Source organism: Polaromonas sp. P1_E1_2, from assembly GCF_056406035.1.
On the sequence record NZ_JBFUAZ010000001.1, the window covers coordinates 1 to 46,521 of the forward strand.

A 46,521-nucleotide genomic window follows, 5' to 3' on the forward strand; every position below is an offset into this window, starting at 1 on the left:
GGGTGTTGCTGACGCTCACAGCCCTTCTGTTTGTATCCAACCTGTTGGCGGCGACGGCTGCCTCGCTCGCGGTGCTATTGGTCGCGCGCGTGGTGCTCGGTATTGCGCTCGGTGGATTCTGGTCCATGGCGGCGGCACTGGCCATGCGCCTGGTGCCGGAGCGGCTTTTCCCGCGCGCGATGTCGCTCGTGTTGACGGGCGTGTCCATTGCCACCGTCTGCGCTGCGCCCGTTGGCGCATGGATGGGAAATGTGTGGGGATGGCGTAGCGCTTTTGTCGCGGCAGGTGCTGTCGGCTTGCTGGCTTTCGCTGTGCAGCTGGTCGCGTTGCCGGCACTGCCGCCGCGTGACAAAGCCAGCTTGAAAGGCCTGCGCGATCTGCTCACGCGGGGACCGGTACGAATTGCGCTGCTGGCCGTGTTGCTCGTGATATCCGGCCACTTCGCGGGCTTCACCTACATCCGGCCCGTGCTTGAAGACGTGACCAAGCTGTCGGTGTCGGCGATTTCCGCTGTGCTGCTGGGCTATGGCATCGGCGGTTTCTTCGGGAACTTTGCAGGGGGGTGGCTGGCGGGGCGCAGTGAGCGATACGCGATCGTCGCAGGCAGCGGGATGATCGCCTTGCTTGCGGCTGCGCTGCTCATTGGCGGCAGCTCCACCGTGGTCACCGCTGTGGCGGTGACGCTGTGGGGGTTCGCATTCGGCGCGTTTCCGGTCGGCTTTCAGACCTGGATCGTGCGCGCCGCACCCGACCAGGCAGAGGCCGCGGGCGGCTTGCTGGTGGCAGCGTTCCAGATCGCCATCGCCACGGGCGCCATCGCGGGCGGCCTCATCGTTGACTGGACTGGAGCGCTCGGCGCCCCTGCATTTGCCATGGTGGCTGTAGCCCTGGGCGGCCTGCTGGCATGGCAGCACGGCCCGGGCCCCGCAGCGACCGATGCACGGAGGCAGTCATGACAAAGTCAAGACCAGACCCCAGCATCAATCGGCGCATTACCTTGGCGGCGCACCCGCGCGGCCTGCCCGTTGCGTCTGACTTCAATCTTGTGACCGAGCCTGTGCCGCACGTGGGCGAAAGCCAGGTGCTCTTGCAAACGCAGTTCCTTTCGCTGGACCCGTACATGCGCAACCTGATGGACAAAGTCGGCCCGGGGTACGCGCCTCCTGTTCCGCTAGGCGGCACCATGCCGGGCGGCACAGTCAGCCGTGTCGTCGAATCCAGGCATCCCAAATATCGCGTTGGTGATCTCGTGCTCGCCAACGCTGGCTGGCAGGACTACGCTCTGAGCGATGGGACCGACCTGCAGTTGATGGATGACATGGCCCGACCATCCCTCGCGCTTGGCGCGCTCGGAATGCCGGGTTTTACAGCGCATGTCGGTCTGCTGGACATCGGCCAGCCAAAGGTTGGTGAAACTGTTGTGGTTGCAGCGGCGACCGGTGCGGTTGGCGCCATGGTCGGCCAGATCGCGAAACTCAAGGGCGCCCGCGTGGTAGGCATCGCCGGAGGTGCCGAAAAGTGCCGCCAGGCGGTCGACGATCTGGGCTTTGATGCCTGCGTCGACAGGCGCGGGCCATTGTTTGGGGAACAGCTTGCTGCCGCATGCCCGGCGGGCATTGACGTGTACTTTGAAAACGTCGGCGGTGACGTATTGTCGGCAGTCCTTCCGCTCCTCAATCTTGGCGCCCGTATGCCTGTGTGCGGTTTTGTCGCACATTACAACGACTCTGCAGGCTCAATCGGCCCCAAMCAACTGCCGCAGTTCCTGGCCGCCATTTTGCAAAAGCGGGTGCGGGTGCAGGGGTTCATCATTCTTGACCACTATGGCGCGCGCTTTGACGTGTTCCGCAGTGAAATGGGCGAATGGGTCAACAGTGGGCAGGTCAAGGCATCGGAGCACGTTGTAGATGGCCTGCTGAATGCGCCCGCCGCCCTGTCAGACCTGCTGCAGGGCCGGCACTCCGGCAAGGTCGTCGTACGCCTGGTGGCGTAGCTGGCATAGGTACGGCGTCCGGTGCTTGGCTTGGGCTCTTGCAAGGGGGACTTTATTCATGGCAATCAGCGCCGGGTTGCGATGAATAAAGTCCGCCGATCGAAGCTGCGCATCCCCTTGGAAACCTTGCGATATCTGGGCATGTTTACGACTCCAGTGCTTCGAGTTGCGCTAGCACGCGCCGTGTGGCGGCAAGGGCGCGGCGTGCGCGATCGGTGGCGCTGACGGTGAGTGCCAGCGTGTGCGTTGGCACTTCGAGGCTGAGCGGGATGTTGCGCGGCGCAGCACGCAGAAGACCGAGGAGGTCCACTTCGCCATCGCCAGGAAACAGGCGCTCGGAGCGGGCCTCGGCGAGGATCGCGTCCATCGTCGGCGGGATGGCTGCGGGCACATCGCAAAACTGCATGAAGCGCATGCGCGACGGCGGGATTTCGGCAATGTCCTTGATGCGGCTGCGCGAGCGGCTCAGATGGAAAGGGTCGATCAGCACACCCGCGTTGTTGCGGCCGGTGCGCTCAACGATGCGCGCGGCCTGGGTCAAATCCTTCGCATCGGTCCAGGGCATGAATTCCAGGGCGGCTGCCAGCCCGTAGCTGTCGGCGAGGTCGCAGAATGCGGCGAAGGTATCGGTGAGCCGGGCTTCGTCTGGATCGTTTCCGGCCACAAGCAAATCGCTCGCACCGAGCCGGGCGGCGGTGGCAATCGCGGCTTCGTAGTCGCCGACCAGGGTATCGGGCTTGATGCGAAAGATTTCGACATCAAGCACCTTGATGCCGGTGTCCGCCAGGCGATGCTCGACTTCGCGCAGCATCTGCGTGTCTCCCACGATGTCGTACTGCGGCTCGGTCGGCGTTGCCGGCAGCAAGCGGATGCCGACATGGCTGAAGCCGGCATCAAAGGCGCAGGTCACCATTTCAGGCGGCGTCAATTCCAGCACGGTCAGGGCGGCGAGTGAAATGGGTCGGGTCATATTCCTGGCTCCGGGCTCACGTCGATGAGGGCAACTGAGACTCCTTCTTCATCATCCAGAGTTCCTGAGTGTCCAGCGCGACACGTTCTACCACTCCGTCGCTCTCGAGTCTTTCCAGCGCCTCCAGTGTTGTAGCTTCCGGAGGGACGGGCTCTTCCCATTCGATCCAGAAAGAGTGAATTCCCCTGGCCGTATCGACTGAGTGCGGGGCACTCTCGAGCTTTCTGCGGATACAGAGGACGGCGAAATCGACCAGTTGTTTGTTCATCAAGCAAGCTTGTTTTGTGGAGATGCCGCTGCGTGTCATTAAGCGTGCGCGTGCCAGGCACTACTGCATGCCGTGATGTCTTCGAAGCGCCTGTTCTGCAGTTTCTTCGCAACGGATGACTTCATTATTGTCCCGGTCAGCTCAAAACCAGCCATTTTCTTTGGAAACTAACTATTCGCAATAGTGGCATTCCATTCTTCGGAAAGTTTCCGCGGTTTTCAAAGTGGCGGGACATATCTGCACCAAGGCATGGATATTTTTGTCCTGCCGGTTTCACCGGCACAGACAGATGTCGAGGGCATTCGACCGGCACGCTTTGCCGGTATGCGATGCCTTCGCTCAACTGAAAAAAGAGCAGTGCAAATAAGTCCTCCTCACCTTCAGAGGTGAAAAAAATACTCATACGAATCAATGCGTTAGGAGATTTTTAAGGTTGGCATGCCGCTTGCGAAAACAGTGCGGGAGAAATTCCGCCCGCGGCCCTCGTGGCTTGGCGAGCGTTTCTGCAAGTGCGTGCGGTATTGACTATGAGAGGCTAAAAATGGCTGAAAGTGTTCAAAAATGGCTGGAGCGTAATCGTCCACCCCGGGTGAAGATCACCTACGAGGTGGAGACTGGCGGCGCCATCGAAAAGCAGGAGCTCCCCTTCATTGTTGGAGTGTTTGCTGACCTGGCCGGCGATCGCGATCCCGACGTGGAATTTCCGCCGTACAAGCAACGGCAGATGGTGCCTATTGACCGGGACCTCTTCAACGACGTCATGAAGACGCAGTTGCCGCGTGTGGCTCTGGGCCACGTTCCGCGTATCCCGTCACCACCCGGTGCAATGCAGATCGGAGCCGTCGAATCGGCCAATCTGTCCGGCGACATTACTTTCAGTTCGCTGGATGCGTTCGACCCGATCGCCGTCGTGCGCGCCATTCCTGACCTCAACAAGCTCTATCGGGTACGCAGCAACATCCGCATGCTGCAGTCGCGGGCGGAGTCGAGCGACCGGCTCAATGACCAGCTGAATCTGTTGATCGCCAAAACGCCGGACGGCCAGGCCAGGCGCGCACAACTTCAGGTGCTGGCCGGGCCTGACTACCGCAACAGCGTCGTCAAAGCAGACATGGACAAGGCGCCTGGCGAACTCAAAAAGGCCACATCTTCTTTGTACGACCTGGCCATGGTGATGGGCAAGGCCGATCAGGCGCCCAAGCTCAAGGCTGCCACCGACTGGGGATATGAGACCGTCAACGGCGTGGGCGCGGACGGCAAGCCGGTGGTTGACGCCGATGCAACCCTGGCGCCGCTGCGCAGGCTGCTGGGGGTGTTTTCGACCCCGGACACGCCGGAGAACCTGCAGACAGTGTCAGCCCAGCTGCAGCAACTTACGCAGTGGGATGCCGGCCTGTCTTCCAAAATCCAGCTGGAACGCAATGCGATTGCCAGCAATCTCGGCGCCGACCCCACTGCGACCGCGACGCAGACCAAGCTCGCTGCGGACGCCACAGCGCTATTGGCAGCGCTCGCACCCAAAGACGGTCAGATCGATGCCGACGCAAAAAGGGCTGCTCTGGCTGTGCTCGGCATGCAGCAGACCGACGACAGCGATTCGATCGCGATGCCGACCGACGCCGCACAAGTGCGCACAGTGGCCGAGCAGAAGCATGACGCGGTCAATCGCAGGGTGGCCAACAATATGCTGCTGGTTCTCAGCGGCGCTACCGACACGCCTGACCCGAAGACAAAGCCGGTGCCTCCGACAAAAAAACAAGCCAGGCAGAACATTGATGCGGTCTTCGCTCTCATGGATGCGGCTGGCCTGAAAACCGACGAGGACAGGCAGAAATTCCTTGGCCCGATCGGTTTCTTTGCGACGGATGTGCTGGCGCGGCTCGATACTCCAGGTTCCACCTATGCGCCGGTGGCCGCGATAACTGCGATTGACTCGCACATCTCCGACATCGACGGCTGGTTGAGCAGGCAATTGAGCGTGATCATGCATGCGCCGAAGTTCCAGGAGGTCGAAGCGACCTGGCGCGGCCTGCACTATTTCGTGTCAAACACCGAAACCGGCAAGATGCTCAAGCTCAGTGTCTTCAACGCCACCAGGGACGAGCTGCTGGACGACATGGAGAAGGCGGTCGACAAAGACCAAAGCAAACTCTTCAAGATGATCTATGAAGACCAGTACGGCACTTTCGGTGGCCTGCCCTACAGTCTTCTGATTGGCGGCTACGAGGTGGGGCGCAGCGCCAAGGATATCGAATTCCTGCGCAAGATCGCGGAAGTCGCGGCCTCCGCCCATGCGCCATACATCACCGCAGCCTCRGCRTCKCTRTTCGGACTCGACAGCTTTCGCGACCTCGCCAAGCCCCGTGACCTGGAAAAAATCTTTGAAAGCATTGAGCTGGCCGGCTGGCAGGAATTTCGCGAAAGCGAGGATTCCCGCTATGTGACGCTGGTGATGCCGCATGTGCTGCTGCGCCTGCCTTACGGCAAGAACAGCTGGCCGGTTGACGGCATGGACTTCGAGGAGACTGTCGGGCCTTCCAGCAGTTCACCCGATAGCGGCAGTTTCCTTTGGGGCAATGCGGCCTACATGCTGGCGCAGCGCGTGACCAACGCGTTCTCCAAGTACAACTGGACGGCAGCGATACGCGGAGTTGAAGGTGGTGGACTGGTTGAGGACCTGCCGACCTACAGCTACCGCACCGATTCCGGGGCCGAGGAGCTGTTTTGTCCAACTGAAGTGTCCATCACCGACCGGCGCGAAAAGGAGCTCAACGATCTGGGCTTCATCTCGTTATGCCATTGCAAGGGCAAGGGGCAGGCTGCATTTTTTGGCGGGCAGACCAGCAACCAGCCGAAGAAGTATTTTTCCGACAGCGCCAATGCCAACGCACAGATTTCCGCGCTGCTGCCCTACATGCTCGCGGCCTCGCGCTTCGCGCATTACATCAAGGTCATCATGCGCGCCAAGATAGGCAGCTTCCTGACGCGGGGCAATGTAGAGGCCTACCTCAACACCTGGATATCGAACTATGTGTTGCTCGATGAGAACGCCTCTCAGGACGCAAAGGCGAGTTTTCCCCTGAGCCAGGCGAACGTGATCGTGAAGGATGTGCCAGGCGCCGTGGGTTCCTACAACGCGGTCGTCTTCCTCAGGCCGCACTTCCAGCTTGAGGAGTTGACAACCTCGATCCGCCTTGTGGCGAATCTTCCGAAGTGACGCGTTCTCTTCCCACCCAATATAGACCAACGAAAGACAAGCCATGGATCTGATACTGCTACAACCCGGCGACACTTCCGTGTTCCCCACAACAAGCAATGACTGGGCCACGGGCGGCAGCCTGATTTCGACCGGCGCCGACTGGACCGCCAACGAGGAACTTAAGCTCGGCCAATGCATCGAACTGGTGTCAGTGCACCAGGGTATGAAGCAGCAGGTGACGACGGACGTCAGCAATTCGGCGCGCACCTCTGGCAGGCCGGTGATCACGGAGTTCACCTGCGTCAAATATGTCGACAAGACTTCGGTCAAGCTCTACGACTTCTGTTTGCGCGCGAAGTCGCTGGGCGACAAGGCCAAGCCCTCGTACATCTACATCCTGCGAAACTCGGGCGACAAGGTCGGCAACATCATTACCTTCATGCTGCGCGACGCGCTTATCAGCGAAATTCAATTCCAGTCACATCCTGACGACATGCCGACCGAGCAGTTCAAGCTTAACTTCACCGAGATCGTCTGGACCTACGCCGTGCAGACACCGGACATGCAGGTCAAGGGGAACGTCACTGCCGGCTGGAGCCTGGCGCAGAACAGGCCTTTGACGGCGTTCACTTGAGCCTCGTTGCGGCCCTGCGGGCGCCGTGGATTTTCGTTGTTTTTGAGATGGCGTACCGTTATTGCGGCGCGCCAGCCCAAGGGGATAAACATGCAGTTCTTGCTTGAGCGCCTGGAGTTTGCAGGTGCGGCGCCGGCGCAAAGCGGCCAGAGCTTCAATCTGCGCGATGCCGTGCGGCTGCAGATTCAGCGTCTGGTTAGCTCGCACGTCTGGGCCGGTTCGACCGGTCTGGAACTCATGCGCGTCGGCCTGCCTTCCCTGACCGGCGCCGGTTATGCCCAGAAAGATGACGTACAGCGTTATTCGCTGGGCATCCGCGACATGATCGTGCGTCACGAACCTCGGCTGACGGGCGTACGTGTGACCGTTGAGGAAACGCGCAGTTCCGTCATGCCTTTTCAGGTAGTCGTCACCGGCAAGCTCGCCGACCAGCCGCTGACAGAGACCTTCAGCTTCGGGTTGCCGCGCCGCTAGGCGCTTCCAGGCCATGCAAGTCTACGGAACTCAACTCAAGGACTACTACCAGCGCGAACTGGCAGGGCTGCGCAACGACGCCGCTGCATTTGCGCAGGCCTATCCGACAGAGGCGCAGGCACTCAAACTCGATCGCACCGGTTCGCACGATCCTCACGTGGAAATGCTGCTGCAGTCCTTTGCTTTCCTGACCGGTCGGGTGCAATATGAGTCCGAAGTCAGCAAGGCGCTGATCCCGAACGTACTCCTCGGTTACCTTTACCCGCACCTGGCGGCGCCTGTGCCGTCCATGTTGATTGCCCAGGTCCGCGTCAAGCCGGACGAYGCGGCCGGCGCGGTTCTGGAGCGCGGGCGGCAGGCCAGTGTGACGGCTGAGGACGGCCGGGGCCGGAAAAGCGTCTGCCGCTTTACGACAACCTGCGACTTGCCTTTGTTGCCGCTGGGCATTGTCGAGATTGAAATGTTGCAGGCGGGAGATTTCCCGGTCGGGTTGAGCGACGAACGTTGCTTGTCGGTGCTGCGTGTTCGGGTGCGCAGCCTGGGTATCGACCCGGTGAAGGCGCTCAAGAAAACCCGGTTGCGCTTTTACATCGACACCAGCCAAAAAGACGCCTGGTATTTGCAGGAGATGCTGGGCCTGCATCTGCACGCCGTTGACATCGCACAGATTGGTGGTGAGCCACTGCCAGGCGCAAACCAGAGCGCCGTCCACTGGCTCGGGTTTGAGGACGAAGAGGCCGCTCTCCCGGTCCGAAACAACATGCATCCCGGACACCGGCTTCTTCAGGAATATTTTTCCTTTCCGGAAAAATTCATGTTTTTCGAAACCGACGAGTTTGACCTAGCTCCGTTTGAGAATGGTTTTGACTTGTTGTTCCAGTTTGACGTGGCTTCCCATAAGGATCGCCAGCTCTCGTCACGTTCGCTCAAGCTCAACTGCGTGCCCATGGTGAACCTCTATCGTCAGCGCATGGAGCCTCTGGCGCTTGACCACACGCAGTACGAATACCAGCTAACCGCAGACGTGCAGAACCGCCAAAACTGCGAGATCTACAGCATTGAGGAGCTGGTTTCCATTAGCGCCGACGGCAGCCAACGCAAGCTGGTGCCGTACTTCGAACTTGGGAACGCGAAGACGCGCGGCACCGATGACTATTTTTATGTCATGCGGCGCGAGGAAAACCAGCTTGGCGGCATTGCCGGTACCGAGGTGTTCATATCTTTTCTTGATGTCCGGCAGCAGATGGCACTGCCGCCGGCAGAAGTTGTTGGCGGGCGGGCGCTTTGCACCAATCGCAAGCTGGCAGAACAACTGCTGGTCAAGCAACCTTTGCAGCTCGAAGGGGCGGGGCCGATCACGGTACTCGAAGTGATAAGCCGGCCCTCGCGTCACATCACCCCCGCGCTGATTGGGCGGCGTCCCTGGTCGCTGGTTTCCCAGCTCGGCATGAGCCACTTGTCGATGGCAGAGGGGCCGCAGGCGCTCGCTGCATTCAAAAGCATGCTGCGCGACCACATCGACCCTCTGCAGACACAGGCTTTCCGCARCATTGAAGGAATTCAGGCGCTGCAATGTCGGCCCGGCATGCGCTACACGATACGCGATGGAGTGCGGGGCTATGTGCAATGCCTCTATATCACCCTTACGCTGAATCGAAAACAGTTCGAGTCGACCAGCATGCTGCTATTTGCGTCGGTGCTGCGCTATTTTCTTGCGCTCTACTCGACAGTCAACAACATGGTCTGCGTAAGCCTGGAAACCACTGACGAGAAAGGAGTACTCAAAAGATGGCCGCCAATGGTTGGGGCCCAGATCGTTCTTTGAGCCGCCGGCTCGAGCAGCGTTTTGGGGAGTTCAATTTCCTGCAGATGATCCGTCTGTGGCTGCGCCAGCCGGATGATCGTGCCGGCGGGTCGGGCCAGACCGTGCGTTTCGAGGCTGATCTTGATGCGGGCTTTCCCGCGCGCGCGGCGAGCGCCGTGCGCGTGCAGGCCATTGCATCCGGGTCGTCTGCGGTTCCGGCGTTGATCGAAGCTGAAGGCGATCTGCATGACCGGCCCCAAATGCTGGCAATCATCACCCCGGACTTCTGTGTTGGCAGTGCACTCGGTCCCTTGCCCGAACCTTTTCTCGAGTGGATGCGCGAGCTGGATCGTGCAGGAAAATCCGCGACGCGCGCATTTCTCGACATTTTCAATAACCGGCTAAATCTGCTGCGTTATGAAACTCGCGCCGGCTTTGAGCCTGGGCTGAACAACGAGCGGCCTGAGCGCAGCCAGCTTGCCGAATACCTTGGCGCGCTGATGGGGGTGGACAACGCCGAGCAGGCCGGGCAAATCCCGATGCCCCAGCGCCAGTGGCTCGGCATCGGGGATTTGCTGGCAAACGGCCGGCGGTCGGCAGCCGGGCTGGTTCAGGTGATCTCGGCGCAGCTTGGATTTCCAGTCAGGTTGCAGCCACTGGTGGGCGCATGGCGTGCAATCGATCCGGACGATCAGCACCGCCTGGGCCGCAGTGGTCACCGGCTTGGCGTTGACATGCTGCTTGGTCGCAGCACTTGGGATCAGCAGTCGCGCATCCGGCTGACCGCAGGCCCTGTCGCTTACTCCCAACTGGAGGCACTGCTGCCGCCGCTGAAAAAAAACACAGAACCAAAGCGTTCGCTGCGTCAATGGCAACGCCTGCAACGCCAGGTCGATATAGGCAGTGAAGCACCTGCCGTGCACAGCTCGTATGAGGAACTGCAAGGCTTGCTACGGTTGATGCTTGACCGTCGCCACGATGCCGAGATCGAACTTTCGGTGCTTGCCGCAGAGGTGCCGCTGGCGCGGCTGGTATCGACTCAGGCCTCCGGTTTCTCCGGTATGCGTCTGGGCTTTAACGCATGGCTGAAGTCGCGGCCGACGGATGGCACCGCTGGCGTTTCGGGTGTTTGTGTTGCGCGCTTTCTGGTCCCCGCCTATGAGTCGGGAGCCATGACATGAACGACCGCGTAACTGGCATGACGACCGCGCTGGCTCTGCTGTCGCCGGCGCCGGTCGTCTACCTGCATGTCGCGCTGTTCCTGGAAACGGGCGTCATCCTGGGTGACGGTAGCTTTCGGCTGGTCAGTTTTAAAGGGCAGGAAAGCATTTCTGATCATTTTGAGTACGAACTGGAGTTGCACGGAAACTCGGACCCCGAGAGCGGCCTTGAGCTGGCCTTTGATGACCTGCTCGGGCGACCGGTCACTGTGGGGGTTCACTACCCTGTGTTGGATGGCCAGCAGCAGCCGACGCGCGAGGAAGCCAACGAGTGGTTTGACCAGGCCGTACACGGCCAGGACGAAGGCGTGCGGTTGTCCCTGTTCAATGGCATCGTCGCATCCTTCTCAATGGAACAGCCAGGCGTCTATCGCGCGACCATGCGGCCGGCACTTTGGAAGCTTACGCTCACGAACAACTACTGCATCCATCGCCAGCTGAATGTGCGTGATGCTATTGCGGGCGTCCTGCGCAAGCACAACATTGACTTTTCGGTCGCGGCGCTGGTTGGCTCAGGCAATCTGGCAGTCGCGAGGCAGCAGGACTGGCTGCAGGCCGGCGAAACCGACTATGAGTTCGTGCGGCGGCTCATGTCGAAAGCGCACATCTACTATTTCTACGTGACCACCGGCACCAGTCACACAGCGGTTTTCGCCAACCGGCCTGTTTATCCGGAGGCCCTGCCCGGAGGCAAGCCGCTACGCTACTGCGGCACCCAGGAAGATACTCTCGGCCTGGCTCAGCCCGACATGATCGGTGACTACCGGTTTCAGCAGAGCCTGGCCAGCAGCGCGGTGACCTCGGTGTTCACGCGCGAGGAGGCGGCTTGGGAATCGGACGCAGTGGCCGGGTTCCAGAGCTTCCATGCACAGACCAAGCCGGCACCTGGCGCCTTGCCATTCAACCAATACCAGATCTACCAATACGGCTGCAGCGACGTTGAGGTCGATCACTATGCCCATGCAACGCAGGACACCCTGGATACGGGTAGCCGGCAATTCAGTGGTTCGAGCTATTGTCCCTACCTGCATTGCGGCCACCGCTTCTCGGTGACGCAGGAAGTGCGTTCAGGGCAATGGCCGTTGCAGGTCAGACCTCAGCTGGAGGGAAGGAGCTTTGTCGCGACGCAGGTTCAGCATGAGGCAACACTCGACGGCAGCTACAGCAACAAGTTCCAGGCGACAGACGCCCAGGGGCTGGTCACGCCGTTCTCCATCCAGGAGACCCAGCAAGGCAGCGTACTCGCCAGTGTCGTCTCGGGTGGAAACCAGGGTGTTGCGCCGGTGGGTTGGCGCTATATGCAGAAGGATAACTTTGACCCGGAGACCAGCCGCATTGTCGACAGCGAGGGAATTTCTCCGGTGCTTGAGGCGCAGGGTGTCTATGTGCGGTTCTCGACAGGCCAGGACATCTTTTCACCGGACGGTGCCGACCCGGCGGAGCCGGTCTGGGTCAAACTGGCTGCGCACATGCAGACCGTGCCGGAGATCGGTGCGACGGTCATCATTACGCGCGCGCAGGATCAATCCGAGCTGCCTGAAATCCAGAGCATCATCCAGGCTAATGGCACCAAGGTCATCATGCCGTCAGGCTGGACGGCCAATACCAACGTTGGCAGCAGCTATTCGACGGCCTACGGCGACGGCAAGAGCATCCGTTTCGGCTTGCACTCCGATGCTGACCTGGACAACGCGGTTGCCATCGTTAGCCAGCAATACGACAGTGGAAAGTTCCGCGAATCATCGTATTCGCAGGGCGCGAGTTATGGCTATTCGACCTCCGAAGACGGCGCGAGCGGCCTGCTGAGCCAGTCAGATTCCTTCGGTTCGACCTACAGCACGCATAAGGGAGCGGAAAGCTGGAGCAGCACCGAGTTTGGTACGACCACCAACCACTCGATTGTGACCGGCGACGCCACCAACACCAGTACGAATCAGGGCACGATCAGTAACACGACGTCGCAAAACGTCGTGTTCAATACAACCACGACCGCGAGCCAAACCAGCGAGTCGTTCACGGTTAGCGGCGTCAACCTCGACGTAACCGGTCAGCACATCTCGACCTCGGYGGTCGGTATGGCTGTCAGCGCAAGCGCGACCGGAGTGCGGCTGTCGGGCTCGATGGAGGGAATGAGCAGYAGCAGCAGCATGGTCGGCCTCAGCGACAGTGACTCGGTTGTTGGCATGAGCATGCAGACCAGCGCAACCGGTTCAAGCAACAACGTTGCGGTGACGCTTGCTTCGGATCATGTCTCGATGACGCTGGTCGATACGGGCACCAATCTGGTTGGCGTCAGCAACAGCACCTCTCTGACCGGTGCCAGTACGGCGATGAACCTGGTTGGCGCTCACAACGAGGTCAGCCTGACCGGCCTGTCCAGCCGGGTCAGCCTCACGGGCCAGAGCAACAGTGTTTCAGTTCTGGGGTCGAGTACTGACATCTCGCTGTCGGGCGACACCACGGCGATCTCGATGAAAGGCGCATCAACCTCGATTGAAATGACCGGGGCCGGCATCCTGGTGCAACTCACCGCGTTGCAGGCGACGATGCAGATCACGGGCCTGAGCCTGACGATCACCGAGCTGAAGATCTATCTCTAGGCCGCCATGAAGATCATCAAGCCCTTGAGCCTAGGCCTGCTCTACAAGACATACCGGCAATCCGGCATAAACCGCCTGGTGGTGACGGCGCTGGGTTTTTTTCCGCTGGGTGAAGTCAGGCCGCAGCGCTTTCTCATGGAGGGCCCGCAATGGGCACGGGTACTGGCCGCATTGCCGCTGGGCCAGGCGCTGGACGAGGCGATGCCCAAGACCGGGGCCGAAGCCCTGGTGCTGGGTCGCGCTTGCGCGCCGGGAAACCGTCCGGTGAGGCGCATGGAAGCGCGGCTGCAAGTCGGTCCCATCGACAAGCGTCTGGCGGTTTTTGGCGACAGGCAATGGCGCTATGGCGTCTTGCCGCTCTTTGGCATCTCGCAGCCTGCGGAATTTGTACACATGCCGCTTGATTTCGCACATGCCTTCGGTGGTCCGGGCTACGAAGACAATCCGGTTGGCTGTGGCCATGACGGCAACCGGTTCGCCGCAATGGCCGGTGCGAACGAAGGGGTCATGCCGAACATCGAGTACGCCGCTCAGCCCGTTGAATGCCATGGGCGTCGCTATCCCCCTGCCGGACTTGGGCCCATGCCTGTCGATTGGGTGCCTCGCAAGCGCTATGCCGGTACTTACGATGAACGCTGGCTGCGCGAAGATTATCCCGGCTTGCCGCGAGATCTTGACTGGCGGCTTTATAACCAGGCTGCCGCCGACCAGCGCATCGCGAATCCTTTCGCGGGCGGCGAAGCCTACCTGTTACAGGGGATGCATCCGAAGATTGAGACCATCCGGGGCGCACTGCCTGAGCAGCGCGTCAAGGCTTTCGCGCTCAAAAAGGACGCTTCTCCCGCTTCGCTGGCTGAAATCGGGCTGCGTATGGACACGGTCTGGTTCCTCCCCGAGCAGCAACTCGGTATTGCGGCGTGGCGGGGCGAGATGCAGATCACTGACAGCGATGCACTGGACATTGGGGTATTGATGCTGGCTTACGAAGGCGCGACCGAGGCGCAGCGTACCTTGAACTATTACGCAGAAGTGCTCACGCTGCGCCTGGACCCCAAGACTGCACCGTTGCATGCGCTCAACGAGTCGCAGCTCGCGCCGCGGCTCGATCCGGTCGATCCCGCGCTGGCTGCCACCGAAGCCGAGGCGGCACTGAAAAAACGCCAGGACGTGCTTGACGAAGTGACGCGCGAATTTTGGCAGCAAAGCGGCATGACGCCGCCCGCAGGCTACGAGCCGCCAAAAGCCGGGCCGCCCCTGCTCCAGACACCGTCGGCGAAGGCCCTGGCCGATGGCGACATGGACTTGACCGGCCTGATGCACAGTGTGGAAAAGCTGGTGGCCAGTACCCGCGAAAACGCGGCCGCTCAGCAGGCAGCACTTACTCACCAGCTCGCAGAGCTACAGGTGCTGACGGGGCAGACGGATGTTCCCGTTGGGGAGCATGGAAATGCTCCGGAGTCCGGGCCGCTCTGGACGGAGGTGTTGCAGCGCGCCGATGGTACGGCGACGCGAGAGGCACTGGCGCCGCTTGCACTGGCCGCGACGCCATCCGAACATGCCGACCTCATGGCTGCCGCGCAACTCAACAACAAAGCCCGCCATGCGTCTCCCGTCCCGCTGTCGCCCGCGCAGGTGCTGTCGCCCGCTGTCGCGTCGCTGCTGGGGGCGCAGGTGCTGGCCTGGGCGAAGGCGGGAGAAAAGCTTGCCGGCCGCGACCTTGCCGGCGCGGACCTGCGCGGAGCCGTACTTGCGGGCCTTGACCTTGACGGATGCATGCTGGAGTACGCCGACCTCAGCGGTGCCGATCTGCGCGGCTGCAACCTGCGCCGCGCTGTACTGACGCAGGCGCGACTCAATGGCGCACTACTTGATGAGGCCAACCTTGATGAGGCCAATCTCTGCAGCAGCCATGCATGCAAAGCGAGTTTTCGCGGGGCGAGTCTTTGTTCGGCTCGTGCTTCCAGGGCGACATGGACGCAAGCTTGCGGCTCCGATTGYGACCTGTCAGCCGCTCAACTCGACGATGCAGATCTTTGCGGCGCAAACTTCGATCGCGCGACGCTGGACACAACAATTTTCAACCAGGCCAAACTGGCTGGAAGCAGCTGGTGCGGTGCCTCGTTCAACAAATGCGTTGCCTGGAAGCTGCAAGCCCGGGGGGCCGATTTTTCGGGTTCGCGATGGCAGAGAAGTGCACTGATCGGTTCCGACCTGTCGACCAGTCAATGGAGAGAGGCCCGGCTGGTGCAAGTCCAGGGGAATGACAGCGACTGGCGTGGCGCCGACCTGTCCGGATTGCGCGCTGAACGCGGAAGCTGGACGCAAAGCCAGTTGCAGGGTGCGCGGCTCGACGGCGCTTTCATTATGGCGTGCGACATGAGTCGGGCTGACCTTAGTGCCGCCAGCCTTGACGGTGCCTGCCTGCCGCGCACTCTCATGATGAAGGCTCAGCTGCCCGGTGCGAGTGCCGTGGGCACCGATTTCTACCAGGCGTTGTTGCGAAAGGCTGACTTTGGAAAAGCCGACCTGCGCGACGCCAGCCTGTATGAAGCCGAACTCACCGAGGTCTGCCTGGTTGATGCGGACACACGCGGTGTACGTCTGGATGCGCGCAGGAGGCTCGCATGAACAGGACTTACAGCCAGGCCTCCGCTCAGGATTGGGCCGAGATTCAGCGCCTGGTGCGGCTTGGCCGTCCGGTGCGTGGCCAGATGCTGGCCGGACTGGATGCAAGCGGTCACGATTTCACCGGTGCGGTTTTCAGCGGCTGCCAGCTGGCGGGTTCGCATTGGGCCGGTGCCCAGCTGGAGGGAGCGTCCTTTATTGATTGCGAACTCGGCGCGGCCGACTTTTGCGATGCCGGGTTGCGCCGCACCGCTTTTTGCCAGAGCCGCCTTGCCGGCAGCGATTGGCGTGGTACGGCCGGCACTATGCTGGCCTTCAGTCAGTGTGACCTCCGTCAAAGCCGTTGGGACGGTGCGCGCCTTGAGAAATCCATGTTGACGAAGTGCGATATCGGCGGCTCTTTCTGGATTGAGGCGCGCTTGCTGCGCAGCGCATTTGCAGATTGCCAGTGGGGCGRCAGCGACTGGCAGGGTGCCGAATTGCAGCAGGTAAGCCTGAACGAAGCACAACTGCAGGAAGCCAGGCTCGCCGGCATGCGTGCCAGCACCAGCCTGTTTATCAAAGCCAGCTTCGCCGGGCAGAAACTGGCCGGCGCCAGCTTGTTGCGCTGTACTTTGCAGGGTGTCGATTTTTCAGGTGCTGACCTGAGCCGCGCCAGCATCCGTGAATCGAATTGTGCCGAAGCCCGCTTCAGTGCAACACTGATGAACGGCATTGACGCGACACGCTGCCAGTTCGTAAAAGCGAAGTTTGACCGGGTAAATCTTGACGGCGCCCAACTCGAGGGTGCGGTATTGCAAAAAGCCCAACTCAACGGAGTTTCGCTGCGCGGAGCCGGACTGGTGAAAACGATCTGGGATCACAGCAGGCTTGACAGTGTCGTTTTCGCGGGATCGGACTTGCAGTTTGCCCAGTTCGCGCATGCGAATGGCCGGGCAATGGATTTCCGGTACTGCAAGCTCGACCGTACGAGTTTTCACTGTGCGGTCTGGACCGGTGCCGATTTCACCGGTGCCAACGTAGCCGCCGCCCTGGGCACCCAGGAGGCGCGCGCTGCCGCCGAAAAACGTTCACTTGAAATGGAAGCCGCATGAAACAGGCAACACAACAGCTTGACCTTCCCGCGCGCGCCGCAACCGTGCACGGCTGGGGAGAGGCGAGCATAGGCCGATCGCTCGGACAAGCGCAGTGGCGGCTGGCAGACGGCCGGCTTGCGTTGCAAGCGGTTTCCTGTCTGCTCACACCGCTGCCCGGTGATACGGTGGCCGTGCTGCAAAGTGCTTCGGGCTTGTTCGTGACCCATATTTTGCTGCGCCCACAGTCGGCCGCGGACACGCCGGGCGCAGGCCGTGCCGAGCTTTCCGTGCCGGGTGCAGAGCTTATGGCGATCACCCAACCAGCTTTTGAGTTGGCCTGCACCCGTCAAATCGCACTGCGTTGTCTTGGTGACGTCGAGCTGACGTCGGCCAGCGGCTCCGTCAGCGTCAATGCAAGGGATTTTCTGGCATCCGTCAGTGAGACCATGGTGCAGTCGGCACGCCATCTCGTAACGCGTGTCGAGCACGGGATCATGCAGGCCTCGGCGCTGCTGCGGCTCCATGGGCGGCAGGCATTGGTCACGGCCGAAGAAGACATCAAGCTCGATGCTGAACGCATCAGCCTGGGATGAACCATGTTCGCCAATACGAACCTCTGCGTCATCAATTTCGCGTTTCCCGACGTCTGTCTGGTGCCTACGCCGGTGGGGCCGGTGCCCATTCCGTTTCCCAATATCGTCATCACGATTTCGCACATTCCTTCGCAAGCCTGCGTGATCATCGGCGGCGGACTCGCTGAAAACCTGGTGACGCAGGGCACGTTGAGCAACGGCGACGAGCCTGGCGTCAACCTGGGCGTGGTTTCGGGCATGGAAATTGGGCCGGACCGATACCTCATGGGTAGCTTCAAGGTCGCGATGGGCGGTGTGTTTGCGACACGGCTGACCAGTGTGGTCGGGCAGAACGGCATGATAGGCAACGCGATCGGTATGTCGATCACACCTTCGCAGGTATGCGTGATGGTGCTGGGATGATCATGCGCATCGTCAACGCTTTTCTCGGCACAGCGGCATTGCTGGCTGTTTCCGGCTGCGGTTTTATCAGCTACGCGCTGGACTACAGCCCCACTACGCCGCTAAAGACGCTGAACATCGTCGCTGAATTCGATGCCAATCAGAATATGGGAACCGAGGTCGACCTGGTGTTTGTCTTCGACAAGAACGCGGCGGCCGTCTTGCCGAAGACCTCACCCGACTGGTTTGCCAATCGCGACGCGCTGCAAGCCGGTCTGGCCAGCGGCATCGCAGTGCTTGGTGTGCAGGTTGTCCCTGGCAGCACGGTCACCAACCAGCCCCTGCCCAGTGGTTATGGCAAGGCCGTCTATGTCTACAGCTACGCAAGCTATGTGAGCGCCGGCGGTCAGGCTGTCGCCAACATCACTGCCTACAAATGCGCTTTGATCACACTGCGTAGCACGCAGATCAGCTATACGAGCTGCCTTTCATGATTGGAGAACCCATGCCCGAAACCATTTCAGCGCCTAAAGCCGCCCAGCCTGCGGCGAAACTGTTCTCAGCTGCGGCTGGCCCGGCCTTGCCCGACAGTGTCCAGTGGATCGAAGGGATGCTGCTGTCACCCCAGCATTTCCAGCAAAGCGATGTTTACTGGCAGGAGCAGTTGAGGTACCGGCTGTCGTGCGTCGCGCCGGATTTCTGGGGATTGAGCCTGCTGCAGCTGGATATGGTGAAGCTCAAGGCCGGTATCGTCGCAATCAAACGGCTTGAATGCATCATGCCCGACGGCACGCCGGTTGTGTTTCCTGGCTCGTACACCGGAAAAGCGCTCGAACTTGATGTCACCGCGCAGTTGCAGCGCACGCCGGATGGGGTGCGGTTGTCGCTGATCATGCCCGTGAGGGGCAACGCCTCCAATCACTGGAATACGACACCGGCACGCAATGAGGTTGTGCACGGCCTGGTATCGCTTGACGAGAACACCCTGACCGGATCGGTGCCGGTCGACCGCCTGCGGCCGGCGATATCGCTGTCAGCCGAAGTCGCAGCCCCGGCCGGCTACGAGGTGTGCCCCTTGTTCGAGTTGTTCCGGCGCGAAGAAAACAGGCATGTCGAATTCAAGCCCTACCACCCACCCATGCTGTGCTGGCAGGCCGGCGATTTTCTCAAGGCAACCGGCTTGCGGCACCGGCTTCAGCTGCTCAATGAAGCGCTGTGGCTCAAGCTGCGCGAATTGGGCGCCAACCGGGAAAGCGACGGCCCCGAGGACGATGAATTGCAGGGTGCCCATTTCCGCAAGCACCTGGAGATGGCCCGGCGGCTGGCTGCCGTGCTGCCTCAGTTCAGCCTCATCGTGCAGCGCCCCGAGTCGAGCCCGCGCGCGGTCTACGACAGCCTGGCGCTCCTGCTTGGCGCGATGGCATCGTTCGGCGCCAATCCCATCCCGCCGGTGCTGGACGCTTATCAGCACGATGACTGTTCGCCGCAGTTCCGGCGTGCGCTGGACTATGTGGTGCGCAAGCTCAGCTATATCAATACCAGTTTCGAGCTGCAGCCGTTTGAACGCCATGCCGACGGCACATTTACACATGTGTTGCCTCCTGACGCGGGTGAACAACTGCTTGTCGAGCTCAGGCCGCAAGGCGGCCAGGGCCTGGGGGCCGATGGCCGCGCGTCACTGGAACGCTGGTTGCTTGACGCCTGCATTGCGAGCGAGGCGTTGCTGCCTGCCGCAGCCCGGCTGCGCGTGACTGCAAGGCCACGCCTTTTGACCGCCGAGGAACTTGCGAAGCGCAACCTTCGCTCGGGGGCCGCCTTGTTTGCAGTCGACAACCAGGTGCTGCAGCTCAAGGAGGGCGAGACCAGACTGTTCGGCCCGGGACAAAACCTCGTCATTAGCGGTGACAAGAAGTCACCGGGAACCCCGCCCGCAATGATTCTGCTTTATCGTCCGCGCGCCGCAGGCACGCGGACCTGAAAGACGCAGCCATGCAGCCGGTCGCTTTGCCCGAAATGCCGCTCCTGAGCTGCTTTGCGCAGTTCTATGAGGAGGTTGCGCGCGTGCGGCAGGAAAGCGAACGCGGGTCGCTGCAAGCCTACCTGGGGGTCTCCGGTGCGGCACCGGCCGAGCCGGCCGAACTCGCGGGCCGTGTGAGCCTGCGCCTGGCCGACCTTCTGGCCGGCCAGGCACGCGATATGCGGGCTACCGCGAGTGAGGCGCAGCAACGCGCCTATACGGCAGCCAGCTATGTGATGGTGGTGCTGGCTGACGAGATATTCATCCTTGAACTCTCGTGGCCGGCGCAGGACGCCTGGCTCGAGGTTTTGCTTGAGCACCGGCAGTTCGGTTCGCGCCAGGCCGGGCGACGCTTCTTCGACATGGCGGAGCAGGTGCTGGCTGTGGTGTCCCGATCCAATCTGCATCGCGATCTCGCCGCCTGCTTTCTGCTCGCGCTGCAGCTTGGGTTCAAGGGAATGCACCGGGGAGCGCAGGGCCAGCTGTTCCTGGACACGCTGCGCCAGCGACTGTACCGTTTTGTCAACGGCCGACCGGCAGAGTCTGACGGCAGGCTGTTTGTGCAAGCCTATGAACACACGGTCAAGTCGACTGCCGATGCACGGGTCGCGCCCCTTCGCCCGTGGTTGCGTCTGGCGATGGGCTATGCATTTGGCTTTGTGCTGGTGTCGTCGGCGCTCTGGCTATGGCTGATCCAGCCGCTGGTCAAGGTTGCGGGTGTCTGAGATGAGCAGCATGAACAGCAGTACCTGGTTTGGCGTGCTTGCTGCGGTCGCGGCAGTATTCGGCATTCTGGTGTTGTGGCTGATCGTGCGCTCGCGCCGGGCCAAATTGATCGTGGCCACCGGCGCCATCAAGCCGGTTTTGGCGGGGAGTTTCTGGCGAACGTGCTGGCAGTCGTTCCTGGCCTGGTTGCGCGGGCTGCGTACCGTGCTGTCCAGAACCGCACGGGAGCGCTACCAGCAAACCTGGGTCATCCTGATTGGACAGGCCGGCGCTGGTAAAAGCAGCTTGATCGCTTCGTTGCACCAGGTCCAGCAACGGCCAGACGCACAGGCGGCGATGATCGCCGGCGTGCCCCACACAGCCTGGCATAGCCTGGCACAGGGTGAACTCATAGACCCGCAAGGCAAGCTCAGCGCTGCCGGTCAAACCGGGCCCGACGCGGCAGATTGGCAAACCGTGCTGCGCGGACTCGTCCACCTGCGCCCCGAACGTGCACTTGACGGGGCACTATTGGTGGTTTCCTCCCGCAACTTGCTGGGCATGGGCCGTGAGAGTGTGCTTCAACTCGCGCTCGATGCCCGGCGACAGCTCGATGACCTGCGTGCCGCCACCAGCCTGGCCTTGCCGGTCTACGTGATCGTCAGCCAGTGCGACGCGGTCGATGGATTTGCTCCGTACTGGCGTCTGCAGGGGCGTTCGCAGAGGGCAGGCATGTTTGGCTGGTCGGCGCGCGACGGCCTGTTGCAGTCCGGCCCGGTCCAGTGGATTGACGAGGCATTTGTTGACATCGGTGAACGACTCAAGGAAATCCAGGTAGAGGCCGCTGCGGCCCAGGAGCAGATTGCCGACGCTGATGCATTTTTTCTGTTTCCGAGGCATTTCGAGCGTTTGCATGCGCCCTTGCGCGATTACCTGGCCGAGGTCTTTCACGACACGGCGACGACGCAGCCTGCACTGTGCCGAGGTGTCTATTTCACGGGCTGCATCGAAGACACCGGCGCGCCAGCAGGCATGCCGCGTGCCGATATCTCGTTTTCCGAAGACGTCCTGACGCAGAAGGCGTTGGGGGAATGCGGGCTGGCGCGCGCCACGCTGGCATCATTCTGGTCGCGTGAGCCGGGGCTGCTGCGGCTTCAGCAAGCCTGCATCGTGCTGGCCGGGTTGCTGCTGTTGGCGCTGGTGTTATCGGGCTGGCGGCTGCAGCGCCAGGTTGATGGTCTGGGTCGCAGCATCGCCGCTCTCTACCAGTCGCAGGCGCTGGCAGATGCACAGGAGAGCTGCGCCGGCCGCCCATTGATTGACGATGCGCTGTCCCGGGCCTCGGCCCTCGATATCGACCTGGTGTTCGCGACGATGCCGTTGTCCTGGGTAGATCGGCGTGCCAGCAACAACGCGGTGCAGGCTGTCTCCAGTACCGTGATGGCGCGCACGGTGTTTCCGGCACTGGCTTGCGGCCTGCAGGCGCGGGTCGCGCGGCTCGACGCTGGTCTGGTCGCGGCGTCCGAGCCGACGCTTGCCGGTATCACAGTCAACAACTCGGCGTATGCCAAAACCCGTGCCAACCTGAAGGTGCTTGCGCTGGAGGTGAACAACCTGGAAGACAAGCTCCAGCGTTTCGCACGCTTGACTGCCATACCCGCCGAATCCACCGTCCGCAAGCTGGATGATCTCAACCTGATTTATCTCTACGTCTACGGAGCGGGCTTGCCCCTTGCTGCGGCGCGGCCCGGCGGCGTGGTTGCCGCTTCGCTCGAGCAAGTGCCTTACAGCGGCGTGGTGAATGTGCCCGAGCGTTCGCGCGGCAACTGGGCGCGCCAGTTGGCGAATTCCAGCCGGCAACTGCATGTCGATTTGCTTGCTGAGGCCTCGATGGGCCCCAGCCTCCTGGCCAAGGTTGATCCGGCAAAAGGGCCGCTTGTTGACAACACCAGGCGGTTCACCTCATGGCTGGTCTGGGTCGCCAAATCATGGGTGCCATCGGACCCGAACAACAACCCTTGCGCCGATGACGCGAAGGAACTGCGGCAACTGCTGTCGCCCCTCGTGACGCAGTACAGCTATCCGAAAGACCTGTTGGCAGGTGACGGCGGTTTTGATGAGGCAAGGTGCTACAACCCGGCCATGCAGGTGCTGCGCGGCATGCAGCTTTCGCCCTACGGGCCTCTGCTCATCGCACAGGGCCAGAGTCTCGTCATGAATCCGGCACTGTCGGCAGAGGTACGCGGCCTCGAAAGCCTGCTACAGCAGACTTTCATGCAGGTCCGGAACCCGCAGGCCTTCGCCTGCGTGAGTTCAGCGCCGGGCTGGCGCCTGGCAGACCTCGGCCGGTCCATGAATTACGCTGCTGATTACCAGCGATTCGCAGCAGGCCAGGGACTGCCGCCTCTCGGTGCGCCGGCAACCAGCAGGCCGCTGTTCGACCGGCTTGCGAGGGCGCAGCTTGAGCAGGTCATGAATGACGCGATGCGCTCGGCGCAGTCGGCGGCAACTGAGTCGTTCGTGCTTCAGGGACTTGACGCGGTCTCGGCGGCAGACCAGCAGCTTTTGCAGCAGAGTGGTGATTTTTCGCGCGCACTGGATCCGCTGATCGGCAACCTGCGGCTCTATACCCAGTTCGGCTTTACAGCGAGCGCAGGACGCGTTTCACAGTGCGCGCGGGACTTTTCATCGGATGCTCTGGGCCGCGTCTCAGGCCTTGTGAGTGGCAGCCGGCTTTATGACCCCGAGGCCGGTCCTGCCGACGGCCTGCTCGTGAACCTGGGCACCACACCGGTGATACGCGACTACCTCGCGCGGCAGGTTGCGCGCGCGCAGGTACTCGCTGGCTACGCTGATCCTTTCGTGAATCTGTTGCGCAACACTGACGGCGTCAACGATGCGCAGCGCGACAACGCGCAAACCTTGCCGTACTGGAGTAATACGATCAATGAGGTCACCAGTTACGTGCAGTTCAAGGATCCGGGCAAGCAAGTCGGCGCGCTCGACACGCTTTTCCTCAAGACCATTGCCGATCTCACCTATGCGAACTGTGGCAAGGTGCTGGCGGCCTACCAGCCAGCCGACTACGGCAACGACATGTTCTCGGAGAGGCGGCGCGACCTGATTGCGCAACTGAATCTGCGCTGTGTCGATCGTCGTACCGAACAGGCAACCACTGCCTACGATGCCCTGGCCAAACGGTTCAACAGCCGGCTCAAGGGGCGGTTTCCGTTCGGCGAGACCAGCAGTCCGGACGCCTCGCTGGCTGAGGTACAGACCTTCTTCAGTGACTACGCGGCACAACGTGAATCGCTGCAACAGTCGCTGTCAAGCCTGAGCAGCCCTGGCTGGGTCGTTTCGGCACGCGGGTTCCTCAGTGAACTTGATGCAGCCGATCAGTTTCTGCGGCCAGGCTTGGGTATAGGCGCAGCACCGCAGCCTCTAAAGCTCGACATCACTTTCCGTGCGCTACCCCAGGAGTCGCCTGGCAGTGAACAGGTCGTGAGCTGGGTTGTGAGCTCAGGTTCACGGGTGGCGAGCTATCCGGGTGGAAAGCCGTCAACCGTGGATTGGAGCTACGGCCAGGTGCTCGCGCTTGATCTGAATTGGGCCGAGCTGTCTGTTTGGCGACCGGCTGCTTACCCGGCGCAAAGCGGCTACCGGGCCGAAGGCAGCACAGCTTCGTTTACTGAAAGCGRCAACTGGGCGCTGCTGCGCATGCTGCAGCGCTACCAGCCTGCGCCGGCACGACCGGCCGATCCCCTCAAGCCCGGCAAGGCATTGCTCGAATTCAGCGTGCCGATACAGCGCACGACCCAGGCGACACCCACAGCAGCCCCGGTTGTCACGACGGGCCAGGCCACGTTCTACCTCGGCTTGACCCTGTCTGGCACCGATCCGAAATCCCAGGCCAGTACCAGCCTGGTCTGGCCGGGACCTTTCCCCAAGTCTGCACCGCAGCGGCAAGATGTTTCCACGCAAAAGCGAGCAAAACCATGAACACTGAATTGATGACCCGATCACAGCGTTACTTCGGCGAACGGCTTGGATGTTCGCTCGAGACCCTGCTCGACCCGATCGACGCGGGCAATCCCGCCGGTTATTCGGTCAAAGGCAATGGTGTCTACAACACCATCCAGAACGCCAGACGCGAGGACGATGCGAGTTTGCCGTTGGGTCCGTGGGAGCACAAGCTCAAGCGAGCGGACTGGCCAGTGGTGAGCCGTGTCGCCACCGAGGCCCTTTGTTCCAAATCCAAGGACCTGCAGGTCGCTGCCTGGCTGCTTGAGGCCGAAGTGAACCAGCATGGGTTTTCTGCGATAGCTCCCAGCCTTTTGCTGCTTGATGGCTTGTTGCGTGATTACTGGGACGATCTCTACCCCCAGGACGCTGATTCCGGCGGCGAACACCGAGCCAACATCCTGCGTTCGCTCAACAACCGTTTGCCGTTTGTGCTCAAGCAGCTCGCCATGACTTCAACGGGCATGCATCGCAATTACAACCTCGCCGATTGGGAAGTTGCCATGCACCGCGAACGACTGGCCCCGGCCGCCGCGGCCGCAGCTAGCAGCGCTGATGAGGAGGAGCATGCCAGCACGGAAACGATCACTGCAGCGATGGCCGCGACGCCCCTGGCCTGGTATCAGGCGCTGCACCAGCAGTTGAATGATGCGCTGGGAGCGATGCAACTGCTCAGGGACAGCATCGACCGCCATTTCGCGGTGGACGGACCGAGTCTGTCGGCGCTGGCCGGCTTGCTGGCTCAACTGCACGCATTGGCCGAATCTGAGCTGCAGCGGCGCGGGATAAAGCTGGCGACGGTGAGCGGGGATTCCGAGCCGGGGCCTGGCACCGTTGCGGGGTCCGACGAAACGGTCATTGTGGGTGACCAGATGTGGGCCATCGATGACCGGCGCCAGGTTTACGCAATGTTGGAGCAACTGGTGGAGGCGTTGCTGAAGATGGATCCGCACAGCCCGGCGCCTTACCTGATACGCCGTGCGATCGAATGGGGACGGCTCAACACCGCAGAGCTCTACAAGGAAGTGTTTATCCGTCTTGGCGGCCAACTCAATATCTTCGAATTGGTAGGGCTTGAAACACCCGCAGCGCGGGAGGAAACATGATCGCATCATCTGAACCCCAAGGGCTTCTCGTACCGGTTTCCCTGGGGACTGATCCGTCGACCCCGTCAGTGGCGATGGATATCGCCGCTTCGGTCTGGAAAAACCTTTGCGAACTGCCGTCCCTTCTATTTAAGGAGCGTTCGGGCATTGCTGCCGCCCTGACCGGCCCGCGCTTGGGGCGCGCCTGGGCGCGTGCCGTAGTTATGTACTGGAGCAGGCTTGAACGCCTGGGCAGCCTGGATTTGTCGCAACCACTCTACATCCTGAACGTGGGTCCGGATGACGGCGCCCTGGCTGCGATGGTGTTGACCACTTTGCGCGATGAGATGCATGCCTGCGGCATGCTCGGCTGGCCCGTCCGGTATGTGCTGTGCCCGCTGGCCGGTGAAGAACCGGCACTGGCGCTGCTCAAACAGCCGGCACTTCAGCCTTTTGTCGCGCGCGGCTGGCTTGACCAGGCGAGCTGGCAGGCTCGGCGCGGCCACCCGCTTTTGCTCGGTGCGAACCGCTTTGCCCTGTTCGGGTCACGCAACCCGGTGGTCGCGATGACGGCAGGCGGGTTCTCCGCATTGCCGGCAGAACTGTACGGTGTGCACTACGGCGAACTATTGCAGGCGCGGGTTCAGGCGCAGCCAGGCAGCGAAGGCCGTTTTGCGCTGGTTTCCGAATGGCAGGCTTTGGCGGAGGATGAGCTTGCCTCAGCCGCTTCCGCGCTGCTGGGCCATTACCGCGCCAGCCTGATCAGTGCCACTGTTCTGCTTTCAAACGCCGCACTGTCCCTGCTGGATGCGCTTGCCGATTTTTCTGCCGGACGCTATTTGCTGCTGGCGGCAGACCAGGGAGTCGCCGATGAGCGGCAGATCAGGCTTAACTGCATGGCGCTTCCTGAACAACTCGCTCCTGGTGAACTGGGACTGCCGGTCAATTTCCATGCGCTTGGCATGCATCAGGAAAGCGCCGGCGCACATGTTGCGCATCTGGAGTGGGGCGCATCGGGATGCATTCAGCATATGGCCTGCCGCGACGATGCCATCGGCATGGATGCCGCAAGCTGGAGCAGTCTGGTCGAGACGGTAGATGAAGACCATCCAGCGGAGCGCTGGTGGCACGGGGCTCCCCACAGTCCTGTGGAGAGCGTTGACGAAATCAATTTTCGCCTTCGCTGCTCGGGTCATGATCCCTGGGCTCTCCAATCCATCCTCGACAGCCTTGATCTTCGCCTGCTGGACGCTGCGGACGAAGGTGCACTGCAAACACTGCACCGCAGCCTGACACGCACGTGGCAGCACATGACACAGCGTCAGCGTTGTGATGCCGGGACAGGCCTGGCACGCCTGCTGGTGCATGTGGGTCAGTGGGCGCTGGCGCGTGATGTGCTCGCCGAAACTCCCGACAGCGATTCGCCGACGGCTTCTCGCATCGATCAGCTGCTGCTGCGTGCGCGGCTGGAGGCGGAAACCGGGCGCAGCGCCACTGCATTGCGCGTCGTACGGGAATGTCTGCGCCTGGATGCCGGTCATCCTGAGGCACAAGGCATGCATGAGCTGCTGGAGCGCCGGCTGGCCAATTGGCAGGCCAGCAACTGGTATGAAGCCGACGCGCTGCGCGACGATGAGCTCTCGCTCGAGCCACTTGATGTCCTGCATATCCCGGCATGGCTGCATCAATACCGGGACCCGAACATCGCCGTGGTGGCCGGATTGCCGCCAATTACGTGTGAAGCAGAGGCGCAAACCTATCTTGCCCATGTAGGCGGCAGCGAGGGGACCGAATATGCAGTGGTTCACCGGAATTTAGGTTTTGTCGGTGCCGTCGGTTTGCGCCGCGAGGCCGATATGGCGCATATCCATTTCTGGATAGGTGTCGAGCATCAAGGCACTGGCTTTGGTGCGCGTGCGGTGCGGCTGCTGACGGCAAGCCTCGCCGGTGGCCCGGTGCGGCACCTGTTCACCTCGGTACACGAGGGCAACACGCGCTCGCACCGGCTGCTTGAAAAAGCCGGTTTTGACACGCTCGGGCACGAGTCGCGCGGCGACGATGTGGGTTACCGGTTCATGCACCTCGCGCTGCCTGGCGCGCTTGCCTGCACTCACGACGAACTCGAGCGCCGGCTCGCGGCCGTGTGCGAATGCATCGGGGAGCCGCTGGTGCGTTGACTCTGTTTTCAACCGAAGGAGAAGAAACCATGGAATGCAAAGGAAGGGTTGGAGAGATCGGCAAAAGCAAGCTCGAACCGGCGCGAAGCTGTCACCCGAAAGTCAAGCAGCCCAAGCTCGAGATCGGTAGCCATGCGCGGCAATTGACCTGCAAGAAGGCGTCATCGGGCGCATTGGTGGAGGTCGACCATATGAGCCCCGGCTCGTTGCATCAGGCAATCGGTTACTCGATGAAGGGCGGCGCCGCCTGGACCTTCCTGAAGCATTTTCAACCCTAACTGGAGATCGACCATGGCAGCCAGCCGCAAACGCAAAGCCGACCAGATCAGCAAGGACCTGCTTGGTCCTGCTCCTAGCAACTTCCCGCCGATCAAACGCGTGAAGCAGGAGCTCGGCACGTACACGCAGCAGTCGACTTATAAAAAAACACCGTCGAAAGCGTCGGTCGAGGTCGACCATATGAGTCCCGACTCGCTGCACCAGGCCCTTGGCAGCTCGCGCAAGAGCGGTGGCGGTGCATCGTTGAGCAAGCGGCTGCCGGCCGCTGCGATGAACAAGACCCAGCACAGGCGCAAGCTCACAACCGGTAGCGGCAACGCGGTCGAGGCGCATCGGGCCTATCTGCTCAATGCGCATCACGGGCAGGTACCGTTCGCCGGCCCCATGAACACAACCCAGGACCACTACGCGGCGGCGCTTGAGGTCGAGTTCCGTTCGACCGCGACGCCGTCCACCTTGTTCGGTCAACCGACGATTCACGATCCGCGGCCGTTCGATAAGCCGTCGCAGCAGGGAGTGGTGTCGAAACTCGATGCCGAATGGGGTATGGACCGGCAGCTCGACATGCTCAAGCGCATCCAGAACACCGGGCACATCACGGGCGAGCACGAACAGCACCTGATGGATGTGGTGACCGAGCAGCGTAGTGAACTGGCTGATCTCTATAAAACGCACGGCTTTTGACACGTGGCGCGGATAACCCCGCGTTTTTTCTTAACCCACCAGGAGTTTGACCATGGCATCGAGACGGTACACAGCGGACCAGACCGCCAAGGACAGGCTGGGCCCGGCGCCCAGCAATTATGGGCCGATACGCGGCCCCAAAAAAGTCATCGGCACGCACGCGCAGCAGTCGGTCTACAAAAAGACCCCATCGAAGGCACYGGTTGAGGTCGACCACATGAGTCCCGACTCCCTGCACCAGGCAGCCGGCAGTTCGAGGAAAAGCGGCGCCGGTGCTTCTCTGAGCAAACGCCTGCCGGCTTCGGCGATGAATAAAACGCAACACCGGCGCAAGCTCACGACCGGAAGCGGTGCAGTGGTCGAGCACCACCGCGCCTACCTGCTGAACGCTCATCATGGCCAGGTACCTTTCGCCGGCCCGATGGGCACGACGCAGGACCACTACGCGGCAACGCTTGAGGTCGAGTTCCGGTCAACAGCCACACCCGCGACGCTCTTCGGCAAACCGACGATTCACGATGCCCGTCCCTTCGATAACCCTTCGCAGCAGGGCGTGGTGCCTAAAAAGGACGCAGAGTGGGGTATGGACCGCCAGCTTGAGATGCTCACGCGCATCCGGAGCACCGGACATATCGATGCCACGCATGAAAACCATCTGAAGGACGTTGTCACCGAACAGCGCGCCGGCCTCGCCGACATGTACAAGCAGGCAGGAAAATGAGAGCGCGCATCGCGCCGGGCAGGTAAAGCATGGTATGGGCCAGGATGGCGCGTCGCGCCAATTTTGCGAGGGACGCCGCCTTCAAGCCGTCGACACGTCGCTATCTCGGCTCGCTGCCTGCTGCCGCCGTTGGCGCTGGCGCGGCGCGACTCCCCGGCTTGACCTCAGCAGCCTGCGCGAAATGGCCAATGACAAGACCCTGACCGAACCGCCGCTGAGCCCTGTCCGGTGGGTGGCTGGCCCGGGCTTCACATTCTGAACCTGAAAGGAAACATCATGCTACTCAGAAAGAAAAATGCCTCTGCGCAAAACCCGGGTCCGCAGCAGGGCGTGGGCGTGCCGCCAGCCGTGAAACCACCGACAAAGACCCAGCTGGCGGTCAAGCAGCGAGCGGCGCAGGGCCGAGCGCCGCTCGACCATTGGGACATGTTTGCCAACGTTATGGCCACGCGCAATGCGTTGCCGAAATCGCATCCGAGCCACCTGTCGCTACGTGCGGTTACAAAAGCCACCGCGACTGAAGTCCATCGGGCCACTGACGGCACACTGCCGATGCCCGACAAGGTCAAGGTGAGGGACGATGCCGGTCATGCTTCGACCGGTGGCGGCTACAGCGCCAAAAAGGACAGGACGAAGCCGATCACGCTGACGATGAAAAAAGGTTACGGAAAACGTGCGCTGGAAGAGATCACTCGTGACGAGAACACGGACAGCTTTCGCAAGCTCGTTCGCACTGTTGGTCATGAGATGACACACGTCGCGCAACGTAAAAGCCCGGCAGTCATGAAGGCCACGACCAGCCCGCAACGGGAAATGGAGGCCTACGGGTCGGAGATATTGAGTCATCCGCGGCTGCCTGCACTGCAGGGCCCACAGTTGCAGTCCACTGCCAAAAAATTCAGGAAGCAGGCGGCTGAAGTGACTGATCCAGGTGGCCATCTGTCTGCGGTTGAAGAAGACCGGCGCCGCCTTGTTGCGGCACAACTCGACACCGGCCGCGGCGTCGGCATGTAGATGGCGGGGAGAAACGGGGATTCAGGCCGTCTCAAACACAGCGCAACCGGCACGCTGGCCGTGCGGGCGGCTGCGCGGCCGTTGCGCTGCAGGGCACGAGCCCGGCATGCGGCAATTTTCGCAGTCCGGAGCCAGGTTACAGATACCGGTCGTGTCACCCGGGAAAAAATATGCACGTTTTCAGAGGGAGTAAACCATGGCATCCAAACGACAAACGCCAGCGCTGTCCAAGCCGGTCACAGCGCAGTCAGGCCCGAAGACGACGCGTACGGCATCGCCTTCCACCGCTGCTCCGCCGCGAGATCTCGTACATGCGACGATGACGGTCACAGCGCCAGGCGGAGGGCGCCTGACCGGCGGCAGTGATTCGCTTTCTGTGACGGGAAAAAACACCGCCTGGGCCAAAAAACCGGTCCCGGACGGAGGCGCCGGCGTGCCGAAATACCAGGCCCGCGTGGCCTATATGAAGGCCAACCACGCGGACCATCCGCTTGCACAAAAACTCATGGACCGGCATGTCCAGCAGACTCCGGCTGAGGACAAGCGCGGACTGTCCTGTGCAGAGGGCCACAGCCTTCTCGCTGCGCACCAGGAACTTAACCAGCGCGGCAACACCCATGCGGCGGCACACCTCGACGCGTTCACGGCCGGGCTGGTACCAGCCGTGCCGGCTTATGTGCCGGCAGCTGCACCGACCTTCGGCGCCAACACAAAAAATGCGCGCAAGAACCTGCTCATGAGCAAGTACCAGGCGGCCGAGGCGACACGCGTTGCGGAACATGGCACGCTCGTGCAGCAACGCCAGGCTACGCTCGACGGCCTTGCCAAAAGCATGACCGGCATGGACAGCTGGCACGAGTACGCGGCGAAGGAGTCGTCGTTCATGGCCTGGAACGACATCCAGCAGCACGGTGCGCTGTCCGATGTGCACCACCACGCCACCAGCGAGGTCAGCGCGGGTGACGCCATGGCGTATTGTGTGAAGTGCCGTGCCGAAGTCGCCGGCGGTCTGAAACACAAATGACCCCGATCCGGCAGACCGCTCGCCGGCGGCAGCAGGAAAACCCCGATCACAAAGAAATATATGCCGCGCATCTATGAATCCCCCACGATGGGTGACGCCGACATCCGTGTCGCGCTCGTCAGTGACCTCGGCCAGGCCGACCTTCTCGTGCACCGGGTTGGCAGCTGGGGCCTGGCCACCCGCCCGTGGCTTTGGTACATGGCCCCCAAGCAGGATGCGAACCTGTACGTTTACTTTTGCTCGCTTGGCATGGCACAGCTCGCGGTCTGCTATGTCGACACCTACGGCCAGGCTGGTTGGGTCAACAAACAGCAGCGGCACCCGGTAGCGCACTTGCTGCGCTGAGTTGTTATTTGGGTGGGGGCGGCAATGCGATGGTGCCCATATTGGGTGGCAGCCCGAGCTTGAGCGAGAGGTAGTTGCGTTGGGACAATGCCTCGTCCGCGCTGCCAAAACGCCCGACGGTGACCACTGACCATGAACCGCCCGCGGGCTCGCCCATCAGGACGACCGTGCTGGTGACACCTTGTGCCTGTATTGACGAAGCCAGCTGGCTGGCAGGCTGCGCCGTCGAAAACTGTGCCGCCTGCAGCGCGAAGCTGGGAGAAGCCGTGGCCACCGTCGGCAATATCAGGCTGGCCGCAGGCAGGGGTGACGATGCCGCGACGGCCGGCGCGCTTGCCGGGGCCGCAGCGACTGTAGAAGCGGCAGCGGCGGCTGGTGTGCTGCCAGGTGTTGCGGTTGGTGTGGAAGCCGCCCCTGTACCTGGAGTGGCACGGCCCGGGATTTTCGCTCCGATTTGTTGCGCTATTTTTGCCACACCTTCCTTGAATGAGGAAGGCGCAAGCAACCCGGCGGCGAAGACCACCATGCCGAATACCAGGGTTAACAGGACAAGGCCGTACTTCGCAAGCACGCTCGGACTCAGGCTTCACCGGCGCGGGTAGCGGTGGCGGCCTGGGCCCGGCTGGGGCTCAGGCTGTGTTTGCGCACCAGCCGTCCGAAAGCGCTGCGATCCTGTCCCGCGATCAGTGCCGCCTGAGTCAGGTTGCCGTTGGTTTGCATCAGCAAGCGGCTCACATACAGCCGCTCGAACTCCTTGACGGCCTGCTGCTTGGCTGTGCGAAAGACCGCCGGTTCGGCAGCGGGACGCTCGCCGCGGGGCTGTGACATTGCCTGGCTGATATCGACTTCGTTGCTGTCGCAGAGCAAGAAAGCTCGCTGGACAACATTCTCGAGCTCACGCACATTACCCGGCCACGTGTAGCTCTGGATAAATGCGATCGATGCCGGCGTCAGGCGAACCTGCGGCCTTCCATGATGGTGGCCGAGCCGCGTCAGGAAAATCCTGGCAAGTTCGATCCCGTCGTCGCCGCGCTCGCGCAGCGTTGGCAGATAGACCGATAACACGTTGATGCGATACAGCAAGTCCTTGCGAAAACGGCGTGCTTCGGCAAGCTCGTTGAGGTTGGCGTTGCTGGCCACGACGATACGAACGTCAGACTGTTTGGTCGAACTCCCGCCGACGCGGCGGTAACTGCCATCTTGCAGAAAACGCAGCAGCGCGGCTTGGGCCTTGAGGCTGAGCGCGTCGACCTCGTCAAGAAAAAGTGTGCCGCCGCCGGCTTCGCTGACAAGTCCGAGCGAGGCAACTTTTGCGTCAGTGAAAGCCCCACGCTCGTGACCGAAGAGCTCACTTTCAACCAGGGTTTCGGCCAGCGCCCCGCAATTGACCGGAACAAAAGCGCGGTCGGCCCTCTTRCTGCCGTAGTGAATGGCCCGTGCCACCATTTCCTTTCCGGTGCCTGTCTCTCCCTCGACGAGAACCGCCGCATCAACTCTGGCGACACGCTCGATCTGCGTGCGCACTTTCGCCAGGGATTCTGAGGATCCCAGCAACTGGAAGCCGAATCTTGCACTCATCAACATCCCCCGTTTTATTGCGGCTACTTCAGGGGCTTCTGCCTGCTTTCGCGAGGAAGCAAGAAGAAACCGAGTGCCTGGAAGCGCAAACATAAGAGAATTGCCACCCCCTCACATCCTCCAATTGCAGGAGCAATTAGTACCGAAAATTCTTGATTGACCTGGCTGCTGAACTGCACTGAAGGCTGACGCAACTATTCACTGAATTCCAGCTTCAAACTTCTGTAAGCAGAATGTGTGAATTGCATTCGAGGTGCGGGGATGCACCCAGGAATTTTTTGCCTATTTTCACGGTCAACCGGACAGCCTTTCGCCAATATGGCTGGAGCTTGCCAGTGCTGAAAAACCTTGTGTGGCGATGACTGCTCTTGTCTGATCGTCGATACCTATTCCGCCTTACAAACTCGCGAATGAGCACCGGGTTTTTTGGAAATACCCAAGGCCTGCGACCTTTCAAATCGCTCCGCTCACAACCCTCATCCCCCTGTCAGAACTGACAGGTAGGGCATACACGGATCGGCTCGCAAAACTCAACATTTCTTCACAGACCTTCGACGGGCCCTGATAAACGACAGTCTGCAAACCGACGGAATCGGTGCAATCGATGTGATCATTCCAATCGCTGTGGCATGCTTGTGCGCATGACAGTGCGCGGCAAACTCGACAATTGGGCCAGACGGATCAAGCGCGATGGATTGACGCTCTGGTTCGCCGGCAAGCACCCGGCAACGCCCTGGTATGCGAAGGCGCTTGGGCTCTTCGTCGTGGGCTATGCGCTGAGCCCCATCGACCTCATCCCCGATTTCATCCCGGTGCTTGGATATCTGGACGATGTCTTGTTGCTCCCCGGATTGATCTGGTTGACCATCAGGCTCCTGCCCCCAGAGGTGCTCACCGATTGCCGTAACCGGGCCGATGAGTGGGTGAAGACGCAGGGCTCAAAGCCGCGCAGCCGGGTTGCTGCGGTCGTGATCGTGCTGGTCTGGATCGGATTCGCCGCGGCCTTGTGGATCTGGCTTGTCCCGCCGCGGTTGTAGCCTCTGCGCAAACTACTCACCGCGGAACTCGGCCCAGCGCCACCGCTGCGATCGGCAACCGTCCCGCTTGCCGGTCAGCCCGCCTTCACATCCTTCAGCGTTTCAACCAGTGCCCGCAAGCCGGCGGTATAGGACCGCCAGCCGAGGCCCTGGATGGTCGCCTTTACCGCGGGCGAAATGATGGAGTGGCTGCGCCACGCTTCGCGCGCGGCGATGTTGCTCATATGAATCTCCAGCACCGGGAAGGGCATGGCCTTGATCGCGTCATGCAGCGGCACGCCGTGCTGGGTCAGGCCTGCAGGGTTCAGCAGGGCGCCCTGCGCGCTGTCGATGTTCTCGTGAAATTTATCGATCAGCGCACCTTCGTGGTTGGACTGGAATATTTCCAGTTCAACCCCAAGCTCGGCGGCCAGCGATTGAAGGCTGGCGTTGATTTCGGCCAGCGTGGTCGTGCCGTAAATATGCGGTTCACGGCGGCCGAAAAGGTTGAGGTTGGGCCCGTGCAGGACAAGAATTTTCATAATGACTGCTGGTTTACTTGCGGATGCGTGCAAGTTCGGAGGTGTAGAGCTTCGTGGTCACCGGGTCGTAAGCGTTCATGAACCGTTCAACGACTGGTTTGGCCACTTGCCGCATGCGGCCCTGCTCAGCCGGGCTCAGCTCGTTGTATTGCATGCCCCTGGCCTGCAGCTCGCCCACGGCTTTTTGCGCCGCGGCGCGGCTGACCTGGCGCTGGTAGTCGCGCGTTTCGGCGGCCGCATCGTTCATGATCTTTTTCTCGGCCGGTGAGAGCTTGTCCCAAAAGCGTTTGCTCACCAGCACGATATTGGCTGCATACACATGGTTGGTGGCGCTGACGTACTTCTGGATTTCGTAGAACTTGTTGGACTGGATCACGGCAAAAGGATTTTCCTGGCCGTCGACGGCTTTGGATTCCAGCGCGCCGTAGAGCTCGGCAAACGGCATGGGCACCGGGTTGGCCTTGAAGGCCTTGAAGGTCTCCAGGAACACCGGATTGGGAATCACACGGATTTTCAGGCCGTCCAGATCTTCCGGCCTGGTGATGGGGCGTTTGCTGTTGGTGACATTGCGAAAGCCCAGGTCCCAATAACCCAGTGCGATCAGTCCCTTCTCCGGAAGTTTTGCGATGAGCGCCTGGCCCAGCGGGCCGTCAAGAAGCGCGTCCGCCTGCGCAAAGTTTGCGACTGAAAAAGGAAAATCGACCAGGCCGAATTCCTTGACGATGCCCGCCAGAGAGGTGGTGGCCGGCGCCGACATTTCCTGCACGCCGCCTTGCAGGGCGGACTGTTGCTGCAGCTCATTGCCCAGCGTTGAAGCCGGAAATTCCTGCACCTTCATCTTGCCGCCGCTCTTGGCTGCCAGCAGTTCACTGAAACGCTTGACGCCAAAACTTACCGGGTGGTCGGCATTGTTGAGGTGGCCGAACTTGATGGTGCGCTCCTGGATGTCCTGGGCCAACGCCGGGGCGGATGAAAGCGCCAGCAGCGCGGCTGCCAGGGTCAGTGACCTGCGATTGAACTGCATCTGGATGTCCTTTTATTGCGGAGAAAGAGGGGGAGGGTAAAGGGGCGGGGCAAGGCTGTTCGGCCAGATCGCACCCCAGACCGGCGAATCATCCGATAAAGTGGAAAGTCTTTCCATAATGGAAAACCATTATTATTTGAAGTGCAACCAGTTTCCAAGCCATGGCTAAATGTCGGCAAACGGCAAACGGCAAACGGCAAACGGCAAACCGGCGAAACCAGAGAGTCAAACCGCATGAGCACCCTTCTCGAAAGAAGCTTCAACACCCTGGAGCAACTGRCCGCGCACCCCGAAGGCCAAACCGTGTCCATGATTGCAGCCCGCCTGGACATGCCGCTCAGCGCTACCCACCGCCTGCTGGCAGAGCTGTGCCGCTGCGGTTATGTGCGCCAGGTGCGTGAGCAGGGCGAATACGTTCTCACCATCAAACTGGTCTCGCTGGGCCTGGGGTTTTTGAGCGCCTCAGGCATCGTCGATGTCGCGCAGCCCCTGCTCGACCATCTGGCCGAAGAATCCGGCGAACTGGTGCGTCTGGCCGTTGTTGATGGCGACGACCTGACCTTCGTCGCCAAAGCGCAGGGTGCACGCCGTGGCCTGCGCTACGACCCCGACATGGGCCTGTCGGTTCGCCTGTCTTGCAGCGCCGCCGGGCATGCCTGGCTTTCCACCATGAGCGATGAAGAGGCATTGCGCCTGGTGGCCCAACAAGGCTTCGGCCCACCCAAAGACTTCGGGCCCAAGGCCCCCACGACCGTGAAGGCGCTGCTCGGTTTTGTGCACGCGGCACGCAAGCGCGGCTTCAGCACCATCAGCGAAGTGTTCGCGCCCTCCATGTCCGCCATGGCCGCGCCCGTGCTGTCGCCCTCGGGCGCGATCGGTGTGGTCACGATTGCGGGGCCGCTGGTGCGGTTGACAGAAGCCAGGATGGAAGAGTTGTCCGAGGCGTTGCGGGCAACTGCCGATGAGATCCGGGCAGCCAGCGGGGCTTCGGCGCTGTTCAAGAAGCGGGCGTAGGCTTTCCGCGCCCCCGCTGAGGGCAGCTGATCGCACAGGCCTCTCGATACAGTGCAATACAAAGCAAAAGCGGCAATCGACAAATCGGCAAGGCCGCCGCTCGCATGTAGCGCTTCCGTTATAGCCCTGGTCGTGTACTCCAGCAGTACACGTCGCAAACAGGCCGCACCGATGTCACCATCTGTATCCATGTTGGCGCCCAAAAATTTGCATTTTTGAAGATGCTCCCTCTGTATGCCGTCACGCTGAAAATTCTGACAAACGTCACAAAATGTGGAAAGCGAAAAGATACCCGGCAGGGCAGTAGCAACCGCCTTGTCAAAGGTATTACTGCAGCGTATCTTGCGATCAAACAAGCACAGCAGGGGGACACGCTTGAAAAAGTTGAAGTTGCTGACTTTTCACGCCAGGTCGATTCGCTCCCACCTGTTCTGGACCTACGCCGCGCTGGGCACGGTGCTTGTTGTGGCGCTCATGGTGCTGGCCGAGCTGGCCGCAAGCCGCATCGTGCTGGACGGCGCGCAGCGCGAGCTGGAGCAACTGGGCCGCCGCACGCAGGAGCAGCTGCTGCGCTTTCAGGAACCGGCCCGCGCCTGGCTGGAAGCCACTACCAATGACCCGCACGCCGGCCTCGAAGGCGAGAACGACATTTCAGTGCAGCGCATGCAGATGTCGATGCAAAACCGCTATCCCCAGATCGCCTCGCTGGTGTTCGGTTATCCGGACGGCAGTTACCTGCAGAGCATGGTGCTGCGCACCGAACGCGACCGGGCCTGGGCTAAATCGCTGCCGGAAGCCCGCTACGCGGAGCAGATCATCCGGGTCGACGAACACGAAAAGCGGGTGGAGGAATGGGTTTTTTACGACCAGCAAATGACCGCCATCGCCAGCGAACGGCGTCCCTGGGGCAACCGCTATGACCCCCGCAGCAGGCCCTGGTACGAGGGGGTGAGCGAGTTGAACCTGGGCACCTTCCAGGCCACCGATCCTTTTATGCTGCAGCTTCCGGCGGAGTTCGGCATGGCGTTGTCGCGGCCGCTCAGCGGGCCGAAGGGCGGCGTCGCGGCAGTAACGTTCACGGTCGCGGGCCTCTCGGATTTTCTGCGTGCGCGCAGTCAGGAGAGCCATGCCGAGCTGATCCTCTTTGATGAGCAGGGCCGCGTCTGGGGCTGGTCCGATGCAGACCGCCTTCGCCGTCTGCTGGCGTCCGGGCGGCCCGTGAGCCTTGCCGCGCTGAATGACCCCTTGTATGCCGCGTTGCCGCCGCTGATGACACAGGCCTCTCTGAAAGATACGCCGATTCATTCGATCGATGGCGCCGACGGCCAGCGTTTTGCCGCGGTGGTGATGCCGATCGAAGGCGTGTTCAGCCGCAAGGCCTATGTGGCCCTGGTGTCTGACCAGAACCTGCTGCTGGCGCAGGTGCGGCGTATGCGGTGGATGCTGCTGGGGGTGGGCGTGGCCGGGCTGGTACTGCTGATGCCCATGCTGTTCTGGATGGCCAACCGGCTGGCCAGGCCCCTGAAGAACCTGGTGCGCTCGGCCAGGCACATCCGGCAATTTGAATTCGACAGCGACATTCCCCAGGACAGCGACATCGCCGAGGTGCGCCGGCTGCAGGAATCGCTGGCGCTGGCACGCATCGCGTTGCAGGGCTTTTCGCGTTACGTGCCGCGGCCGCTGGTGCAGCATTTCATTGCCAACCGCCTGACGCCGCAGGCCGGCGTCGAGCAACGCGAGCTGGCGGTGCTGTGCGCCGCGCTGGACGACGACCACGCCACGGCCATGACCTGGTCGCCGAATGCCGACCACTACCTGCAGATCCTGGCGGTGGAAGTGGCGCAGGGCAAGGGCATGATGGACCGCTACGAAAGCTGCACCGCCGTCGCGCTGTGGAACACGCCGCTCAATGTGTCTAACCCGGCCGGTTATGCCTGCGAGGCGGCCCTGCGCGCGGTGGACTCCATGCAGGCGCTGGCCGAAGGCCTGGACGTGCCGGTCAAGCCACCGCGCTTTGGCCTGGATTTTGGCAATGCCACAGTCGGCAACTTCGGCACCTGGGATCACCTGACTTTCACCGCAGTGGGCGCACCGCTGGACCGGGCCCGGGCGCTGGCGCGGCAGGCCAATGCGCTGGGCGTGAACATCGCCGCCAGCCGCGCGGTGGCGCTTGCGGCCGCGCGGTTTTTCCGTTTCAGGCTGGTGGCCACAGTACCGCTAGGCCCGAAGGATGAGCTGTGCGAGGTGTATGAGCTCCTGGAAAGAATAGACCACGAACACCCTGCGAAACACGAGGGCGTGAGCCTGCCGGCCGTGTGAGCTGCAGGTTTGCACCGTCGGGTCCGCGTGGCTGTTCTTCATGTGAAAGAGGGGTCTTTATGGCCGGCAGATCAATGTTGACGCGCAGGCACTGGCTGCGCCAGGGTGCCGGCCTGGCCGGCGCAGCGACGGTGGGGCTGGCGCAGCTTGCCCGCGCGCAGGCAGGCAAGCCGCTCACGATGTCCTATGGCTGGGTTCCGTGGGCGGCGGGCAACTCGCCGATCACGCAGCACATGATCAACAAAAAGCTGATCGAAAAACACGCGGCGCAATTTGGCTACKACCTCACCATGGACTACCGCGCCTACCCCGCGGCAGCGCCGCAGGTCGAGGCCCTGGCCGCCGGCCAGCTCGACATGGCCATGTGGGGCAACACGCCGACGCTGCGCGCCATCGTGGCAAAGCTTCCTTTCAGCCTGGTGTCGGTGGCGGAAGGGCGGCTGCGCTTTTTGCTGTGCACGCGCAAGGACTCGCCCATCCGCAACGTGCAGGACCTCAAGGGAAAGACGGTCGGCACACTGGTAGGCGCTGACCCGTACAACGCGTTCACGCAAATCCTGCGCTATGAGCTGGGCAACCCCGACCCGGCCGCCCATGGCATCCGCATGGTGCACCTGCCCACCTTGCCCGAAGCGGCGCAGGTGCCCAGCGGCGTGGACGCCACATTGGCCGTGTACCCGGCCTTCCTGAAAGCGCAGGCCACGGGCACGGTGGCTGTGATGAACTCCTACGGCTACACCGAAGGGCATTACGACGGGCCAGCCGGCAAGGGCGCCGGCATCCTGCTGCCCTCGGTGAAGAATTCGCCTTTCTATCCAGACGGCTATTACCTGCATCGTTCCTTCCGCATCGTGCATAGCAACATCGTGGAAAAACACCCCAGCCTCGTGCTGGCCTTTCTGCTGGCGCAGCAGGAGGCCGTGAGCGTTCTCAGCGAAGCCGACCCGGAAGCCGTCTCGCAGCTGGTCAAGTCCTACTGGGGCCTGTCGCCGGCGGATGGCGCCAAGGTGGTTCGTGACGAAGTCGTGTTCCGCCGCGGCTGGGCCTGGTCCACCGAAGGCGACGCGCTGGCTTTGTTCGCCACCTCCAAAATGATTGCGGGCGCAAAAATCATTCCGCAACCCCTGAGCTGGGCGCAGGTGAAAAGTGTGTTCGTGCAAACTGCACCGCTCGCCAAACAGGCTTACGAGCGGCTGGGTGCCAAACCCGCCATCACGGAATTCCAGAGCGCGAAGGTCGGCGACCTTCGCGGCCTGCCCTCATGGGAAATGCAGCGCTGGAAGGACCGGACCTAGCGAACCCGGAGCTTGCCAACCCGGGGGCGTTGATTTTTGTTTCAGGCGGAAATCCGCGGCCCGGCGCCGTGCCTTTCGCGGGCAACCCCCAACCAAAAGGAGAGCCGATGACCGGCAGATCAATGTTGACGCGCAGGCACTGGTTGCGCCAAAGCGCCGGCCTGGCCGGCAGCGCACTGGGGGCCGCGGGCATTGTTCGCGCCCAGGCGGGCAAGCCATTCACGCTGTCATTTGGCTGGGTGCCGTGGGCGGCTGGCAATTCGCCGACAACGCAATACATGATCGGCAAAAAGCTGTTTGAAAAATATGCCGCGGAGTTCGGCTACGACCTCACGGTGGACTACCGCATCTACCAGACGGGCGCTCCGCAGGTAGACGCACTCACCGCCGGCCAGCTCGACATGGCGCTGTGGGGCAACACAGCAACGCTGGGCGGCATCCTGGCCAGGCTTCCGTTCAGCCTGGCGTCGGTGGCGGAAGGGCGGTTGCGCTTTGTGCTGTGCACGCGCAAGGACTCGCCCATCCGCAATGTGCAAGACCTCAAGGGCAAGACAGTTGGTACCGTGCTGGGCGGCGACCCCTACAACGCGCTGACGCAAATCCTGCGCTATGAGCTGGGCAACCCCGACCCTGCCGCCCACGGCATTCGCATGGTGCACTTGCCGACCTTGCCCGAAGCGGCGCAGGTGCCCAGCGGGGTGGACGCCACGCTGGCGGTGTACCCGGCCTTTCTGAAGGCGCAGGCCACCGGAACGGGCACGGTGGCCATCATGAACTCCCACGGCTACACAGAAGCCCATTACGAGGGGCCGGCCGGCATGGGCGCCGGCATCTTGTTGCCCTCGGTGAAGAATTCGCCTTTCTATCCGGACGGCTACTACCTGCACCGGTCCTTCCGCATCGTGCATAACAGCCTTGTGGAAAAGCACCCGAACCTTGTGCAGGCTTTCCTGCTGGCGCAACAGGAAGCTGTGCATGCACTCAGTGAGGCCGACCCGGAGGCGGTGTCGCAGCTGGTCAAGTCCTACTGGGGCCTGTCTCCGGCGGATGGCGCCAGGGTGGTTCGCGATGACGTGGTGTTTCGCCGGGGCTGGGTGTGGTCGACCGAAGGCGACGCGTTGTCGCTGTTTGCCACAGGAAAAATGATTGCAGGCGCAAAAATCATCCCGCAACCCCTGAGCTGGGCGCAGGTGAAAAGTGTGTTCGTGCAAACCGCACCGATCGCCAAACAGGCCTACGAGCGGCTGGGCGCCAAACCCGCCATCACGGAATTCCAGAGCGCGAAGGTCGGCGACCTCCGAGGTTTGCCCTCATGGGAAATGCAGCGCTGGAAGGACCGGATCTAGAGGTCGTTAGCCGACGAATGCTATTAAAAACATAGCTGCTCGCGCATGACTCTATTGGGATACAGCCACTTTTTATGCTTGAAAATGGTCTTTTTCAAGCGGTTTTAGCGTGTGGAGGCAGGCGCTGGGCCGCGGAAAAAGGCCTCCGGAGCCCGCTTTTGATGCATAAAAAAGGCCTGTAACCCAATAGAGTCATGCGCGAGCAGCTATTTAATTGATAGCAAAACGCTGACGTCACGCTCAGATGCAGGCCAGTTCCACCCATTGATGCAGCGTGTCCGGCTGCCRTATCACCTGCACCAGGCTGGCAGCCGGCCCGTTTTTGCTGATGGCCAGCACCACGGTGTGCACGGCAGGGTCATTCAGTGCCGCGCGCAGCAGGGGCATGCCGGCGCTCTCGGGTGCCTCCGCGTCACGCGGCGCTGCGCACAAGGCTTCCATCAGCCGGGTTGCCAGCGCCACGGTCAATGCTGCAGGCCGTTCCATGTTCAACCGTTGCGGAACAGGAAGCTGTAGGCATTGAGCGCCGGCACGCCGCCCAGGTGCGCATACAGCACGCGTGAGCCGGCCGGAAACTCCCCGCGCCGCACCATGTCGATCATGCCCTGCATCGACTTGCCTTCGTACACCGGGTCGGTCAGCATGCCCTCCTGGCGGGCGCACAGCCGTATCGCCTCCAGCGTGCCTTCGGATGGCAGGCCATACTCAGGGCCGCCGTAGCGGGTGTCGAGCACGACGTCTTTTTCGGTGATGGGGCGGCCCAGCTCCACCAGCTTGGCGGTGTTCTGCGCAATGCGCAAAATCTGCGCGTGGGTTTGTGCGGGCTTGGCCGACGCATCGATGCCGATCACGCGGTCGGCGCGGCCGTCTGCCGCAAAGCCCACCACCATGCCGGCCTGCGTGCTGCCGGTGACGGAGCACACCACGATGTAATCAAACTTGAAGCCCAGCTCGGCCTCTTGCGCGCGCACTTCTTCGGCGAAGCCGACAAAACCCAGGCCGCCATACGGGTGCTCTGAACAGCCCGCCGGAATCGGGAAGGGCTTGCCGCCCTTCTTGCGCACGTCTTCCATCGCCTGCTCCCAGCTCGGGCGGATGCCGATGTCAAAACCGGCCGCGTCCAGGCGCACGTCGGCGCCCATGATGCGCGACATCTCGATATTGCCCACGCGGTCATACACCGCGTCGGAGTAGTTGACCCAGTTCTCCTGCACCAGCACGCACTTCATGCCCAGGTGCGCCGCCACCGCCGCGACCTGGCGCGTCTGGTTGGACTGGATGCCACCGATCGACACCAGCGTGTCGCAGCCCTGCTCTAGCGCCTCGGGGATCAGGTATTCCATCTTGCGCGTCTTGTTGCCGCCGAACGCCAGGCCGCTGTTGCAGTCTTCGCGCTTGGCAAACAGCTCGACCTTGCCGCCCAGGTGGGCGCTCAGGCGCTTGAGCGGCTGTATCGGGCTGGGCCCGAAGGTCAGGGAGTGTTTTGCAAATTTCTGAAGCTGGAGCGGATACTGAAGCGGGGTAGACATGGCAGTGTTTCTCGGTTGAAGCCCTTGTGCGTAGACTGAAATGGCCGCAAAGAAGGAGGGCATGTGGGTAAAGGTTTGGGTGCAGTCCTGAATCAAATCGTATCGCCCGGGCCGTGGAATGAATTGCATACTTCAGCGAATAAATCGACTCAGGAATCTTTGAATCGAATAAATGCACAATTTATTTTGCTGAATTGCCATTCAATGCAAGATTTGTACAATCTCCCAATGGAAAAAGAACTTGACCGGGTAGACCGCAAGCTCCTGAAGCTGCTGCAGCAGGACGCCTCATTGCCCAACATGCAGCTGGCCGAAAAAACCAACCTCAGCGCACCGGCCTGCTCCAGGCGGGTGGCCAGGCTCAAGGAGCTGGGGCTGATCCGCAAGACCGTGGTGCTGGTCAACCCGCGTGCGCTGGGCTACAACGGCCTGGTCATCATCGGTGTCGTGCTCGACCGCTCCACCACCGACTCATTCGCCGCGTTTGAAAAAGCCGCCGCCGGCCTCACGGGTTGCCTTGAGGTGCAACTGGTGACCGGCGAGTTTGATTATTTTGTGAAGCTGCGCATCAAAAGCATCGACTCGTTCAACGAGATGCACAGCGCCCAGCTTGTAGCCCTGCCAGGCGTGCGGCAGGTGCGCACCTTTGTGTGCCTCAAGGAAGTGTTCGAGACGACCGTGATTCCGGTCTGAGGTGGCGGGCTGGGCCCGGGATCAATTGCGCAGTCACTCCTTGCGCTCTTCGTAAGCCGCGTCGGCCGAATACACCGGGCGAATCCGCGTCTTTTTCACAACGCCGCCCGGTGTGAACAGAATCACCAGCTCCGGGTTGGCCGCAGTGGGTTGCGGCGTTTTTTTCCGGTAGACCCACACCTCGAATCCGCTGTCGAACTTCACCGACGTGGCGGCGTCGCCCAGTGCTGCCACCACATCGGCCTTGGTGGACTGCCCGGCCACGATGGCGCCCTGCGCGCTTTCCATCGTCATCGCCGGGTCGCGAAAAGGCGGCGGCGCCTCTTGCGAGCCGAACAATCCCCCCGGGCCCGCGCAGCCGGCCAGCCACAGGCAGGCAAGCAGCATCGCACCGGCATGCCGCAACGTTTGACGGGGCAGGGTTTTCATCACGGCCCATCCATGTACTCAAACTCCACCAGCGTGTCGTCCGGCCAGCTCCGGTCGCCCAGCGGCAGCACGTAAGTGCGGTCTACCAGCACCTCGCAGTCGCAATACGGCAGGTCGCTGTTCAGGTTGGGGTCGTCGCTGGCGGCGGCATACAGCTTGTCGATGGAAAGAATCTCCCGCCGCGCGCCGTTCACCATGGCCACGCTGAACAAGGGCCGGTCTGCAAAGAAAAGATAAAGCGGCGCCTTCCTGTCGCAATAGGCGGGTGTGTCCAGAATCACCCGCGCCAGCCGGCCGATCACGTTGGTGGTGTTCGACACCAGGCCCGCCTCCATGCCCACCTGGCACTCCAGCCGCAAGTCTCCCAGCCGCCGCGTGTTGGGCGGCAGGCCCGGCGTGCGTATCTCCGTGCGCCACGTCATGGTCTGCGCCTTCCGGTTCGGAATCACCTGTGCGTTCTCGTCAAACGCCTTGGGGTCACGCTCCAGCGTAAAGGTATGGTCCGGCGCCACCGCCACATCAAACGCCACGGTCGTCCCGATGACCTCCATCTCGATACGGTCCATCTCCGTTTCGCGCTTGCGCGGCAAGAGTTTGAAGCGAAGCGACGCGTTGGGCGCCATGGCGGCGCGCTGCTTCTCGAAAAGGTCCATGCCGCGGATCATCTTGCGGTAGGACTTTTCGACGGGGTCGCGGTTTGCCTTGGCGGCGATGGTGACTTGCGGCAGCGTGCCTGCGGCTTTGTCCTGCGCAACGGTGCCCAGGCAGGCAGCGGCCAGGGCTGACGCCAGGATCAGCCGTGTGGCGAGGCGAAAAGAGCGGGTTGACATGGCACCGTCAGTACGGAACGGATTCACAGGTAAAACCGATCCTAGTGCGCGCGAACACGCAGCTGTGTAGGACTTGTTCCAGCCGTGCGGCGGGCYACCGTTCCGCTCGCCGGTGGGCTTGCGCAAGGGGGTTCGGGGTTGAACAGAGGCGCTATTAAATCAGGAGCTGCTTGCGCCCGTCCTGATTGGGTTTCAGGCACTTTTTATGCCTGAAACAGGCGTTTTTAAGGTGTTTTCCACACCCACCGCCGGCGTGATGAGGCGCGCCGGCGCTCACACCAGCGCCGGCAGGCTGTCCAGCACTTTGTCCAGTGTGATCGGGTAGTGGCGCACCCGCGCGCCGGTGGCGTTGTAGACCGCATTGGCCACCGCCGCGCCAACGCCGCAGATACCGAGTTCACCCACGCCCTTGGCCTTCATCGGCGATGAGGTCGGGTCGGTCTCTTCCAGGAAGATCACGTCCTGGTGCGGAATGTCGGCATGCACCGGCACCTCGTAGCCCGCCAGGTCGTGGTTCACGAAAAAGCCGTGACGCTTGTCGACGGCGAGTTCTTCCATCAACGCCGCGCCCACGCCCATGGTCATCGCGCCTATCACCTGGCTGCGCGCGCTCTTGGGGTTGAGGATGCGGCCCGCGGCGCAGACGGCCAGCATGCGCCGCACGCGAATCTCGCCGGTGTAGATGTCAACGCCCACTTCCACAAAGTGCGCGCCGAAGGTCGACTGCTGGACTTTCCTGGAAAGGTCGCCGAACTCTATGGTGTCTTCGGCGACGAGGCCCGCAGCGCCGGCAGCTTCAGCCAGTGGAACGGTGCGGCCACCCGCGCTGACCATGCCGTCGGCAAACGTGATGTCGCCCTGGGACATTCCCAGCTTGTTGGCGACGGCTTCGCGCAGCTTCATGCAGGCGGCGTACACGCCCGACGTGGAGCTGTTGGCGCCCCATTGCCCGCCCGAGCCGGCCGACACGGGAAAGGCGGAGTCGCCCAGCCGCACAA

At 61.8% G+C, this 46,521-nt stretch carries 42 protein-coding genes; 30 read left to right on the forward strand and 12 right to left on the reverse strand.

What is annotated here, in order from left to right:
- Together AC1D1P_RS00005 and AC1D1P_RS00010 are read left to right on the forward strand one after the other, a co-directional pair.
- Nucleotides 1-956 (forward strand): MFS transporter (locus AC1D1P_RS00005; protein WP_477671734.1); only part of this gene is annotated, 956 nt, incomplete at its 5' end.
- Nucleotides 953-1,993 (forward strand): NADP-dependent oxidoreductase, encoded by a 1,041-nt coding sequence (locus AC1D1P_RS00010; protein WP_477671735.1) that lies wholly within the window; start codon nt 953-955, stop codon nt 1,991-1,993. The genes AC1D1P_RS00005 and AC1D1P_RS00010, both read left to right, overlap by 4 nt.
- A gap of 145 nt (nt 1,994-2,138) precedes the next feature.
- On the opposite strand, the gene AC1D1P_RS00015 is transcribed toward AC1D1P_RS00010, so the two are convergent.
- The 3 genes from AC1D1P_RS00015 to AC1D1P_RS00025 form a co-directional block, all read right to left on the reverse strand.
- On the reverse strand, nt 2,139-2,963 hold the full coding sequence (locus tag AC1D1P_RS00015; protein ID WP_477669988.1) for a sugar phosphate isomerase/epimerase family protein: 825 nt from the start codon (nt 2,961-2,963) through the stop codon (nt 2,139-2,141).
- A gap of 16 nt (nt 2,964-2,979) precedes the next feature.
- The gene (locus tag AC1D1P_RS00020) at nt 2,980-3,231 is read right to left on the reverse strand and encodes a hypothetical protein (RefSeq protein WP_477669987.1); all 252 of its coding nucleotides are present in this window, start codon (nt 3,229-3,231) and stop codon (nt 2,980-2,982) included.
- A 136-nt stretch (nt 3,232-3,367) separates the two neighbouring features.
- On the reverse strand, nt 3,368-3,634 hold the full coding sequence (locus AC1D1P_RS00025) for a hypothetical protein (protein ID WP_477671736.1): 267 nt from the start codon (nt 3,632-3,634) through the stop codon (nt 3,368-3,370).
- 138 nt (nt 3,635-3,772) lie between these two features.
- Between AC1D1P_RS00025 and tssC the strand changes: the two genes are divergently transcribed.
- The 22 genes from tssC (at nt 3,773) to AC1D1P_RS00135 (ending at nt 31,908) form a co-directional block, all read left to right on the forward strand.
- The gene (gene tssC, locus AC1D1P_RS00030) at nt 3,773-6,448 is read left to right on the forward strand and encodes a type VI secretion system contractile sheath large subunit (protein ID WP_477671737.1); all 2,676 of its coding nucleotides are present in this window, start codon (nt 3,773-3,775) and stop codon (nt 6,446-6,448) included.
- A gap of 43 nt (nt 6,449-6,491) precedes the next feature.
- The gene (locus AC1D1P_RS00035) at nt 6,492-7,064 is read left to right on the forward strand and encodes an Hcp family type VI secretion system effector (RefSeq protein ID WP_348049164.1); all 573 of its coding nucleotides are present in this window, start codon (nt 6,492-6,494) and stop codon (nt 7,062-7,064) included.
- 90 nt (nt 7,065-7,154) lie between these two features.
- Nucleotides 7,155-7,538, forward strand: coding sequence for a GPW/gp25 family protein (locus AC1D1P_RS00040; RefSeq protein WP_477669984.1), 384 nt, complete (start codon nt 7,155-7,157; stop codon nt 7,536-7,538).
- 13 nt (nt 7,539-7,551) lie between these two features.
- Nucleotides 7,552-9,363: a type VI secretion system baseplate subunit TssF gene (gene tssF, locus AC1D1P_RS00045; protein ID WP_477671738.1), complete on the forward strand. Its 1,812-nt coding sequence runs from the start codon at nt 7,552-7,554 to the stop codon at nt 9,361-9,363.
- On the forward strand, nt 9,327-10,523 hold the full coding sequence (tssG, locus tag AC1D1P_RS00050) for a type VI secretion system baseplate subunit TssG (protein ID WP_477671739.1): 1,197 nt from the start codon (nt 9,327-9,329) through the stop codon (nt 10,521-10,523). Before tssF ends, tssG begins: the two co-directional genes overlap by 37 nt.
- On the forward strand, nt 10,520-13,162 hold the full coding sequence (locus AC1D1P_RS00055) for a contractile injection system protein, VgrG/Pvc8 family (RefSeq protein ID WP_477671740.1): 2,643 nt from the start codon (nt 10,520-10,522) through the stop codon (nt 13,160-13,162). Before tssG ends, AC1D1P_RS00055 begins: the two co-directional genes overlap by 4 nt.
- A 6-nt stretch (nt 13,163-13,168) precedes the next feature.
- Nucleotides 13,169-15,790, forward strand: coding sequence for a DUF2169 family type VI secretion system accessory protein (locus AC1D1P_RS00060; protein WP_477671741.1), 2,622 nt, complete (start codon nt 13,169-13,171; stop codon nt 15,788-15,790).
- The gene (locus AC1D1P_RS00065) at nt 15,787-16,881 is read left to right on the forward strand and encodes a pentapeptide repeat-containing protein (RefSeq protein ID WP_477671742.1); all 1,095 of its coding nucleotides are present in this window, start codon (nt 15,787-15,789) and stop codon (nt 16,879-16,881) included. The genes AC1D1P_RS00060 and AC1D1P_RS00065 overlap by 4 nt, the downstream gene beginning before the upstream one ends.
- On the forward strand, nt 16,878-17,456 hold the full coding sequence (locus tag AC1D1P_RS00070; protein WP_477671743.1) for a DUF3540 domain-containing protein: 579 nt from the start codon (nt 16,878-16,880) through the stop codon (nt 17,454-17,456). The genes AC1D1P_RS00065 and AC1D1P_RS00070 overlap by 4 nt, the downstream gene beginning before the upstream one ends.
- Nucleotides 17,457-17,459: 3 nt before the next feature.
- Nucleotides 17,460-17,858 carry a DUF4150 domain-containing protein gene (locus tag AC1D1P_RS00075; RefSeq protein ID WP_348049148.1) on the forward strand — a complete coding sequence of 133 codons (399 nt, stop codon included), beginning with the start codon at nt 17,460-17,462 and terminating at the stop codon, nt 17,856-17,858.
- A 2-nt stretch (nt 17,859-17,860) separates the two neighbouring features.
- Nucleotides 17,861-18,331, forward strand: a complete 471-nt coding sequence (locus AC1D1P_RS00080; protein WP_477671744.1) for a hypothetical protein — start codon at nt 17,861-17,863, stop codon at nt 18,329-18,331.
- 11 nt (nt 18,332-18,342) lie between these two features.
- Entirely contained in the window at nt 18,343-19,815 is a 1,473-nt protein-coding gene (gene tssK, locus AC1D1P_RS00085) for a type VI secretion system baseplate subunit TssK (RefSeq protein WP_477671745.1), read from the forward strand.
- An 11-nt stretch (nt 19,816-19,826) separates the two neighbouring features.
- Nucleotides 19,827-20,579, forward strand: coding sequence for a DotU family type IV/VI secretion system protein (locus AC1D1P_RS00090; protein ID WP_477671746.1), 753 nt, complete (start codon nt 19,827-19,829; stop codon nt 20,577-20,579).
- Between the two features lie 10 nt (nt 20,580-20,589).
- Nucleotides 20,590-24,558, forward strand: a complete 3,969-nt coding sequence (locus AC1D1P_RS00095) for a type VI secretion system protein (RefSeq protein WP_477671747.1) — start codon at nt 20,590-20,592, stop codon at nt 24,556-24,558.
- Entirely contained in the window at nt 24,555-25,685 is a 1,131-nt protein-coding gene (tssA, locus tag AC1D1P_RS00100; RefSeq protein ID WP_477669973.1) for a type VI secretion system protein TssA, read from the forward strand. The genes AC1D1P_RS00095 and tssA overlap by 4 nt, the downstream gene beginning before the upstream one ends.
- On the forward strand, nt 25,682-27,841 hold the full coding sequence (locus AC1D1P_RS00105) for a GNAT family N-acetyltransferase (RefSeq protein ID WP_477669972.1): 2,160 nt from the start codon (nt 25,682-25,684) through the stop codon (nt 27,839-27,841). The genes tssA and AC1D1P_RS00105 overlap by 4 nt, the downstream gene beginning before the upstream one ends.
- A 29-nt stretch (nt 27,842-27,870) precedes the next feature.
- Entirely contained in the window at nt 27,871-28,119 is a 249-nt protein-coding gene (locus tag AC1D1P_RS00110; RefSeq protein WP_477669971.1) for a hypothetical protein, read from the forward strand.
- Between the two features lie 13 nt (nt 28,120-28,132).
- Complete coding sequence (locus AC1D1P_RS00115) at nt 28,133-28,804, forward strand: hypothetical protein (RefSeq protein ID WP_477669970.1); 672 nt, start codon at nt 28,133-28,135, stop codon at nt 28,802-28,804.
- A gap of 52 nt (nt 28,805-28,856) precedes the next feature.
- On the forward strand, nt 28,857-29,525 hold the full coding sequence (locus AC1D1P_RS00120) for a hypothetical protein (RefSeq protein WP_477671748.1): 669 nt from the start codon (nt 28,857-28,859) through the stop codon (nt 29,523-29,525).
- A 228-nt stretch (nt 29,526-29,753) separates the two neighbouring features.
- Complete coding sequence (locus tag AC1D1P_RS00125; protein WP_477669968.1) at nt 29,754-30,539, forward strand: hypothetical protein; 786 nt, start codon at nt 29,754-29,756, stop codon at nt 30,537-30,539.
- Between the two features lie 196 nt (nt 30,540-30,735).
- The gene (locus AC1D1P_RS00130; RefSeq protein WP_477669967.1) at nt 30,736-31,563 is read left to right on the forward strand and encodes a hypothetical protein; all 828 of its coding nucleotides are present in this window, start codon (nt 30,736-30,738) and stop codon (nt 31,561-31,563) included.
- A gap of 60 nt (nt 31,564-31,623) precedes the next feature.
- On the forward strand, nt 31,624-31,908 hold the full coding sequence (locus AC1D1P_RS00135) for a 7(1) septoil knot domain-containing protein (RefSeq protein WP_477669966.1): 285 nt from the start codon (nt 31,624-31,626) through the stop codon (nt 31,906-31,908).
- Nucleotides 31,909-31,912: 4 nt separating this feature from the next.
- Here AC1D1P_RS00135 and AC1D1P_RS00140 read toward each other — a convergent pair whose 3' ends face one another.
- Both AC1D1P_RS00140 and AC1D1P_RS00145 read right to left on the reverse strand, forming a co-directional pair.
- On the reverse strand, nt 31,913-32,479 hold the full coding sequence (locus tag AC1D1P_RS00140; RefSeq protein ID WP_477669965.1) for an SPOR domain-containing protein: 567 nt from the start codon (nt 32,477-32,479) through the stop codon (nt 31,913-31,915).
- Nucleotides 32,480-32,487: 8 nt separating this feature from the next.
- Nucleotides 32,488-33,486 carry a sigma-54 interaction domain-containing protein gene (locus tag AC1D1P_RS00145; RefSeq protein WP_477669964.1) on the reverse strand — a complete coding sequence of 333 codons (999 nt, stop codon included), beginning with the start codon at nt 33,484-33,486 and terminating at the stop codon, nt 32,488-32,490.
- A 641-nt stretch (nt 33,487-34,127) separates the two neighbouring features.
- Here AC1D1P_RS00145 and AC1D1P_RS00150 point away from each other — a divergent pair.
- Nucleotides 34,128-34,523, forward strand: a complete 396-nt coding sequence (locus AC1D1P_RS00150; protein WP_477670212.1) for a YkvA family protein — start codon at nt 34,128-34,130, stop codon at nt 34,521-34,523.
- Between the two features lie 74 nt (nt 34,524-34,597).
- Here AC1D1P_RS00150 and AC1D1P_RS00155 read toward each other — a convergent pair whose 3' ends face one another.
- On the reverse strand, nt 34,598-35,044 hold the full coding sequence (locus AC1D1P_RS00155; protein WP_477669963.1) for a type II 3-dehydroquinate dehydratase: 447 nt from the start codon (nt 35,042-35,044) through the stop codon (nt 34,598-34,600).
- Nucleotides 35,045-35,057: 13 nt separating this feature from the next.
- The gene (locus AC1D1P_RS00160) at nt 35,058-36,068 is read right to left on the reverse strand and encodes a TRAP transporter substrate-binding protein (RefSeq protein ID WP_477669962.1); all 1,011 of its coding nucleotides are present in this window, start codon (nt 36,066-36,068) and stop codon (nt 35,058-35,060) included.
- 234 nt (nt 36,069-36,302) lie between these two features.
- Here AC1D1P_RS00160 and AC1D1P_RS00165 point away from each other — a divergent pair, with 234 nt between their 5' ends.
- The 4 genes from AC1D1P_RS00165 (at nt 36,303) to AC1D1P_RS00180 (ending at nt 42,042) form a co-directional block, all read left to right on the forward strand.
- Nucleotides 36,303-37,082 carry an IclR family transcriptional regulator gene (locus AC1D1P_RS00165; protein WP_477671749.1) on the forward strand — a complete coding sequence of 260 codons (780 nt, stop codon included), beginning with the start codon at nt 36,303-36,305 and terminating at the stop codon, nt 37,080-37,082.
- Nucleotides 37,083-37,457: 375 nt separating this feature from the next.
- A complete protein-coding gene (locus AC1D1P_RS00170; RefSeq protein ID WP_477669960.1) occupies nt 37,458-39,401 on the forward strand; it encodes a hypothetical protein in 1,944 nt (647 codons plus the stop codon).
- A gap of 59 nt (nt 39,402-39,460) precedes the next feature.
- Nucleotides 39,461-40,696, forward strand: coding sequence for an ABC transporter substrate-binding protein (locus AC1D1P_RS00175; RefSeq protein WP_477671750.1), 1,236 nt, complete (start codon nt 39,461-39,463; stop codon nt 40,694-40,696).
- A 107-nt stretch (nt 40,697-40,803) separates the two neighbouring features.
- Nucleotides 40,804-42,042 carry an ABC transporter substrate-binding protein gene (locus AC1D1P_RS00180; RefSeq protein ID WP_477671751.1) on the forward strand — a complete coding sequence of 413 codons (1,239 nt, stop codon included), beginning with the start codon at nt 40,804-40,806 and terminating at the stop codon, nt 42,040-42,042.
- A 240-nt stretch (nt 42,043-42,282) separates the two neighbouring features.
- Here AC1D1P_RS00180 and AC1D1P_RS00185 read toward each other — a convergent pair whose 3' ends face one another.
- Both AC1D1P_RS00185 and AC1D1P_RS00190 read right to left on the reverse strand, forming a co-directional pair.
- A complete protein-coding gene (locus AC1D1P_RS00185) occupies nt 42,283-42,528 on the reverse strand; it encodes a hypothetical protein (RefSeq protein WP_477671752.1) in 246 nt (81 codons plus the stop codon).
- Nucleotides 42,529-42,530: 2 nt separating this feature from the next.
- Entirely contained in the window at nt 42,531-43,571 is a 1,041-nt protein-coding gene (locus tag AC1D1P_RS00190) for a 1-aminocyclopropane-1-carboxylate deaminase (RefSeq protein ID WP_477669956.1), read from the reverse strand.
- A 228-nt stretch (nt 43,572-43,799) separates the two neighbouring features.
- On the opposite strand from AC1D1P_RS00190, the gene AC1D1P_RS00195 reads away from it, so the two are divergent.
- On the forward strand, nt 43,800-44,264 hold the full coding sequence (locus tag AC1D1P_RS00195; RefSeq protein WP_477647589.1) for an Lrp/AsnC family transcriptional regulator: 465 nt from the start codon (nt 43,800-43,802) through the stop codon (nt 44,262-44,264).
- 33 nt (nt 44,265-44,297) lie between these two features.
- Here the strand turns inward: AC1D1P_RS00195 and AC1D1P_RS00200 are convergent, their stop codons facing one another.
- From AC1D1P_RS00200 to AC1D1P_RS00210, 3 genes are all read right to left on the reverse strand, one after another.
- Nucleotides 44,298-44,693, reverse strand: a complete 396-nt coding sequence (locus AC1D1P_RS00200; protein WP_477671753.1) for a hypothetical protein — start codon at nt 44,691-44,693, stop codon at nt 44,298-44,300.
- Nucleotides 44,693-45,523: a hypothetical protein gene (locus tag AC1D1P_RS00205; protein WP_477671754.1), complete on the reverse strand. Its 831-nt coding sequence runs from the start codon at nt 45,521-45,523 to the stop codon at nt 44,693-44,695. The genes AC1D1P_RS00200 and AC1D1P_RS00205 overlap by 1 nt, the downstream gene beginning before the upstream one ends.
- Nucleotides 45,524-45,796: 273 nt before the next feature.
- Nucleotides 45,797-46,521 (reverse strand): molybdopterin cofactor-binding domain-containing protein (locus tag AC1D1P_RS00210; RefSeq protein ID WP_477671755.1); only part of this gene is annotated, 725 nt, incomplete at its 5' end.

Bases quoted from the DNA above. Each gene is read 5' to 3' on its own strand.
- AC1D1P_RS00015 (WP_477669988.1), bottom strand. From the start codon at position 2,963: ATGACCCGACCCATTTCACTCGCCGCCCTGACCGTGCTGGAATTGACG.
- AC1D1P_RS00020 (WP_477669987.1), bottom strand. From the start codon at position 3,231: ATGAACAAACAACTGGTCGATTTCGCCGTCCTCTGTATCCGCAGAAAG.
- AC1D1P_RS00025 (WP_477671736.1), bottom strand. From the start codon at position 3,634: ATGAGTATTTTTTTCACCTCTGAAGGTGAGGAGGACTTATTTGCACTG.
- AC1D1P_RS00035 (WP_348049164.1), top strand. From the start codon at position 6,492: ATGGATCTGATACTGCTACAACCCGGCGACACTTCCGTGTTCCCCACA.
- AC1D1P_RS00040 (WP_477669984.1), top strand. From the start codon at position 7,155: ATGCAGTTCTTGCTTGAGCGCCTGGAGTTTGCAGGTGCGGCGCCGGCG.
- tssG (WP_477671739.1), top strand. From the start codon at position 9,327: ATGGCCGCCAATGGTTGGGGCCCAGATCGTTCTTTGAGCCGCCGGCTC.
- AC1D1P_RS00070 (WP_477671743.1), top strand. From the start codon at position 16,878: ATGAAACAGGCAACACAACAGCTTGACCTTCCCGCGCGCGCCGCAACC.
- AC1D1P_RS00075 (WP_348049148.1), top strand. From the start codon at position 17,460: ATGTTCGCCAATACGAACCTCTGCGTCATCAATTTCGCGTTTCCCGAC.
- AC1D1P_RS00080 (WP_477671744.1), top strand. From the start codon at position 17,861: ATGCGCATCGTCAACGCTTTTCTCGGCACAGCGGCATTGCTGGCTGTT.
- tssK (WP_477671745.1), top strand. From the start codon at position 18,343: ATGCCCGAAACCATTTCAGCGCCTAAAGCCGCCCAGCCTGCGGCGAAA.
- AC1D1P_RS00090 (WP_477671746.1), top strand. From the start codon at position 19,827: ATGCAGCCGGTCGCTTTGCCCGAAATGCCGCTCCTGAGCTGCTTTGCG.
- tssA (WP_477669973.1), top strand. From the start codon at position 24,555: ATGAACACTGAATTGATGACCCGATCACAGCGTTACTTCGGCGAACGG.
- AC1D1P_RS00105 (WP_477669972.1), top strand. From the start codon at position 25,682: ATGATCGCATCATCTGAACCCCAAGGGCTTCTCGTACCGGTTTCCCTG.
- AC1D1P_RS00110 (WP_477669971.1), top strand. From the start codon at position 27,871: ATGGAATGCAAAGGAAGGGTTGGAGAGATCGGCAAAAGCAAGCTCGAA.
- AC1D1P_RS00115 (WP_477669970.1), top strand. From the start codon at position 28,133: ATGGCAGCCAGCCGCAAACGCAAAGCCGACCAGATCAGCAAGGACCTG.
- AC1D1P_RS00130 (WP_477669967.1), top strand. From the start codon at position 30,736: ATGGCATCCAAACGACAAACGCCAGCGCTGTCCAAGCCGGTCACAGCG.
- AC1D1P_RS00135 (WP_477669966.1), top strand. From the start codon at position 31,624: ATGCCGCGCATCTATGAATCCCCCACGATGGGTGACGCCGACATCCGT.
- AC1D1P_RS00150 (WP_477670212.1), top strand. From the start codon at position 34,128: ATGACAGTGCGCGGCAAACTCGACAATTGGGCCAGACGGATCAAGCGC.
- AC1D1P_RS00155 (WP_477669963.1), bottom strand. From the start codon at position 35,044: ATGAAAATTCTTGTCCTGCACGGGCCCAACCTCAACCTTTTCGGCCGC.
- AC1D1P_RS00160 (WP_477669962.1), bottom strand. From the start codon at position 36,068: ATGCAGTTCAATCGCAGGTCACTGACCCTGGCAGCCGCGCTGCTGGCG.
- AC1D1P_RS00180 (WP_477671751.1), top strand. From the start codon at position 40,804: ATGACCGGCAGATCAATGTTGACGCGCAGGCACTGGTTGCGCCAAAGC.
- AC1D1P_RS00190 (WP_477669956.1), bottom strand. From the start codon at position 43,571: ATGTCTACCCCGCTTCAGTATCCGCTCCAGCTTCAGAAATTTGCAAAA.
- AC1D1P_RS00195 (WP_477647589.1), top strand. From the start codon at position 43,800: ATGGAAAAAGAACTTGACCGGGTAGACCGCAAGCTCCTGAAGCTGCTG.
- AC1D1P_RS00200 (WP_477671753.1), bottom strand. From the start codon at position 44,693: ATGAAAACCCTGCCCCGTCAAACGTTGCGGCATGCCGGTGCGATGCTG.
- AC1D1P_RS00205 (WP_477671754.1), bottom strand. From the start codon at position 45,523: ATGTCAACCCGCTCTTTTCGCCTCGCCACACGGCTGATCCTGGCGTCA.